Raw genomic sequence first — 57,671 nt, forward strand, 5'->3', positions numbered from 1 at the left:
AACATCACCGCCATCGGATCGCTACGCCGCAACGAAGGCACCCTCCGACGCTTCCTCACCTCCACCGCCGAAGCCTTCACCCACGGCGCCCCCATCCAATGGCCCACCCTCTACGACAACACCGGCGCCCAACCCACCGATCTCCCCACCTACCCCTTCCAACGCCAGCACTACTGGCTTGCACCGGACCGGGACGGCGACGGTCGGCGGCATCACGTCACCTGGAGGCACCTGTCGTTCACCGGTTCGGCACGCCTTACCGGCCGCTGGCTGCTCATCTCACCCACTGACCACAGCACCGATCCCCACACCGATCGCAACGCCGAACTCACCGCTGACCTGGCTCAGGCGCTCACCGCCCACGGCGCCGCCGTCACCCACCTCACCGTCGACCCCAGCACGGACCGCGGCGCACTCACCACCCTCCTCACCGAGGCGAACGCCACGGCCTGCACCGGGATCGTCTCCCTCCTCGGCGCCGACGAGCTGCCGCACCCCGACCACCCGGGCGTCGACCGCGCGACGGCCTCGACCATGCTGCTCGCCCAGACCCTCGCCGACGTGGCCCAGAGCTCGAAGGTGCGGCTGTGGACCGTGACCCGCGGGGCGGTGGCGGTCTCTCCCGCCGAGCGGCCGTCCTTGGCCGGTGCGCAGGTGTGGGGCCTGGGCCGCTGCGTGGCCCTGGAACTGCCCGCGCTCTGGGGCGGTCTGGTGGATGTGCCGGGCGCTACGGAGGCGGACGCACGGATCGGGGAGCGGCTGGTCCAGGTGCTGGCGGCGGCCGGCGGCGAGGACCAGGTCGCGCTGCGGGCCTCGGGTGCGTACGGCCGCAGACTCCTGCCCGCCACCGGCAGGCCGGCCGGTGCAACGTGCTACGCACCGCGCGGCACCGTGCTGGTGACCGGCGGTACGGGTGCGCTCGGCGGGCATCTGGCGCGCTGGCTGGCCCGGAACGGTGCCGAGCACCTCGTACTGGTCGGACGGCGCGGCAAGGACACCCCCGGGTCCAGCGAACTCGCTGCGGATATTGAAGAGTTGGGCGTCACGGTCACAGTGGCCGGCTGTGATGTGTCGGACCGGGAAGCGCTGCAGGAGCTGCTGGCGTCGCTGCCGGGCGACCGGCCGCTGACCGCGGTCTTCCACGCCGCCGGCGTGCCGCACTCGGCCGCGCTGGCCGACACGGACGTGGAGACCTTGGCACGGGTGCTGTCGGGCAAGGTCGCCGGCGCTCGCCACCTTCACGAGCTCACGCGGGACGAGGAGTTGGACGCGTTCGTGCTGTACGCGTCCGGGGCCGGTGTGTGGGGCGGCGGCGAGCAGAGCGCGTACGGCGCCGCCAACGCCGCGCTGGACGCGCTCGCCGAACGGCGCCGTGCTGAAGGGCTGCCCGCCACCTCGATCGCCTGGGGCCTTTGGGACGGCGAGGGGATGGGACAGGAAGGCGCGGCGTTCCTCGGCTCCCTCGGGCTGCGGCCGATGGCGCCGGAGACCGCCCTGGCCGCGTTGCAGGAGACGCTGGACCGGGGCGAGACCTGTGCGACCGTCGTCGATGCCGACTGGACCCGGTTCGCCCCCGCGTTCACCGCCTTTCGGCCCAGCCCGCTCATCGAGGAACTGCCCGGTGTCCGCACTGCCGACGGGCCGGCCGCGCGTCCGGAGTCCGCCGAGGCGGCCGCGGAGTACGGTGTGATGGCGCGGTTGCGGGGCGCTCCGGCCGCCGAGCGGCAGGAGATCCTGCTGGACCTGGTGCGGCGGCACGCCGCGGTCGCGCTCGGCCACCCGGGGCCCGAACACATCGACCCCGAGGGCGGGTTCCGGCAGCTGGGGTTCAGCTCGGTCACCGCGGTCGAGCTGGCCGCCAAGCTCGGCGCGGCGGTGGGCCGCACCCTCCCCGCCACCTTCGCGTTCGATCACCCCAATGCCTGGGCGGCGGCCAGCCGGCTCGACGAGCTGCTGGCCGTAGGGACGGACGACGAGGACGGTGCTGACCTGGAGGGCGAGGTCCGGCGGGCACTCCAGACCCTGCCACTGGCTCGGCTGCGCGACGCCGGGCTGCTGGAGGGCCTGCTCGAACTCGCCGGGCTGCGTCCCGGGACGGCGGTCACTGCCGCGGATGCCCTCACCGGGCCCGGCACGGCTGCCGGGGACACCGAGTCGAACAGGCTCGACACACTCGACGAGGTGGACGAACTGGACGCCGAGTCCCTGGTGAACCTAGTGCTCGGCAGCCCCGATAGCTGACTCGCCCGACCACTCCCTCCTCCCCCGCACGAATCCGGCTCGGTCGGCGGCCGAGCCGGACCCCAGCAAGGAGACCACCCCATGGCCCTCTCCCAGGACAAGGTGCTCGACGCCCTGCGCACCTCCGTCAAGGACGCCGAGCGTCTGCGCCGGCAGAACCACGAATTGGTGGCGGCCCGCCACGAGCCCATCGCGATCGTGGGCATGGCCTGCCGCTTCCCCGGCGGTGTCCGTTCGCCCGAGGACCTGTGGCAGCTGGTCACCTCGGGCACGGACGCGGTCGGCTCGTTCCCCGTCGACCGCGGCTGGGATCTGGCGGGGATCTACGACCCGGACCCGGCGGCGCGCGGCAAGACGTATTGCCGCGAGGGCGGCTTCCTCCATGACGCGGGCGACTTCGATGCGGCGTTCTTCGGGATCGGCCCGCGGGAGGCCACGGTCATGGACCCGCAGCAGCGACTGCTGCTGGAAACGTCCTGGGAGGCACTGGAGCGGGCCGAGCTGAGCCCGCGCTCGCTGCGCGGCAGCCGCACCGGCGTCTACGTGGGCGCGGCGCATCAGGGCTATCTCCCCACCGGCGCCGAAGGCTCCGGGCGGCTGCCGGAGGGGTCCGAAGGCTATCTGCTGACCGGCAACGCCGGGGCGGTGGTCTCCGGCCGGATCAGCTACGTCCTGGGCCTGGAGGGCCCGGCCCTGACCGTCGACACGGCCTGCTCGTCCTCGTTGGTGGCCCTCCATCTGGCGGTACAGGCGCTGCGCCGGGGCGAGTGCGACCGGGCGCTGGCGGGCGGGGTGGCGGTGCTGGCCAACCCGGATGCGTATGTGGAGTTCGCCCGGCAGCGGGGGCTGGCGGCGGACGGCCGCTGCAAGGCGTTCGCCGACGCGGCGGACGGCACGGGCTGGGCCGAGGGCGTGGGTGTGCTCGTGGTGGAGCGGCTCTCGGACGCGGTGCGGGAGGGCCGCCGGATCCTGGCCGTGGTGCGCGGTACCGCGGTGAACCAGGACGGCGCGAGCAGCGGACTGTCGGTACCGAACGGCCCCTCCCAGCAGCGGGTCATCCGGCAGGCGCTGGCCGACGCGCAACTGAGCGCGGACCAAGTGGACGCGGTGGAGGCGCACGGCACGGGCACCCGGCTCGGCGACCCCATCGAAGCCCAGGCGCTGCTGGCCACGTACGGGCAGGAGCGTCCGGAGGAACGGCCGCTGTTGCTGGGCTCGTTGAAGTCCAACATCGGTCACGCCCAGGCCGCTGCGGGCGTCGGCGGCATCATCAAGATGGTGCTGGCCATGCAGCACGGGGAACTGCCCCGCACCCTGCACGTGGACGCCCCCACGCGGCACGTGGACTGGTCCGCCGGACAGGTGCGGCTGCTCACCGAGGCGGTGCCGTGGCCCGGGACGGGTGCGCCCCGGCGGGCCGCGGTGTCCGGCTTCGGAGTCAGCGGCACCAACGGCCATGTCGTACTGGAGCAGGCGCCGGCAGCCGTACCGGGCGCCGAGCGGCCGGCCGGTACGGCGCGGCCGGCACTGGTGCCCTGGGTGCTCTCGGGCCATACCGAGGCGGCACTGCGCGACCAGGCCCGGCAACTGTCCGACCACCTGGCGCGCCACCCTCAGCTGGATCCGCTGGACATCGCGTACTCCCTGGCCACCACCCGCAGCGCCCTCGGGCACCGTGCGGCGGTCCTCGTCGAGTGCGCGGGAACGGACGGGGGGCGGGTGAGCGCCGCTGCCGTTACGGCGCAGCTGCTGGAGCTGGCAGAGACGGCGGGCAGGCGCGGGGCCGGGGGCGCCGTCCTCGGCCCCGGGCCGCGAGAGAACGGCGGCGACGCCCTCGCCGTCACCCTCGCCGAGGACTTCGCGCGTGGCGCGGAGGTGGACTGGTCGCGGCTGTTCGACGGCACGGGAGCACGCCGGGTCCCACTGCCCACCTACGCTTTTCAGCACCGGCGTTTCTGGCTGCCGGCCAACGGTGCGCAGGCCTCGGGCCCGGCGTCCGGGGATGCCCAGGATTCCCCCGCCCACACGGCAGCCGAAGCGCCTGCTGCTGAGCTTTCGGCCACCCCGGCAGGGCCCGTGGACTCCACCGCCCCGGCGGCCCTGAGCCCCGCCGAGCTGCTGACCCTGGTCCGTACGGAGGCCGCCACCGCGCTCGGCCATGCCGCGCTCGACGACGTCCCGGCCGACTCGGGCTTCGACGAGATCGGCTTCGACTCGCTCGCCGCCATCGAGCTCACCGCCGCCCTCTCCGGTGCCGTGGGCACCGAGGTCCCCACCTCCGCCGTCCTGGAGCACCCCACCCCGCAACAGCTGGCCGACCACCTGATCGCCCTCCTCGCCACGGCACCCGCAGCGGACGCCGACCAGGACGCCAATGGCCCGTCGCGGCCCGCCCAGGAGTCCGGCCTGGTGACGATGTACCGGCGCGCGCTGCGGCTGCGCCAGGGCGAGGAGGTCGTGGCGGCGCTGGCCGCGCTCTCCGCGTTCCGGCCCACCTTCCCCGCCGACGGTGAGGCGGCGGGGCCGCGCACGGCCGCCGAATGGCAGCAGGCCCCGGTCCCCCTGACCGCGGGCCGCGGCCCCGGCCCGGAGCTGATCTGCTGCTCGGGCACCGCGGCGGCATCCGGCCCGGAGGAGTTCACCGCCCTGGCAGCCGCCCTGGACGGCCGGCTGAAGGTATCGGCACTCCGTCAACCCGGCTTCGGCGCCGCCGAGTTGCTGCCCGGATCGCTGGACATCCTGCTCGACGCACAGGCCGACGCCGTACTACGGCACACCCAGGGCGCGCCCTACGCCCTGTTCGGCCACTCCATGGGCGGCTCGCTGGCACACGCACTGGCGCTGCGCCTGGAGGAACGCGGTGACGGGCCCGTCGCACTGGTGCTGGCGGACGTGTATCTGCCCAGCGCGCCCGGGGCGATGGCCGTGTGGCGCAACGCGATGCTCGACTGGGTCATGGAGCGGTCAGTGGTGACCGTCGACGACACCCGGCTCACCGCCATGGGCGCGTACAACGAGATGCTCCTGCCGTGGGCGCCGAGCCCGACGAAGGCGCCGGTGCTGTTCGTGCGGGCGAGCGAGCCGATGGAGCCGTGGGCCGGCGAGCCGGACGGCTGGCGGGCCCGCTGGGGTGGCGGCGAGCACACCGCCGTCGACGCCCCCGGCACCCACCTCACGATGATGACCGAGCACGCCCGCGCCACCGCCGACGCCGTGCACCGCTGGCTCGGTGACCTGTGAGCACCCCGCCCCGGGCCCACCCCGACCGCAGTCCGGGGCCGCACTTCGCCCGTAGACCTCTATGACGCCGTAGACCAAGGACAGGAACTGATCGTGCTGTTGCCCAGAAGACACCGGCAGGGCGCCGGGCCCCGGCCACGCGGCCGGGCCGGCCGCTTCCTGACGCACGCGCTCGCCGCCGTGTGCGCCACCGCCCTGCTCACCGCCCCGGCCGCCGACGCCGCACCCCAAGAGGGGTCGGCGCGAGTGCGCGCCCTGGTGGCCAAGATGACGCTCGACGAGAAGATCTCGTTCGTCCACTGGACCACGGGCCCGAAGAACGGCCCGACGACCAAGGGCATCGGCTATCTGCCGGGCGTCCCGCGACTGGGTGTCCCCGAACTGCGGACCGCCGACGGCCCGGCCGGCATCCGGCTGCTGGGCCGCACCGCGACCGCGATGCCCACACCCGTGGCGCTCGCCGCCACCTTCGACGACCGCCTCGCGGGCGAGTACGGCAAGGTGCTGGGCCGCGAGGGCCGCGCGCTGGGCCAGGACAATGTGCTGGCCCCGATGACGAACATCATCCGGGTGCCCTACGCGGGACGGAACTTCGAGACGTTCAGCGAGGACCCGCTGCTGTCCTCCCGGATGGCCGCCGGCGAGATCAGCGGAATCCAGGGGCAGGGACTGATGGCCACGGTCAAGCACTTCGCGGCCAACAATCAGGAGCGGGACCGCATGACGGTCGACGCCTCCGTCGATGAACAGACTCTGCAGGAGGTGGAGTTGCCGGCGTTCCGCAGCGCGGTGAAGGCCGGCGCCGCCTCCGTGATGTGCGCGTACAACAAGGTCAACGGCGCGCACTCGTGCAGCAACGACGGCCTGCTGCAAGGGGTGCTGCGCGAGCAGTGGAACTTCCGCGGCTGGGTGATGTCCGACTGGCTGGCCACTCACGCCACCTCCGACATCACCAAGGGCCTGGACCAGGAGCTGGGCATCGACCTTCAGCTCGGCGAGCCCGTACCGCCCTCGAAGTACTTCGACGCCGAGCTGAAGGCCGCCATCGCGAAGGGGGCCGTCCCCGAGACCACCCTCGACCGGTCCGTGATCCGCATCGTCGGCCAGCTGGAACGCTTCGGGCTGCTCGGTCAGGGCACGCCCCGCCCCGAGCGCGATCCGGAGGCCGGCCGCGCGGCGGCCCGTACCATCGCCGAGAAGGGCGGGGTGCTGCTGCGCAACGAGAACAGCACCCTCCCGCTGTCGGACCGGGACACCGGTGACATCGCGGTCATCGGCAACAGCGCCAAGTACCCGAAGGTGTCCGGCGACGGCAGCTCCCATGTCGTGCCCGACCGGGCCACCGCCCCGGTGGACGCGCTGCGGAAGCGGGCGGGACAAGGCACATCGGTGACGTACGAGCCGGGCGAGGACAAGGTCGGCGCCCCGGTGCCCGGCTCCGCGCTCAGCCCCGTCTTCACCAACGGCAAGCAGCTGGACCCGCTGGAGAAGGGCACGTTCTACGAAGGCAAGTTGACCGTGCCGGCCGAGGGCGACTACACCTTTGCCTTCAAGGTCATGGGCGGGGTCGCCAACCTCCACATCGGCGACCAGCCGATGATCCTTGGCACGGAGAACTTCGGCACGGTCTCCACCACCGTGCATCTGACCAAGGGAACCCACCCCGTCACCATGAACGGCTGGGCCTGGGAGGACACGCCGCTGACCGCCGATCTGACCTGGGTCACCCCCGAGCAGGCCCGCAAGGACTTCGACCGAGCAGTGGAGGCCGCCGCCAAGGCCCGTACCGCGATCGTCTTCGCCCATGACGACGGCACCGAGGGCGTGGACCGCGACTCCCTGTCCCTGCCCGGCCGGCAGGACGAGCTGATCGCGGCGGTGGCCAAGGCCAACCCCCGCACCGTGGTCGTCCTCAACACCGGCTCCGCCGTCCTGATGCCCTGGCTGCGCGACACCGCCGCGGTCCTGGAGATGTGGTATCCGGGGCAGGAAGGTGCCGAGGCCACCGCCTCGTTGCTGTACGGCGACAGCGCCCCCAGCGGCCGGCTCACCCAGACCTTCCCGGCGAGCGAGACGGCCCATCCCATGGCGGGCGACCCGCACCGCTACCCCGGGGTGGACGGCAAGCAGACCTACTCCGAAGGGCTCAAGGTCGGCTACCGCTGGTACGACGACACGGGCGTGGCCCCGCTCTTCCCCTTCGGCCACGGCCTGTCGTACACCTCCTTCGACCAGCGCGACCTGGACGTGCGGCGTACCGAAGCGGGCCTGACGGCCACGGTGACCGTACGCAACACCGGGTCCCGCGCGGGCGAGGAGACCGTGCAGCTCTACCTCGGCCCCAGCCCCGACACCACGGCACCTCAGGTGAAGAAGAAGCTCGCCGGCTACACCAAGGTCGCCCTGGCGCCCGGAGAGCAGCGCCGGGTCACGGTCACGGTCGACGAGCAGCAGCTGCGGTACTGGGACTCCGCCGTGCACGACTGGCGGCTGGGTACCGGCGAGCGCACCGTCCAGGTGGGCTCCTCCTCGGCGGACCTGAAGGCGTCGCGCACCGTCACCGTACAGCCGCAGTGAGCGCGTGCTGACCGGCTTCGTCGGCGCGTACTGGCCCTCCACGGCGGGGGCGGGCCATCCCGCCCCCGCCACACTCCCCACGTTCAGGAACACTTATGGAATTCGCAGGTCAAGTAGCATTCGTCACCGGCGCGGCCCGGGGCATCGGCCGGGCCATCGCCCTCCGGCTGGCCGAGGCCGGCTGCGACATCGCCCTCAACTACCGCAGTTCGGCGGCACAGGCCCAGGACGTGGCCGAGCGCATCGCCGCGCTGGGCCGCCGGGTCGAGCTGTTCCCCGGCGACCTCGCCCGCCCCGAGGTGCCCAGGCAACTGGCCGGGGCGGTGATCGAGGCGTTCGGCCGGATCGACGTCCTGGTGAACAACGCGGGCATCGGCCGCGACAAACTGCTGCTGTCGATGGACGCCGACGACATCAACGAGGTCATCGCCACCAATCTCATCGGCCCCATGCTCCTCACGCAGGCCACCGCGCTCACCATGGTGCGGCAGCGGTCGGGCCGGATCGTCAACGTCTCCTCCGCCGCGGCGGCCAAGCCCGGCAAGGGCCAGTCCAACTACGCCGCCTCGAAGGGCGGCCTGGAGGCGTTCACCAAGGCCATGGCCGTCGAACTGGGCTCCCGCGGCATCCTGGTGAATGCGGTGGCCCCCGGGATCACCAGGACGGACCTGACCGAGCGGCTGATCGACGGGGCGGAGTCCGAGCTGCTGGGCCGACAGGTGGTCGGCTCGTTCGCCGAGCCCGAGGCCGTCGCCGAGGCCGTGCTGTACCTGGCGAGCCCGCGCAACACCCACACCACCGGCACGGTCCTGGCCGTGGACGGTGGGCTGAAGATGCTCTGAGCAGTGTTCAGGACCGGCGGCTGCGCAGGCCGACAAGCACCAGGCCGACGAAGGCGTGGGCAACCCGCAGGTCAAGCCCTGGCCGGGCCGGCGGCAAATTCTCGTAGCCGGCCCCTCACCGCCCGGACGCGGGTGGTTTGGGTCATGTCTGCGAGGGAGGCGAGTTTGACTTTCAGTGGGGGCTGCCGTCGCGTAGTTCCAGTTCCGCGATCTCGCCGCCGCCGTAGGTCTGGCTCGTCGCCGGCCGTTGGTTCAGTACGGAGTAGCCGAGGCCCCGGGCCACCAGGGAGTACGGTCTCGTAGCTGCACTTGCAGGGCGCGTTCCAGGTTGTTGATGGCCGTGGACACGGCGGACTGTGCGATGTGCAGCTCCCCGGAGGCCTCCGTCATCGACCCGCACTCGGCGGTGACGGGGAGGTAGCGGAGCTGAACAAGGGTGAAACCCATCAGTGGCGTCATACGTGACTGCCCCTCGCGCCTTGTGGTCCGTCCCCCGTGCCCTGCCTCATGCGGCAGGCGTGGCTCGGCGGGCCTCCGGAGGCGTCTCGGAGACGTCCTCGGGGCGCAGCAGGGCGGAACCCCTGGTCTCCTTGAGGGACAGGGCGGCGACGAGGCCGCCGACGGCGAACACCATCAGGTACGGGCCCGGTACCAGGGTGCTGCCCGTCGCCGAGATGAGCACGGTCATGACATAGGGCACCGTGCCGGCGAACAGGGCGGCGGTGAGGTTGTAGGCGATGGACAGGCCGCTCTGGCGGGTGCGGGTGGGGAAGGTCTCCGCCGACCACACCGCGTACGTACCGAGGATCGCCGCGAGGATCACACCGAGCAGCAGTCCGGCGGCCCAGGTTCCGGCGAGTCCGGCCCGCATGAGGAGGAAAGCGGGGGTGGAGACGACCAGGAGGGCCACGGTGGCTCCCACGAAGACCGGCTTGCGTCCCACCCGGTCGGAGAGGTGGCCGAACACCGGTACGAGCACCAGGCCCAGCAGGGAGATCACCGTGGACAGCAGCGCTGCACTGTCGGCCGAGTGCCCCAGGTGGTCGGTCTCGTACGTGACCAGGTACGTCAGCACCATGTAGAAGGGCACGTGCATGGCCGTCATCAGGCCGGCCGCCTGCAGCAACTGCCGCTTGTGGGAGCGGACCAGTTCCCGTACGGGGCTGCTCGGTACCGCATCGTTGGCTTCGAGTGCCCGGTACTCCGGGGTGTCCTCGATCTTGTTGCGGATGATGACGCCGATGACGCCGAGCGGCGCGGAGACGAGGAAGGGGATGCGCCAGCCCCAGGAGGTGAGTTGGCCGTCGTCAAGGCCCGTGGACAGCAGCAGGAAGACGAAGGAGCCGGCGAGGAAGCCCAGCAGGGAGCCGACCTCCAGCCAGCTGACACCGAATCCGCGACGGCGCCGCGGGGCGCTCTCGGCGAGGAAGCTCGCCGCGCTGCCGAACTCGCCGCCCGCGGCGAAGCCCTGTACGAGGCGGAGGGCCACCAGGAGTATCGGGGCGGCGATCCCGATCGATGCGTAGCCGGGCAGCAGGCCGATGGTCAGGGTGGCGCCGGACATCATGAAGATGACCAGCGACAGGGTGCGCTTGCGTCCGATCTTGTCGCCGAGCGGCCCGAACACCATGGCACCGATCGGCCGGATGCCGAACGACACGGCGAAGACACCGAACACGGCGAGCAGCCCGGTCGTACTGTCCTCGGCCGGGAAGAACACGGTCGCGACGGTACCGGCGAGATAGGCGTATGCAGCCCAGTCGAACCAGTGCACGAACACGCCGATGGCTCCCGCGACGACGCTTCTGCGCAGTGCGACAACGTCGGTGGCCACCTCGGCCTCCGTCGTCGTGGCGTCTTTGCTGCAGGTGGGCATATGCACCTCCTTGTGGGGATGGGTGGAAGAGCCGGGGCTGTACGGATGCCGTCGGCGTCGTGTTCTCAGAGCGGTGGTGCTCTCAGAGCGGTGGTGTTCTCGAACGGTGGGGCTCGCGGTCGTGCTCTCAGAGCGTGGGCAGCCCGGTCAGGGAGGCCGGGCTGGTGAGTACGCGGAGTTCGGCGTCGGTCAGCAGCTCGCGCTCACGTATCAGGTCGAGCGCGGGCGTACCGGTGTGGTGTGCCTCCAGCGCGACGGCGCAGGCGGTCTCGTAGCCGAGTGCGGCGCTGAGCGCGGTGACCAGTCCGGTGGAGGCTGCGACGGTCTCCGCGAGCCGGCGCCGGTTGGCGGTGATGCCGCGTACGCAGTGTTCGGTGAGGACCCCGATCCCCGCGGTGAGGTGGTCGAGGCCCGCGCTCAGACTCCGGTAGATGATCGGCTCGAAGGCGTTGAGCTGGAGCTGACCGCCCTCGGCGGCGAGGGTGACGGTCACGTCGTTGCCGATGATCTCGAACGCGATCTGGTTGACCGCTTCGGGGATCACCGGGTTCACCTTGCCCGGCATGATGGACGATCCCGCCTGGCGTGCGGGCAGGCCGATCTCGCCGAATCCCGTCTGCGGCCCCGAGGACAGCAGCCGCAGGTCGTTGCAGATCTTGGACAGCTTCACGGCGACGCGCTTGAGCACGCCGGACAGCTGGACGAAGACCCCGACGTCCTGAGTGGCCTCGATGAGATCGGGCGAGGACACGAGCGTCGGAATCCCGGTCAGCCGGCGCAGGTGTTCCACCGCGCGTTCGCGGTAGCCCGGGCGGGCGTTGAGGCCGGTGCCAATGGCCGTACCGCCCAGGTTGAGCTCGTGCAGCAGCAGGCGGGCCTCGCCGAGCCGCTGCTCGTCCTCCGCGAGGGTGGCGGCGAAAGCGCCGAACTCCTGGCCCATCGTCATGGGAACGGCGTCCTGCAACTGGGTGCGGCCCGTCTTCAGCACATCGGCGAACTCGGCTGCCTTGGCCTCGAACGCCTCGCGCAAGCCGGCCAGTGCGGTGAGCAGTTCGGCGATGTGTGCGTCGAGTGCCAGCTTCACCGCGGTCGGATAGACATCGTTGGTGCTCTGCCCGAGGTTGACGTGGTCCAGTGGGTGCAGGGAGGAGTACTCACCGCGGGGGCGGCCGAGCAGTTCCAGAGCCCGGTTGGCGATCACCTCGTTGGCGTTCATATTGGTCGACGTGCCCGCGCCGCCCTGAATGAGGTCGACGACGAACTGCTCGCGCAACGCACCGTCACGGATCTCGGTGCAGGCGTTCGCGATCGCCGCTGCGCGTCGGTCGTCCAGGGCGCCGGCCTCTGCGTTGGCGAGAGCCGCGGCGTGCTTGACCGCCGCCAGGGCACCGATCAAGTGGGGCCGGGCGGCGAGCGTCTCCCCGGTCAGCGGGAAGTTTGCCACCGCGCGCACCGTGTGCACTCCGTAGTGGGCGTCCACCGGCACGTCGACGTCGCCGAGCATGTCGTGCTCCGTCCGGTGCCCGCCGCTCGCCGGGGCGGTGTGCTGTGAGCCGGGAGTCAGGGACATCGGTGTCCTCCGGGTTGTCGGGGATCGGGGGGTTGGTGGCGGCCGGGCCTGCCCCGGGTGGAGTGTCGTCCGGAGCGGGCCACGGCACGTGGCAGGCCGTTGCCGCGGCCGCCGCCCCGGTCATGCCGCCGTTTCCCGCTCGCGCTTCACCCGGTCCACTCCGGTCCAGGCCAGCGCGACCGCGCCGTCCAGCAGGGCACGCTCGGCCGTTCCGCCCACGCAGAACGCGGCGAACTCGTGCTGATGGTTGGTGGCGGGCAGGGAGCCGATGCCGATGTAGGGGTGGATGGCCGGCACCACCTGCGAGACATTGCCCATGTCGGTGGAGGCCCGGTTCATCCGTGCGGCCTGTCCCGGCGGAGCGAACTCGCGCCCCAGGGCGAGGGCGTTGGCACGGTAGTGGCCGAGCGCGGCCTCGTCGGTGCGGAACTCCGCGTACGGCTTGCTCTCCGGCTCGATCTCCAGCGCGCACCCCGTCGCGAGGGCGCCCGCCTCGAAGGCACGCATGACGCGTGGCTCCAGCTCGGCCAGTTCGGCGAGCGTCTCGGCCCTGACGTACCAGCGTCCCGTCGCGCGCTCGGGGATGGCGTTCGGTGCGTCCCCGGCGTGCGTCACCACTCCGTGGACGCGGGCCGATGAGGGCAGCTGCTGGCGCAGCAGCCCGATGGCGACCTGCGCCACGGTGAAGGCGTCGGCCGCGTTGATGCCGGCCTCCGGGTACGCCGCGGCGTGCGCGGACTTGCCGGTGTAGGAGACCTTGGAGTGGCTGACCGCGAACGGACGGGCCTCGGCCACGTCCACCGGCGCCGGGTGCACCATCATCGCCAGGTCCACGCCGGCGAAAGCACCACGCTCCAGCATCTCGATCTTTCCGCCGCCGCCCTCCTCGGCGGGGGTGCCGTAGACCTCCACGGTGAGCCCGGCGTCGTCGGCGACGGCGGCCAGCCCGAGCGCGGCACCGACCGAACTCGCCGCGATCAGGTTGTGCCCGCACGCGTGGCCCAGTCCGGGCAGGGCGTCGTACTCGGCACACAGCGCGATCCGCCGGGGCCCGCTGCCGAACCGGGCGTGGAACGCCGTGTCCAGCCCGAGGTAGGAGGGGGTGACGTCGAAGCCCGCCCGGTCCAGCAGTTCCGGTACGGCGGCCGCGGCCCGATGTTCCTCCCAGGCGGTCTCCGGGTCGGCGTGCAGCCGTTCCGAGAGGGCTATCAACTCCTCGGCGTGCCGGTCGATTTCGCGCCGGGCAGCCTCCTTCTGCGTACCCATCACAGATCGCCCGGAACGCCGTACGAGGGTGCGGACGCGGGGTCGAGACCGCGCCGCACGTAGTCGTCGCGCTGCGGCAGCCACACGGACACGAGGTCCGCGAGGCGTTCCTCGGGGTCATCGGCCCAGTCCACGCGCAGGTCGGTGACGCGCCAGTCCACGTCCGCGACCACCGAGAGCCCCGCGGAGTGCACCGGCCCCTCCTCACCGCCGGCCGCGACAGCGGCCCGCAGGGCGGCGATGAGCCGCTCCTCCAGCTCACCGGTGGTCGCGAAGTAGGTTTCGAGGAGCACATCGGGGATGTGCTCGCCGGAGAGCATGTTGCCCGCCGCGACCGCACCGTCGGCGGTGGCGGAGGCGTGCTTGCCCAGCGTCCGGGAGCCGCTGTAGGCGAACCCGGGGCCGGAGCGGCCGACCACGGTCAGCTGCCGGTACTCGATGTTGCCGACCGCCTCGGTGACGTCGGTGAGCGCGCGGCCGGCGTCGCCGTGCTCGCCCAGCCGGTCCAGCAGCCTGGTCCCGAGGGTGGGGTCGGTGATGTTCTGCGAGGTCGCGGCTCCGATACCGGGCCTCAGATGGGCGACCCGTGCCGCCACCGCCGGACTGGACGAACTGGCCACGATGCCGAAGCGCTCGCCGTCGCGGACCACCAGGGAAAACGTCATGCCTGCTCCTCCTCGGGAATCACGGCGACCGCGTCGATCTCGCACAGCCACTCCGGACGGGCCAACGCGGACACCACCAGGCCGGTGGAGATCGGGTGCACGCCCTTGGTCCAGCGGCCCACCGTGCGGTACACCGCCTCGCGGTAACGCGGGTCGATCAGGTAGATCGTCAGCTTGACCAGGTGCTCCATGCGGCTGCCCGCTTCTTCGAGCAGCATCTTGATGTTGGCCATCGCCTGCTCGGCCTGCGCCTCGGCGTCGCCGATGCCCACGGACTCGCTGGTGTCCAGGTCCTGGCCGATCTGGCCCCGTACGTAGACGGTGTTGCCGGCGACGACGGCCTGGCAGAGGTCGTTGTCGAGGCTCTGCTCGGGATAGGTGTCGCGGGTGTTGAACGGCCGGATCCGGGTGTGGCCGCCGGTGACGATCGGGGCCTTCACCTGGCGCCCTTCGTTCGTGGAGGTCATGCTGTGCTCCTCAGGCGTTCTGGGTCGCCGGCGTGGTGCCGGGGCGGTCGGGGGTGCCGTACGCGAGGTATCCCCGCTGGGTCGTGATGTGGTCGGCGACGTGCCTGGCGTCGTGCCAGACCCCCCAGATGAAGCTCGATCCGCGGCGGGACAGCCAGGGCAGGCCCAGGAAGTAGACGCCGGGCTCGGACGACACACCGCGCCGCTGATCCGGCCGGCCGTTCTCGTCGAACGCGTCGACCTGGAGCCAGCTGTAGTCGGCGGCGAAGCCCGTCGCCCAGACGATCGAGGTGACGCCGGCCTCGGCCAGGTCGAGTTCCAGCCGGGGTTCGGTGACGCATGCCGGGTCCGGCCCCAGGACGTGGGCCTCCGGCTCCTCCGGCAGGTCGAGCCCATTGCGCTCGACGTACGCGTCGGCCGCCCGGAGGAGTTCGAGGTACTTGGCGTCGCCGAGTGCGATGTTCGAGGCGAGGTCCGGCGCGAAGCGCAGCACGCCCTCGTCGTAGGACGCGGTCAGGCCGACCAGCTCGATGCCGTCGGCGGCCAGGGCACGGAAGTCCACGGTGTGGCCGCCGCGTGCACCGCTGACCGCGATGGTGACGTGTTCGGCGCCCTGCGGCGGCGTCTCCGCGTCCCAGCGCCCGAGCACACCGAGCCACCAGCAGAAATCGCGTCCGCGGTACTCGCGGGGCGGCCGGTCGTGGGGGCCGACGGAGAGGAAGACCCGGCGACCGGACCGGCGCAGCTCGTCGGCGATCTGGACGCCCGAGGAACCGGCTCCGACCACGAGGACCGCGCCCTCGGGCAGCTGCTCCGGGTTGCGGTACCCGCTGGAGTGGAGCTGCACGGGGACGGCGCCGTCCGGGACGATGGGCGGGATGACGGGCCGCTGGAACGGTCCGGTCGCGGCCACGACGAAGCGCGTGTCGATGACGCCCTCCGACGTCTCGACGCGGAAGCCGGGCCGTCCGGTGTGCCTCCGCACCGAGGTCACCTCGACCCCGCACCGGATCGGCGCACCGATCTTCTCGGCGTACGCAACGAAGTAGTCCGCGACCTTTTCCTTCGAAGCGAAGGCATCGGGGTCGACGTCGGAGAATTCCAGCCCCGGGAATCGGTCGTGCCACGCGGGTCCGTTCGCGACCAGGGAATCCCACCGCTCCGAACGCCACCGCTCGGCGATACGGTGCCGCTCCAGGACGACGTGCGGTATCCCGCATGCTCCCAGGTGCTCACTCATCGCCACGCCTGCCTGGCCCGCCCCGACGACGACTACTTCAGTCTCTTCGCTCGACAATTCGACCTCCTATCAGGCGGTGCTCCATGCCCGCTGCCGAGCCGACCGAGCTACCGCACGAGAGATCCTCAGACCCGCCCGAAGTTCTGTCCAACAGTTGTTTTCGTTGCAGGCGATCTGATTTATAGATGCAGAGCCACCCAGGCGAGGTCACGGGCCTGTGGTGGCCTTGGTGCCGGTGATGATGAGCCAGGGGGGCGTCGAAGTCTTCCTGGAGCAGCTGCGCGGACATGTAGCGGACCATGTATGCGATCTTCGCGCGCCACTGGCGTACGGCGTCGGGCGCCGAGCGGTTGCGCAGGGCTTCGAGGATGGCGGTGTCCTGGCGCACGATCCGGTCGCAGGCGTCGGCGTGGTCGAGTCCCAGGAAGGATATGAACATCCGCAGCTGGAACATCCGCAGCTGGATGTTGAGCCCGCGGAAGCGCAGTGCGGTGCGCGGCAGTTGGGCCGCGCCCACGAAGGCGGCCTGGAACTGCGTGTCGAGTGGGCGCGAGGCGAGTGAGCGAGGGGGCGGAGACCGGTGAGTGATGCGTGTGACTGACACGCCTCGCACGGCGCAATTCGAGGGATTTCGGACGGTACATGAATTAGTGTGCCGTGACCGCTTCGGCAGCACCGAGAGGGAAGGCCCGGCTCTCCGCCCACTGAACGACAGCGCGTTCCTGCGCCACTGAACGAGTGATCACCTGACGCACCGTCACGGTGCACACCGCCCGGCACGCTCCTCCTCACCGGAAGGTTCCTGGGATGGCTCCCACCGTCGTCGTCGGTATCGACGGCACCGCCGAGAGCACGGCCGCCGCCGACTGGGCGGCGGAGGAGGCGCTCCGCCGCGGTCTGCCGCTCACCCTGGTGCACGCCTGGGACCCGCAGCGGCTGGCGAACGTGGCGCTCGCCATGGCGCCGGACGCGCAGCAGGCCGTCGCCGCCCGCCTGGTACGGGACACCGAGGAGCGGGTGAGCGCGCGCCATCCTGGCGTGCGGGTCACGGGCGAAGTCGTGACGGGCCCGGAGGCCGCCGGGCTGGCCGAGCGGAGCGAGGACGCGGCGTTGCTCGTACTGGGTTCGCGCGCGCTCGGCCCGGTGCTGGGTTTCCTGGTGGGTTCGATCGGCCTCAAGGTGCTCAAGCGGACCCGGTGTCCGGTCGTCATGGTCCGCGGCCGTGAGCGCGAGGGCGGGGCGGAAAGCGGCGGCAACAGCAGCAGCGGTGACATCGTCGTCGGGGTGCAGGACGCGGGCGAGGCGGCCACCGCGGTGTTGTCGTTCGCCTTCGAAGCGGCCGCGTCCCGCGGTGCGGCGGTCCGTGCGGTGCGGGCCTGGAGCCTGCCCACCGTCTTCTCCTTCCGGCCGTCGACGATGCGGCGCGCCGACGAGCACGGCGGCCTCGAGGAGTCGGAGCGGCAGACGCTGGAGGACACGCTCGCGCCTTGGCGGGAGCGGTACCCGCAGGTCTCCGTGGCGCCGGTCCTCGAATTCGGCGGTGCGTCGGAGGTGCTGCTGTCGTCCTCCGCCGACTCACAGCTGGTGGTCGTGGGGGCGCGCGGCAGGCCCGGCGGCCGTCACATCGGTGCGGTCGGACACGCCGTACTGCACTTCGCCGACGCCCCGGTCGCCGTGGTGACCGACGCCTGACACGGGGCCCTCCTCGGCCGCCCCGTGTCCCCTCACGTCACGCGTGACGTCACGGACTCGATCGCGGCGGCCTCCTTCCCCTGCGCCCGCGCTGCGGTCACGGCGGGCGAGGCGGGCAGGCTCATGCGCGCCGGCCAGGGCACTTGACGCCCGTTCACCGCGCTCTCTACGGTCGGGCCGGAAGACCGGCTCGTCTCGCCGGCCGGTGCCGTTCCGACCAGCGGGAACACCACCATGCCCTCACAGACCGATCCGTCCGGCACCACACCTTCCGCCGAGCCGGACACCGCAACGGGACACGACGCCTTCCACCCCGACCTGCCGCACCACGGCCACGACGGCGAACAGCTCCCACCGCGCGCCCGGCTGCACCACGTACGGGCCGACGCGCTGGACGGCGACACCGCGCAGACGGGCGGGATGCGGCGGTTCGCCGCGATCAGCGGCGGCACCGTCGGGTCGGAGCGCATCTGGATGGGCCAGACCCATGTCGCCCCGTCCACCGCCTCCTCCAACCACCACCACGGCGCCTCCGAGACGGCGATCCACGTGGTCGAGGGGCACCCGGAATTCGTCTTCCTCGACGACTCCACGGGCACCCCGGAAGAGGTCCGCATCCGCACCTCACCGGGCGACTACATCTTCGTACCGCCCTACGTGCCGCACCGCGAGGAGAACCCGAGCCCGGACGACGAGGCGGTGGTCGTGATCGCCCGCAGCACGCAGGAGGCGATCGTGGTGAACCTCCCCGAGCTGTACGTCCTCGGCAGTGCGGACACACCGGAGCCGCCCGCGGCGGACTGACCGCCGCGGGCCGGCCGCGGTGGGCGCTCAGCCCTCGTCGTCGCCTTCGTCCTCGTCGTCGTCGAAGACCTCGTCGATGACCTCGGCGGCGACGAAGCCGCCCACGACGCCGACCGCGGCACCCGCGGCGACGCCCGCCACGACGGCCCCCGTGCTCGGACCGGAGCGGTGGCCGCTGTCGTGGTGGTGACTGTCGTGGTGGTGGCCGGCGAAGTGGGGAGCGGCGTGGTCGTCGTGGGATGCGTACGGGCCGGCGTGCCCGGCGGCGTGCGGACCGCGGCTGTCCACGAGCTGCCGCACCCAGGAGTCCACCTGCGCGTTCCAGTCGATGTGCTCGACGCCGTCGTGGCCGACGGTGAAGCGGTTGACCACGTCATGACCGCCGGAGAACAGGCCGCCGCGCTTGTCCGCCTCCAGGACGACCTCCATCCCGCCCGGTGTGGCGAGGAAGGTCACCTCGATCTCGTTGACGGCGTGCGCGTACTGCGGGGGCGGGGTGAGCTCGATCTCCTGGTAGAAGGGGAGCGTCTGGCCCGTGCCGCGGATGTGCCCGAGCTCCAGGTCGGCGGAGCGGAAGCCGTAGCCGAGCTGCCCGAGAGCCTCCAGGATCGCCTCCTGGACGGGCAGCGGCTCGATCCGCAGCGGGTCCAGGTCTCCCTTGTCCTTGGCACCGGCCACGGCCAGTTCGGTGCGTACGCCGAGGACGATGCCGAGCGGCTGCCCGTACAGCTCGGTGACCGGGGTCTCCCAGGGGAGCCGGACGGTGAACGGGACGCTGCGCCGCTCGCCCGCCGCGAGGCGGAAGCCGCCGCCGACCGTGAACCGGTCGAAGGACAGGGCGCCTTCGCGCTCCCCGTCGTCGTGCTCGGCCTCGACGCGGGCGACGAGTTCGAGGGTGATGTGCTCGATGTCGAAGGCCGCGCTGCCGCCTTCGAGATGCACCTGTCCGGACAGGCTGTCACCGGGCCGGACGGCACCGCCGTCCAGCACCGTGTCCACCGAGGGGGCTCCCACGCCGATCGCGCCGAGCAGCCGTTTGAACACCATCGCGGCGTTCTCCTTCAATTGTTCAGTTGGTTGAGCAGATGGGGGGACGAGGAGGGGTCGGCCGGGTGGTGGCCCCGCGCCGGGACCACCACTGTGCCGCCGCGGGGCCTACTTGGCAGTGGCGTCCAGCGTGGCCAGGGCCGACGCCCAGTGGAAGTACCTCAGGTGGGCGAGGTCGGACACGGTCTTGATGCCGAACGCCTCCTCCAGCAACGCGCCCTGGCGGTCCGAGACCCCCTTGAGCGCCGACGCCGGCGCGGCGAGCACCTCCGCGAGGTCCTTCTCCGCCCACGCCTTGTCGAGCACCTTGGTGAGGTCGATCGAAGCCATGTCTCTCCTCCGTGTGTGTCGTCTTGTCGGCCGCGCGCCGGTCAGCCGCGCGCCTTGATGCGGTCCAGGGCGGCGACACCGACGCCGGCCAGGACGATCTGGATGATCCATTCGATCCAGTCGATGCCCTTGGTGTCCGCGACGCCGAAGGCGGCCGCGATGCCCGTACCGATGAACGCGGCCACGATGCCCACCACGATCGTCCAGAGGACGCCGATGCGCTGGCGTCCCGGCACGACGAGCCTGCCGAGCACACCGACGACGATGCCGATGACGATCGCGCTGATGATGCCTGAGATTTCCATGCCCGGGTCTTCCGTGTGATCGTGAGTGCCTACCGCGGGATGCGGCAGGGGTGTCACGCGACAGGCTACGAGAAAGTTCTACAGCTCTGTAGATAAGGATGCGACGGCGATCATTATCGGCCACCCCGGCAACGCAGGTGGTGAGCGGCGTCGCGGCCCTGCCTGCCCCTAAAATGAGGGGCGCAAAACCGTGCCGGGCGGCACGGACCGGGCAGGACGGGAGAGCGATCGTGGCGGCAGGAGCCGGGGACTTCGAGGATCCGTCCGCCGAGGTGTTCGCCGAATCGGCTGCCGTCTTCGGCCTGCTGGCCTCGCCCGCGCGGCTGCACATCGTCTGGGTGCTGGCGCAGGGCGAGAGCGATGTGACGGGGCTCGCGGAGCGGGTGGGCGGTGCGCTGCCCGCGGTGAGCCAGCATCTGGCGAAGCTGAAGCTGGCCGGGTTCGTACGGTCGCGGCGGGAGGGCCGGCGGCAGGTGTACTTCGTCGACGACCCGGACATGGTGACCGCGGTGCGGCTGATCGTCGGCCAGCTCTCGGACCGTACCGCGCAGGCCCCGGCCCGGCGTCGCCGTGACCTCGGCGCCTGAGACCGACGGGGCCCGCGGCACACCGTACGGCCGGGACGCCCCCGCGGTGGAGCGCGGTCCCGCGCCGGTCGAGGCGTCTCCCCTCGCGGAGGCCCTGCCCACGATGCAACTGCTGCGGCACCTGGACACCGGCCCGCGCGGCCTGACCGAACGTGCGGCCGAGGAGCGGCTGGCCCGGTTCGGCGAGAACACCCTCCCCGAGTGGCACACCGCGTCCTGGCCGCGCCGTTTCGTACGGAGCCTGCGCGATCCCTTCACCGCCGTGCTGTTCTGTCTGGCCCTGGTGTCGGCCACGGTGACGGCCTGGGGCACGGCGGGAGTGATCCTGACACTGGTCGTGGTCAGCTGCGTCCTGCGCTCCTCCGGCGAATACCGCGCCGACCGCTCCATGGCCGCGCTGCGTGAGCTGGTGGCCACCACCGCCACGGTGCTGCGCCGTACGGAGCGGGACGCGCCGGCGCGGGACCGCGAGATCCCCGTCGGCCTCCTGGTGCCCGGGGACGTCGTCCGGCTGGGCCCCGGCGACCTGGTACCGGCCGACGTCCGGCTCCTGAAGGCAACCGGCCTGACAGTGCATCAGGCGGCGCTCACCGGGGAGTCCGCCCCCGTCGCCAGGCATCCGGTCGACGCACCGGAGCCACCGGGGGCCGGCGTCTTCGACCAGCCGCAGATGTGTTTCCAGGGCAGCAGCGTGGCATCCGGCAGCGCCACCGCGGTCGTCGTGGCGACCGGGCCGCGCACCCGCTTCGCCACCGCGCACGGCGGTACGGGACGCCGCGCCGCCAGTGCGTTCGACCGGTCGGTGCACCGGGTCTCCTGGCTCCTCGTACGGTTCATGCTGCTCACCCCACCGCTGGTGCTGATGGCGGGCGCGGCGCTGCGCGGCCGCGGCCTGGAGACGCTGCCGTTCGCGGTGGCGGTGGCGGTCGGACTGACGCCGGAGATGCTCCCGGTCATCGTCACGACCTGCCTGGCGCGCGGCGCTTCCCTGCTGGCCCGCGACCACGGCGTGATCGTCAAGCGGCTGCCGGCGCTGCACGACCTGGGCGCGATCGATGTGCTGTGCCTGGACAAGACCGGCACGCTCACCCAGGACCGCCCGGTGCTCCACCGCGCGCTGGACGCCGACGGCCGGGACGCGCCCGAGGTGCTCCGGTGGGCGGCGGTGAACTCCTGGTGGACGCTGCATCTCGCCGACCTGCCCGTCCCCGACGCACTGGACGAGGCGCTCCTCGACGCGGTGGACGAGTCCGTGCCGACCTCGTACGACGGGGTGGCGGCGCTCCCCTTCGACCCCGTACGCCGGCTCGCCACCGCGGTCGTCCGCAGCCCCGGACGGCTCGGCGTCCACACGATCGTGGTCAAGGGCGCCGTCGAGGACGTCCTCCAGCGGTGCGCACTGCCCGACGAGGAGCGGGACCGGCTGCGCGCGCTCGCGGCCCGCGAGACCGCGGGCGGACTGCGGCTGCTCGCCGTCGCCACCGCCGAACGGCCGGCCCGGCACCGCGACTGGACCCCGGCCGACGAGCGCGGTCTGGACTTCCGCGGCTTCGTCGCGCTGCGCGACGCGCTCGCGCCCACCGCCGCCGACGCCCTGGCGGGCCTGACCCGGCACGGCCTCGCCGTCAAGGTGCTCACCGGCGACCACCCCGGCACCGGCGTCCGGGTCTGCCGGGACCTGGGCCTGGCGCCCGGTGCCGTACTCACGGCGGACGACATCGACGCGCTCACCGACGCGGAGCTGGCCGGGGCGGCCCGCCGTACGACCGTCTTCGCGCGCTGCACGCCCGCGCACAAGGCCCGGGTCGTGGCCGCGCTGCGGGCCGGCGGGCACACCACCGGCTTCCTCGGTGACGGCGTCAACGACCTGCCCGCCCTGCACGCCGCCGATGTGGGCATCTGCCCGCGGGACGCCGTCGATGTGGTCCGCGACAGCGCCGATGCCGTGCTGGCGGAGAAGGACCTGACGGCGATCGACCACGCGATCAGCGCGGGCCGGCACAGCAGCGGCAACATCGCGACGTACCTGCGTATCACCCTCTCCTCGAACCTCGGCAACGTGATCGCGATGCTCGCGGCCGGTCTGCTGCTGCCGTTCCTGCCCATGCTCCCGGCCCAGGTCCTCGTCCAGAACCTCTTCTTCGACGCCGCCCAGCTGGCCTTCGCCTACGACCGGCCGCCCCGCTCAGCGCTGCGCCGTCCCACCGAACTGCTGCCCCGCGCGCTCCTCCGCTTCATCACCGGCTTCGGGCTGCTCAACGCCGTCGCCGACCTCGCCACCTTCGCGGTGCTGGCGCTCGCCGGGCACACGGCGGGCAGCGGCGAAGCGGCGTTCCACGCCGGCTGGTTCACCGAGAACCTGCTCACCCAGGCCCTGGTGATGGTGCTGCTGCGCACCGGCCGCAGCGCCGCCGAGGGGCGCGCGCCGAGCCCCGTACGGTGGGCCGCCGCCGCGCTCGCGGCGATCGGCGTCCTGTTCCCGCTGACGCCGCTAGGCCCCGCACTGGACATGGCGGCGCTGCCGCCCGCGTACTACCTGCTGCTGACGGCCGTCCTCACGCTGTACGCGCTCGCCCTGCTGGCCGCCCGGGCGCGCCACGAGCGGAGTCTGCGGAACGGCTGAGGGCTTCAGACGTCTCTGCGCATGCAGACACGGGGCCACCGGTCCAGGCCCTGGGCGGCCTCCTCGCGCCGGGTTTCCCGCAGGCCGGCACCGATCTCCGCGTCGCCGAGGACGCGGAAGCCGCAGCGCGCGTAGTACGGCGCGTTCCACGGGACTTCGGCGAAGGAGGTGAGGGTCAGGGCGGGCACCTCACGCCCCACCGCGTACTCCGTGAGGCGGTCGAGCAGCGCGCGGCCGATGCCCTGGCGTGCGCTGTCCGGGTGCACCGAGACCTGGTCGACGTGCAGGTTGCCGTCGACGTACGAGGCGATGAGATAGCCGACCGGGGTGTCGGTCCGGTCGGCGGCGACCCAGGCCAGACCCGCCTGCTGGTGGCGGCCGAGTACGGCGAGCGGGGGCGGTGCGTCGTCGGCGATCTCCGGCATGCCGATGTCGCGGAAGCACCGCCCGGCGGCTCTCTCGATGTCCTGGAGGCGGGACAGTTCGTCGGCCCGGGCCGCTCGGATACGCATGGGCCCATTGTGCTGCGGCCTGCCCGGTGTGCGGTGCCCGGGGCAGGCCCGGGCCCGCCTTCGGGAGCGCCGCCGCTCCCCCGGCTCAGCCGTAGGAAAGCCGGGAGCAGGGCGAGTCGGCGGCCGAGCGGGCGTCGTCGGCCACCTCGGACGGCACCTTCGCGGGCACGTCGGAAGACTCGCCGGAGGCGGCGGACGGGTCGTCCGCGTACGACCGGCCCAGGGTCACACTGATGCCCGGTGCGCTCCCGGAGCGGAGTTCCGCGCCGGGGAAGAGGCGTGCGACGGTGCGGGCGTGGTCCTCCTCACCGGGCCCGTACCGGATGCGGGTGGCGGCCAGGTCCTGGCTGCTCGCGGTGGCGGTGCCGGTGACGGTGAACCCGTGGTCCTTCAGCGCCTGCGCGCCCTGGGCGGCGAGGCCGGTGACGGTGGTGCCGTTGTAGACGGCCACCTCGACGCCCGCGCCGGACACCGGTTCCGGCGAGGGCGAGGGCGACGGGGAACCTGTGCTCTTGCCGCCGGCGTCCTCGCCGTCGATCGTCCGGTCCTCCCGGAGCGCCGCCCACAGCGCGTCCGCGTCCGGCTCGACGATCGCCACCCGCGCGCCCTCGTACCGCCAGGGCACCGTGACGAACTTCGTGTTCCGCAGGTCGATGTCCTTCAGCGAGAGGACGAAGGAGAGCAGCTTGTCCGCCGAGTCCAGGCCCGGGTCGACGGTCATCGCCCCGACTGCGGCGTCCGTGAGCGGCAGCAGCTTGCCGGGGGTGAGTCCGTCGCTCTTCACCTTCTTGAGGAGGGCGGCGACGAACGCCTGCTGCCGTTTGATGCGGCCGATGTCCGAGCCGTCGCCGATGCCGTGCCGCAGGCGTACGTAGTCCAGCGCACGCTGCCCGGAGACGTCCTGCTCGCCCTTGGCGAAGATCCGCTTGCCGCGCTCGGTGCGATGCGGGTTGAGGTCCTTCTCGTACACGTCCTGCGGCAGGCACACCCGCACCCCGCCGACGACCTCCGTCAGCGCGGCGAAGCCCTGGAAGTCGACGACGACGGTGTGGTCGACGCGTACGCCGGTGAGCTTCTCGACGGTGTTCTGGGTGCACGCGGGGTTCCCCTGCGCGGTCTCGCCGACGGAGAACGCCGAGTTGAACATGGCGTGGTGCCGCGGCGCGGTCCACGATCCGTCCGGCAGCCGGCAGGCCGGTATGTCCACGAGGGCGTCGCGCGGTACCGACACCGCGAGGGCGTGCTTGTGGTCGGCGTACACGTGCAGGAGGAAGGCCGTGTCGGACCGGCCGATGTCCCCCTTCTTCCCGCCGCCCAGCGCCCGGTTGTTGCCGGTCCGCGCGTCCGAGCCGATGACCAGCACGTTCTGTCCGTTGGACGACGCGTCCGGCCGGTCGCTGGACAACCCGTCCGCGTCGAAGGCGGAGATGTCACCGCCGAGCTTCAGGTAGAGCCAGCCCACCCCGGCCGCCGCGAGCACCAGCAGGGACAGCGCGATGACGAGCGTGCGCCGCGCCCAGCCGCGCTTCCGCCGTCGGCTGCGGGCCGCGGACCGTGCGCCACCGTGGCGCGGTGCTGCCGTCCGATGGCTTGTCGTCATGTTGCGCCCTCACCCGTCAGGTTCCCGCGGCAGGGCGAACGGCACGGCCGGCCCCGCCAACAGTTGTACAGTTGCGCAATGTAGCAAGTAAAAGATCGGGCGCCGCCCCAGGGGGCACACCCGGGGCGGGCCCGCCGTCGACACGAGGAAGGTGAGCGGAATGTTGCGCAACGGACTGGAGCCGTGGCATCTGCTGATCGTGGCAGTGATGTTCATCCTGCTGTTCGGCGCCAAGAAACTCCCGGACACCGCCCGCTCCTTGGGGAAGTCACTGCGCATCCTCAAGAGCGAGGCCAAGGCGATGAAGACGGACGACACACCGCCCGCATCGTCCGCACAGCCCGCACCGCCGGTGCCGACGCGGGAACAGCCCGACGGCAGCCCCTGACCGGGTATCGGTCCACCGCTCGGCGTACCGGGTCCACAGGTCTGCCGCTCGGCGTACCGGGTCCACAGGTCTGCCGCTCGGCGTACCGGGTCTACTGGTCTACTGCTCCGCGAGGACGACGATGGCGTCCTCCTCCCCCAGGCTCAGCGGGGCGGCCTTGTCGGGGTTGAGCCGCACGCCGTACGTGGGCGGCTCGTCGCTGTGGCGGGCGAGGCGGTAGCCGATGGCCGTCTCGCCGCGCCGGCGGGCCGCCTCGATGACGGTGGCGAAGTTCGCCCGCGCCCCGGGGACGAGGTAGTCGGCGGCGGGCTTGAGGTAGATCTCCGAGCCCTCGGGGTCGAAGAGGTCGGCGAACACCGCGTACAGATGGCGGTTCTCGGTGAGCTGGGTGAGCAGCAGGCTGATCACCTTGGTGGAGACGATGAAGTCGTCCGCCTCGGTGACCTGGGCGACCTCGCGGTTGGCGTCGTCGTTCATCTCGGTGACGATGGAGTACGGATCGCCCAGCCGCATCCCGATGTCCCGCAGGTGGAGCAGGGTCACCAGGGTGTGGTCGTCGGCGCGTCCGGGGTCGATCCCGTCGTCCGTCAGCACGACGACATGGCGGTAGCTGTCGATGCCGACGGCTTCCAGCGAGGACCTGCGGGTCGGCACGCAGTGCTGGTACCCCACGGTCAGGTTCTCCAGCCGGTCCCGCCACCGGCCCTCCGACGGCTGCCGGGCGGCCGCTATGTCGACGACGGACCCCGGTTCCACGAGGCGTCCAGCAGGCTGATGATTTTCGGGGCGCGGGAGTTCCAGCCGATGACGAGCGTGCGGTCCGGTACGGAGGGGCGGTCCGATGCCGCGGCGATCGCGGACGGGACGATCTCGGGCCGGGCTTGCGAGAGCCGGATCAGCAGGTCGTCCTCCGCGACCATCAGCAGCCGGTCGCCCGCCGCGATGACGGTGTCCATCGGCGGGTTGACCAGCATGTCGCCGTCCCTGCGCAGGCCGATCGGCATGCCGAGGCCGAACCGGTCGAGCGTGTCCCCGAAGGTCGAGCCGACGAGGGAGGGCTCGTGCCACGGGTAGATCTCGTTGCCGACGAAGCTGAGCAGTTCGTTGAAGACGGCGGACAGTCCCGCCTGCCGGTGGGACTGCACGATCAGCCGTACGGCGATGTCGTCCGCGTCGATCACCAGCGCCGTCCGGCCCGCGGCCAGCCGGGCCGCCGCCAGGTTCTCCGAACTCTGCACCGCGGCCACCACGTTCGGCAGCCGCCCCCGCCACTCCCGGCTGCTCAGCAGCAACAGCATCTTGATGACGTCGATGTCGCCGTCGTCCCCGACCGGCGGCAACACCATGATCGACTTAGCGGAGTCGGGGCTGACCAGCTCCAGGTCCTCCCGCCGGAGGGGGCTGCCGGAACGGCAGATCACCCGGGTCCGGCCGGTGCGCGGGATCCGGCGCCGGATCTCGTCCTCCATGTCGACCTTGTCGCGGTCGGCCAGGATCACGACGCAGGAGCGCCGCTCGCTCTGGTTGGCCTCCACCAGCTCCGCGATCACCGTGAACACCTGCTCCGACCAGCCGAGCACGATGGTGTGGCCGCGCTCGACAAGGCGTCCCTTGCCCTTGCGCAGCTCGCGTATCCGGTCCTCAAGGCCCGTGGTCAGGACGCCGATGAGGGCACTGACAATGAAGATGCCGCCGATCGTCACCGCCAGCATGAGGATCAGGAACACCGGCCGGCCGGTGTCGCCGCCCATCGTGCCCGGGTCGAGGGTCCGCAGCAGGCTCATCCAGGCGACGCCCGCCCAGCCGCCGTTCTTCTCGGTGTCCTCGTCGGTGAGGGCCACCACCAGACCGGACACCAGGGCGACCAGGACCACCGAAGCGAGCGCCAGCCAGCCGATGAGGGCCGGTGTGCCGCGGTCCATCGTGCCGTCGAACCAGTACCGCACCCGGTCCCGCAGCCTCGTGCGCACGTCCTTCGCCCTCCCCTGTCCCGTAAGCGCCGTGGCGGCCGGGTACGTCTCGGTGTCTCCCGCAGTTGATCATCTTCGCAGGCGGGCAACAAAGGTGATCCCGCCGGTGCTACCGGTCGGGTCACCGGCCGGCCCGGGGAGTTCGGTGTACCGACGTATACCGATCCCGGCCGGTTACCGATGTCCGGCCCGGCCGCGCGGCGCAGAGTGGGGCGCGCTCGCGGACATGGGTGGCGCGCGGGCGGAAAACTGCTGGAGGAAGTCATGCCGGGGGCGAGCGGCCAGGAGGCGATCGACCTGATCGGCCGGGACACGGCACTGACCGAGACGGGGCGGCTGCTGCGGACCGAACGGCTGGTCACCGTGTCGGGGCCAGGCGGAGTGGGCAAGACCGCGCTCGTCACCGAACTGGCCCGCCGCATGCGGCCCGGACGGTGGGAAGCGGTGGGTTGGGCCGACCTGGCCCGGCTGCGCGATGCGAAGCTGCTGGCGGACCGGCTGGCCACGGCCCTGCTGGGAGACACGTCCGCCGGCCGTCCGCACCTCCAAGCGCTGGCCGAAGCGTTGGGCGATACGCGGGCACTGCTGGTCGTGGACACCTGTGAGCACCTCGCCGAGGCCTGCGCCGAGACCCTGACCGAACTCGTCGGGCGCTGCCCCGGCTTGCACGTGCTGGCCGCCGGCCGTACGCCGATGACCACCTACGGCCACTACCCGCTGCGCTCGCTCACGCTCGACGAAACGGCCCGGCTGTTCGAGCTGAGTGCTCGGCAGTGGGGCGTGGCGGAGGTACCGGCCACCGAGACCGCCCGGCGCATCTGCGCCTTCCTGGACGGCCTCCCCCTCGCGGCGCGCATCGCGGCCGGGCAGCTCACCCACCACTCGGCCGAGGAGGTCCTGTCCCTCGTCTCCCGTACCGAGACCGTCCTCGACCTGGCCGCGCCCGGCCTGCCCGCGCGTCAGCGCACCCTGCGCGACTCCCTGCTGCGGACACACTGGCTGTGCACGCGGGAGGAGCGGCGGCTCTGGGCGCGCTGTGCCGTCTTCCCCGGTGCCTTCGGGCTGCCCGACGCGACAGAGGTGTGCGCCGACGAGCGCCTGCCCGCCGACGTGCTGGCCACGGCGTTCCGCGGCCTCGACCGGCACGCGCTGATCCGGCCCCAGGGGCAGCAGGCCGCCACGTACCGGATGCCGTGGTCCACCCGGGCACACGGGCGGCAGTGGCTGAACCGGCTCGGTGAGGAACCGGAGTTCCTACGGCGCTGCCTGGCCTGGCTGCTGCGCGACACCTGACCAGCACCGTGATTCACCGTATGCACGCGCCGCGCGACGGCGGGTGGCTAAGGTGGACTCGCTCCAGGTGCTGCCAGCGAGACGGTCCCGGTCATGCCCCAGCTCTTCTGCTCCGGAGGCGACGCGGCCTCCCCGAACCCGACTCCGAACCGCTCGCCTCCGCCCGGCTGTCGAGGCGCCGCGCGAAGGCCGGTGGCGGCCATCACGCGGCAGGGAACCCACCGGCGAGACCACTCGGTGAGGAACCACATCGGTGAGCTGCAGAGGCGTAGCGTAGGTAGTCCCATTCGGGCGCAGAACAGACGGAGGGGCGAGCACAGGATGGTGCTGGGACACGTCAGAGAGCAGACCGGCGGGCTGCCCCTCGAAGTCACTGGATTCATCGGACGCGAACGGGAACTCCGGGAAATCGGCGCGCTGTTCGACAAAGGGCGGCTGGTGTCGCTCGTCGGCCCCGGCGGGGTGGGCAAGACGCGGCTCGCGCTGCGGACCACCCGCGCCGCGCTGCCGCGGTTTCCCGACCGCGCCTGCTTCGTCGAGCTGTCGTCGCTGCGCGATCCGGTGCTGCTGCCGCACACGGTAGCCGCCGCGCTCGGCCTCACCGAGCAGGGCGAACGCGACCCGGTCGGCCTCCTCGTCGGCTACCTCGCACCCAAGCGGATGCTGCTCGTCCTCGACACCTGTGAGCATCTGCTGGACGCGTGCGCCATGCTTGCCGATCTCTTACTGCGGATGGCGCCCGGGGTCACGGTGCTGGCCACCAGCCGCCAGCCTTTGGACGTGCCGGGAGAGTTCGTCTATTCGATCACTCCGCTGCCCACCGACCGGGAGGCGGTGCAGCTGTTCGCCGAGCGGGCCGCCGCCGTGGTGCCCGGCTTCGCCCTCACCGAAGCCAACCGCGAGGACGTGACCTCCGTCTGCCGCCGGCTGGACGGGATGCCGCTGGCGATCGAACTGGCCGTGGTACGGCTGCGGGTGCTGCCGCTGAGCGACCTGGCGGCCCGTCTGGAGCACCGGTTCCAGGCGCTGACCGGCGGCCGTCGCGGGGCCGTGCCCCGGCACAGGACGCTGCGTGACGTCATCGACTGGAGCCACGACCTGTGCACCCCGCAGGAGCGGGTGCTGTGGCGGCGGCTGACGGTGTTCGCCGGGGAGTTCGACGCCGAGGCCGCCGAGACCGTGTGCGGAGGCGGTGAGCTGCCCGCCGAGGAGGTGCTGGAGCAGCTCATCGGACTGGTCGACAAGTCGGTGGTGCTGCGCGTCGAGGCGGACCGGGCACGCTACCGGCTGCTGGACACCCTCCGCGAGTACGGCGCCGAGCGGATGGCAGCCAGTGGGGAGGGGGACGCGTACCGCCGCGCGCACTTCGACTACTTCGCGGCGCTCGCGGAGCGCGCCGACCGCCCCTTCCACAGCGACCGGCAGGCGGAGCACCTGACGGCCATCGCCCGCAGGCTCCAGGACTTCCGGGTCGCCCTGGAGTACGGCACCGGCACCGACGTCCCCGAACTGACCCTGCGCGGCCTGGACCTGGCCACCCGGCTGTGGACGCACTGGATCATGACGGGCCGGCTGCGGGAGGGCGCCCGCTGGCTGGAGCACGGCCTGGCGAAGGTGGCACACGACTGCCCGGAGCGGGTCGAGGCGCTGCACCGCCTCACCTGGATCCTGACGGTCCTGGGCCGGCACGACGACGCCGAGCCGTACATCATGGAGTCGCTGGCGATGGCCGAGCGGATCGGCGACCGGCGCGGTGCGGTGTACGCGATCGAGTTCCGCGGCACCCTGCGGCTGCTCAGCGGGCGGCTGGACGAGGCGGACCGCGACTTCGACGCGGCGCGCAGCGGCTTCCGTCAGCTCGGCGACGGCGACGGGCTGGCCATCACCTGTTTCATCCAGACGTTCGGTGCGGCCCTGGTCGGCGATGTCGCGCGGGCGTGGGAGGTGTCCGGGGAGGCGCTGGACGCGCTGGAGACGGCCACCGGTGAGTGCTGGACGCGCAGCTACTGCCTGCTGTATCGGCAGTTGGCGCTGTGGATGTCGCACGACGAGTCCCGGGCCGAGGAGCGCGACCGGCTCGGCCGCGAGGCGCTGGCCCTGAAGCTGGCCGTGGACGACAGGCTCGGCGCGGCCATCGCCATGGAACTGCTGGCCTGGTCGGCGGCCCGGTCGGAGCGGTGCGAGCGGGCCGCCTGGCTGCTGGGTGCCGCCGAGGCGGTCTGGGTCAGGATCGGCGGCGCGTGGCTGTTCAACGTGCCGGCGCTGATCACGGAGCACGACGCGGCAGTGGCCACGGCGCGTACCGCGCTGGGCTCCGCCGCGTACGTGGACCATCACGCGCGCGGGGCGGCGCTGGACCTCGCGGAAGCGGTGGCGTACGCGGTGGAGGAGCGGGACGTGCTTCCGGGCCCGCCGGCCGGCACCGCGGTAGCGCCCCCCATGGCTGCCGCCGCTTCCGGGGTGCCGGAAGCGCCCGTCGCGGCGGTTCCACGAGGGCGGGACCGCGCGGGCACCGGGCGTCCCGGCGAGCTCACGAACCGGGAGCGGCAGGTGGCCGCGCTCGTCGCGGAGGGGCTGACCAACAAGGAGATCGCGGAGCGGCTCGTCGTCTCCAAGCGGACGGCGGACGCGCATGTGGAGCACATCCTGAACAAGCTGGGGCTGAACTCACGGAGGCAGATCACGGGGCTGGAGTGACGTGCCGATGGCGACGTAAGGGCCGGGCTTCAGCTGGGACGGTGCGTCTTGCCCGTCGTCAGATGATGTGCCATCGCCTCCAGTGCGAGGTCCGTGGGTTCCTCGGTGCCGGGGCGGGTCAGGAAGCCGTGCAGGGTGCCCCGTACGAGTACCTGGCGGACGTCCGTGCCGGCCGTGGCCAGTGCGGCGGTGAAGGCCTCTCCGGACGGCCGGAGGTCGTCGTACTCCGCGTTCAGGACGGTGGTGGGCGGAAAGTCCCGGAGGTCCGCCAGCGCGGGCGCCGCGTATCCGTCGGCCGTGCTGAGCGGACCGCCGAGATAGTTCTCGAAGACCCGCGCGAAGTCACCCAGGAGCCTGGCGGCGCTGGGGACCCCGGCCATCAACTCGGTGAGCTGCGGGGACGGCGCCGGGAGTACCGCATGGACGGCCGGATAGGCGAGGACCACGTGCGCAGGGGCCCACCCCGACTCGTCCCGCAGCCGGAGCACGGCACCGGCGACGAGGTTGGCTCCGGCGCTGGCCCCGCCGACGGACAGCGCCCCCTCCGCGGTCCCCGCACCGAGCTCACGGCGGTGGTCCCGTACCCAGGCGAGCGCGTCGGCCACGTCGTCCAGCGGTACCGGGTAGGCGGTGCCGTTGACGGCCTTGCGGTAGTCGACGCTCACCACCGTGGCACCGCTCCGCGCCACGAGCTCGCGTGCCGTCCAGTCGGCCTCGGCCATGTCGAGGTCGCCGAACACCCAGCCGCCCCCGTGCACCCAGACGAAGCAGCGGTCGGAAGCGGGGGTGGAACGGGCAGCGGAATAGACACGCGCCGGCACTTCCCCATGCCGTCCGGGAAGGGTTACCGGCTCCACTTCCGCCGCGGGCGGCGCATAGCCGGGCGCTTCGTGGAACCGTGCGAGACGCGCTTCCTGCTCCGGGGTCAAGGGGCCGTCGAAACCTTTGGGCAGATCTTCCAGCAGGTGCAGCTTCGAGGCGATCGCGGTGTGCAGCGGCATCACGAGCCTTTCTCGTGAGATGCGGGGGAACAGCAGTTCTCCGGTGACACACGTTACCGAGAAAAGAATACGATGACCGGTCCGTCGCCGCGCCGCGAGCTGCCGGGTGCGGGCCGGGAGGGCAAAATGGCCTGGTGAAGGAGTTCATGGCCTGGTCGCGCACACGTCGGTGGATCCCCGCCCTGGTGATCGTGCTCGCCACGGTGGTGGACCTGCTGACGCCTCCCTCCATGTCGTCCGCTCCCCTGCTGGCCGTGGCGCCGGTGACGGCGGTGACGCTCCTCCGGCCGCCCGGCATCCTGTGCACCGGCCTCGTGGCGATGGCGGTGCACGCGGCGCTGGCCTACGTGAGCGATACCTTCGGCTGGCAACGCGGCGTCGCCAACCAGGTCACCCTTGCGGCCGTCACCGCACTGGCCATCGGACTGAACCGCTCCCTGCACTCCCAGCACGTCAGCGCGAGCCGGGCGCGGTACGCGGCGGAGGTGGCGCAGCGCGCGGTGCTGCCCAGGCCGCCGAGCCGGCTGGGCGCCCTGCGGATCGCCGCCCGCTACGTACCGGCCGAGGACATGGCGCTGATCGGCGGCGATCTGTTCGTCGTGCAGGACACGCCGTACGGGGTCCGGGCCATGGTCGGCGACGTACGCGGCAAGGGGCTGGCCGCCGTGTCCGCGGTGAGCATCGACATCGGCGCCTTCCGGTACGCCGCCGACCACTCGGCCGACCTGCCCGCTCTGGTGCAGTGCATGGAGGAGGCACTGCTGCGCGAGGGGCAGCGCAGGGAGGGGCTGGACGAGACGGAGGGGTTCACCACCGCGCTGATCGTCCAGTTCACCGCGGACCTGGACCGGGTGCAGCTGGTCAACCGCGGCCATCCCGCTCCCCTGCTGCTGCAGGCGGACGGGCAGGCGCGCGTGCTGGAGCCGACGGAAGAGGCGCCACCGCTGGGCATCACAGCCCTGGGGGCGTGGCGGTCGCCGGTCGAGACGTACGGCTTTCCGCCCGGGGCGATGCTGCTGTGCTTCACCGACGGCGTCACCGAGGCCCGCGACCGGGCCGGCGTCTTCTACGACCCGGCGGACCGCGTCCCGGCCATGGTGCGGTCCTACCTGCGCCAGACCGGCTATCCGCCGGAGCCGGCGGCCGTCCTGGACTTCCTGGCCCGCGACGTGAGCCAGCACAGCGGCAGCGCCCCTCAGGACGACCAGGCCCTTTTGGTCCTGCACCGCCCCCGAACGCAGGAGGACCTGCTCGCCCGGGAATCCGTCGAACCGTAGCGTTCCGCGAGCGCCGCCTCCCCGGCGGCTGCTTTTCCTGTCAATTACCTCGGTAAATTCCGAGCGAGTGGCGTAATGAATTCCGTGTGAGCCGATCCGCACCTCCCCGGCAATCCTGAGAAATTACCTCACGCGCAATTCATGGAACCCCAAGAAGAAAATGCTTTTCCCGGCCGCGAAATCCCGTAATGTGTTTCATGTCGAAAGCGAACGGCGCTTACGGCAAAGGAACGTCGGGTGACCGCATCCTCGTCATCGACGGCGGCCGGCCGGCGGTCCCGTTCCCGACGGCCGTCACCGCCGGACAGCCGTCGGGCGACACGCTCTCGGGACTCCAGCGGAGCGTCGGACCTCAGGGGGTTGCCGGGCGCCCCAGTGTGCTCTCGCGCTCGATCAGCCGGTAGTCCGCCCATACACGCCGGGGCTCGGGCGCCTCGCCGCTCAGCCGGGCCAGGACCGACTGCACCGCGAGCCGGGCGATGGCCTCCTTGTCCGGGGAGACGGAGGTGAGGGTGACCGTGCCGAACCGGCCCTCCTCCACGTCGTCGAAGCCCACCACGGCGACGTCCTCGGGCACCCGCAGACCGTGCTCGGACAGGGCACGCATCGCGCCGATCGCCACCGGGTCGTTGTACGCGAAGACGGCGTCCGGCCGCCGCCCGGTCTCCAGGATGCGGTGCATGGCCGTCGCGCCGTCCGCGTGCCCCCAGCCGTCGGTGGTGGCGACCAGGCCCTCGTCGGAGGACAGGCCCGCGGCGGTCAGCTCCTCACGCCAGCCCCGTACGCGCAGTTCGGCCGGTCGGCTGTTGCCGCGGCGGGCGCCGATGAAGGCCACCTCGCGCCGCCCCAGCCCGGTCAGATGGCGGACGGCGAGCCGCGCGGCGGCGACGTTGTCGATGGCGATGTGGTCGTACGGCAGGTCGTAGTGGCGCTCGCCGAGGAGGACGAGCGGAACGTTCTCGGTCCGGTCGCGGAGGTCCTCCGCCTCCAGCTCGATGGGGCTGAGGATCAGGCCGTCGATCACCCGGGCTCGGAATCCCTGGCTGACCAGGACCTCTTGTGCGCGCCGGCCGCCGGTGTGGTCCAGGAGCACGATGTAGTCGTGCTCGGCCGCGGCGTCGATGACCGCGGCGGCGAGCTCGGCGAAGTAGGGGTTGCCCAGTTCGGGCAGCGCGAGGGCGATCATGCCGGTGCGCCCTTTGCGCAGATGGCGTGCGGTCAGGTTGGGCCGGTAACCCAGCTCGTCGATGGCCCGCTGCACGCGGTCGCGCATCTCCGGAGTGACGTGCCGGTAGTTGTTCACCACATTGGAGACGGTCTTGATCGACACGCCTGCATGCGCGGCGACGTCCTTGAGGCTGACCCGCACGAGTTTCCTTCCGGCGACAGGTGAAAAGAGAGGGACCGCGGCCCGGTCCACCGGCCCGCCCCCCGATTCTGCTAGACGGAGGACGGGCCGGAGCACCGTGGGCCGCGGTCGCCCGGTGACGCCGGTGGCTCAGGACGCCCGGCAGCCCGCCGGGACGGCCTGCGACGCGTCGCGGATCAGCGCCTCGTGGGCCGCCTTCAGCCGCTTCACATCGGGCTTGACGACCTTGCGGTCGTACGTCAGCAGGCCGTTGAGCTCGCCCTCGACGTCCGAGATCTGCGTGTAGACGGCGCCGTTACCGCCCTTGCAGGCGAGCTTGTGCACCTCGTCGAGCTTGGTCAGGTAGTCGTCGGTGTATGTCGTGGGGTCGACGTCCACGTAGGACTGCTGAACCGACCAGGCGTGGCCCGGCACCGCGAGTCCGAGACCGCCGTACTCACCGGCCACCAGAGCGCGTTTGCCGTCGGGGCGCGGCGGCAGGGCCGGGCTCGGGTAGCCGTGCTCGTCCATGATGTCACCGGCGTTGCCGTCGGCCCCGAGGTTGAGACCCGACTGGTTGTTCACCAGACGCGTCGGGTCCCAGGACTTGGCCTGCTCGGCGACGCGGCCGATGTCGTACTGGCCCCAGCCCTCGTTGAAGGTGACCCACATGACGACCGACGGACTGCTGATGTGCTCGTCGATCATCTCCTTCATCTCCCGCTCGTACTCGGCGCGGGAGGCGGCATTCGGGTTCACGCCCGCGGTCATGGCGGGCATGTCCTGCCAGACCATCAGGCCCAGCTTGTCGGCCCAGTAGAACCAGCGGTCGGGCTCGACCTTGATGTGCTTGCGCACCGAGTTGAAGCCCATCGCCTTGTGCATCTTCAGGTCGTACGCGAGGGCCTCGTCGGTGGGCGCGGTGTGCAGGCCGTCCGGCCAGAAGCCCTGGTCGAGCGTGGCCATCAGGAAGGTGGGCCTGCCGTTGAGGACGGTGCGCGGGGTGCCGTCGACCTTCTCGACGCCGATGGAACGCATGCCGAAGTAGCTGCCGACCCGGTCGCTGCCTACCTTGACCTTGAGGCCGTAGAGGAACGGGTCGTCCGGCGACCACAGGCGCGGCTTGGCGATCTTCAGCTTGAGCGGCGTACCGGTACGGCCGCTCACCTCGGCGACCTTCTTCTTCCCCGCGTACGCGGCGGCCGTGACCGGCACACCGTCGCGCACACCCTTCGGCTCGACGGTGACCTGGCCGTTCTTGACGTCCGGGACGGTCTTGAGCGAGTCGGCGTGGTCGGCGGCGACGGGCTCCATCCACACCGTCTGCCAGATGCCGGAGGACGGGGTGTACCAGATGCCGCTGGGGTCCAGCCGCTGCTTGCCGACCGGCGGGTTCTCCCCGTTCTTGGCGTCGGTCGGGTCGTAGACGCCGACGATCAGCTCCTGGCTACGGCCGGGCTTCAGCGCGTCGGTGACGTCGGCGCTGAACTTGTCGTAACCGCCCTTGTGCGCGGCGACCTTCTTGCCGTTGACGTACACCTCGGACTGCCAGTCGACGGCGCCGAAGTTCAGGCGCAGCCGCTTGCCGTCACCGACCTTCCAGTCCCGGGGGACGGTGAAGGTACGGCGGTACCACATCCGGTCCTCGTGGCGTTCGATGCCGGAGAGCTGGGACTCGACCGGGTAGGGCACGAGGATCTTCTCGTCGAGCCGCTTGCCGACCGGCGGCTGCTCGCCGGACTCCGCGGCCTGGAACTCCCAACGGCCGTTGAGGTTCTGCCACTTGTCGCGGGTGAGCTGGGGGCGCGGATACTCGGGAAGGGCGTTGCCCGGCCCCACCTTGTCGGCCCACTTGGTGCGCAGCTCGTACTCGGAGTGGTTCGGGCCGCTCGCCCAGAAGGCGCCGACAGCCGTGCCGTCCACGCCGTCCAGGCCGCCCTCGCCGTCGTAGCGGACGTCGGCGAGACCGCGCGCGCCGCCGCCCTTCTTGCCGACGACCGGCTCCTTGAGGCCGACCAGCAGGGCCGTGGGGTCGGCGGGGTCGGCCTTCGCCGTGCCCAGCGGCCATTCGGCGCCGCCGATGACGGCCCGCAGGTGGTCGGTGAGGCGGGCCGGGGTCTTCGCGAGCGGCTGGGCGAAGTCGAGGCGCAGCGTGCGGCCGTCCTTGAGTACGTCGGCGGAGAGGGCGCCGTTGTACTCGTAGCCGTCCGGCAGCCGGAACGCCGAGGAGGGGATGGCCTCCTTGGCCTGGCCGGGCTCGGTCCACCGCAGGTGGAGGTTGGACCCGCCGTAGTGCTCGAAGTACTCGACCTTGATGTCGTAGGCCTTGCCGGCGGTCAACTCGACCGGCTGGGAGGTTTGTTCCTTGTCCCAGTCGTCGGTCCAGTGGTCGATGGCGAGCTTGCCGTCCACCCACAGCCGGAAGCCGTTGTCACCGGTGATCGAGAAGGTGGTGGGGCCGGTCTTCTCGGGGACCACCTTGCCGGTCCACCGGATGCTGACGTCGTCGGCCTGCCCGGTGGCGGACTGGAGCCGGGGCTCCAGGTTGTCGAAGTCGATGGCCGGGTCGAAGCCGGTGGCCTTCAGCTCGTGGAAGTCGAAGGCTCCGGGCGCTGACTGGGTGAAGTACTCACCCTTGAGGCCTTGGGGTTCGGCCGGGTCTCCGGCGGCCGACGCGGACGGGACCGCGGCGAGGCCGGTGACGCCGAGGGCCGTGGTGAGCAGTAACGCCAGCTGTCTGCCCAGGCGTCTGGTGCGCATGGTTCCTCCATTGCCGAGAACGGGGCAGCTCGTCACCGAGCTTGTACAACGTTGGAAGAAGGGGCCGTCGGAATGACAGCACAGCCTCATGAGGGGTGTCCAGGGTTCCGTCCGCGCAACGATCGGCCGCCACAGGTGGGATGAGACCGCGTCACAGGCTCCGGTGCGCGCCCGGCCGGGTGAGACACGAGTGCCGGCGGGTCCGCGGTATTGACATCGACGGTGAGCATGACAACGCTGTAAAGGCCGTTCCTGACAACGTTGTCTGCCCTCGTACGGAGGCTGCAAGTGATACGTGCCCCACGCGTTCGGCGCCTCGCCGGACCGCTCGTGACGGTGCTCTGCGCGGGCCTTCTGTGCGCCACGCCGCCCGCCACCGCGGCGCCGCAGGCCCCGCCCGGCGCGACCGAGGACCTCACCGGCCTGGTCAACCCGTTCATCGGCACCCGCAACGAGGGCAACACCTTCCCCGGCGCGGCCGTCCCGTTCGGCATGGTCCAGCTCTCGCCGGACACCGGGCACAGCACCGGCTACGACTGGGACGAGAAGAGCATCCGCGGCTTCTCCGCCGTGCACCTCTCCGGCGTCGGCTGCGGCCTGGGCGGCGATCTGCCCGTCATGCCCACGACCGGGGACATCACCAGCACCGACAACGCCACCTACGCCGCGCCCTTCGACCACGAGAAGGAGAGCGCGAGCCCCGGCTCGTACCGGGTCACGCTCGACGGCTACGGCGGGACCCGTGCCGAGCTGACCGCGACTCGGCACACCGGCAAGCAGCGCTACACCTTCCCCGCCACCGACAAGGCCAACGTCCTGCTGAACACCGGGCAGGCCCTGCACAAGGTGACCGACAGCAGCGTGCGAATCCTCGACGACCGCACCGTCGCCGCCGCCGTCACCGGCCGGGGCTTCTGCCAGGACACCGAGCCGTACACGGTGTACACCCTCACCCGCTTCGACCGGCCGTTCACGTCCGCCGGCACCTGGAGCGGCGACACGGTGTCGGCCGGCAGCCGGTCCTCCGAGGGCGGCGGCCGGCGCGGCGCGTACGTACGCTTCGACACCCGCGGCGGCGACCGGGACGTCGAGGCCACCACCGCGATCTCGTACGTCGACCAGCGGGGCGCGGCCCGCAACCTCGCCGCCGAGGGCCGCGGTTCATTCGGCGAGGCCCGTGCCGCGGCGCGCCGCGCCTGGCAGGAGCGGCTGGCCAAGGTGCGGGTGAGCGGTGGCAGCCAGGAGCAGCGGCGGGTCTTCTACTCCTCGCTCTACCGGGCGCTGCTGCACCCCAACACCGGCCAGGACGTGGACGGCCGCTACACCGGCTGGGACCGGAAGGTGCACCGCGCGAAGGGCCACACGTACTACCAGAACTGGTCGCTGTGGGACACCTACCGCACCCAGGCCCAGCTGCTCGCCCTGGTCGCGCCGCGCGAGTCCCGCGACATGGCGCTGTCGCTGCTGGACGTGGACAGGCAGGGCGGCTGGCTGCCCAAGTGGGGATACGGCACGGCCGAGACCAACATCATGACCGGCGATCCGGTCACCCCCTTCCTCACCAACGCCTACCGGCAGGGCCTGCTGAAGGGCCACGAGGAGGAGGCGTACCGGGCGCTGAAGAAGAACGCCGACGGGGTGCCGCCGGCCGACTCGCCCTACTCCGGGCGGATGGGCAACGCGGAGTACCTGAAGAACGGCTTCGTGCCGTACCAGCCGGACCACGCGAAGAAGCCCGGCGACTCCGACTTCGAGCACGGCGCCTCCGCCACCCTGGAGTACGCGCTCGCCGACGCCGCGCTGGCGGGAATGGCGAAGGACCTGGGGCACTCCGCCGACGCCGCGCGCTACGCGAAGCGCGCACAGCACTACCGCGACGTCTTCGACCCGGGCACCGGCTTCTTCCGCGCCCGTGACACCGCGGGGAAGTTCACCGGCCCCGCCGATCCGGCCAAGAGCGTGGGCTTCCACGAGGGCACGTCCTGGCAGTACATGTGGCTGGTGCCGCAGGACCTGCCGGGCATGATGTCGCTGATCGGCGGCCGCGACGCGACCGAGCGGCGCCTGGACTCCTTCTTCGCCTACGACCAGCTGCTGAAGGACCCGGCGAAGACCGCCCGCGAGGTGTGGGTCAACGGCCCGTACGACTACTACAACGCGGACAAGTACAACCCGCAGAACGAGCCCGACCTGATAGCGCCGTACACCTACCTGTCCACCGGCACGCCGTGGAAGACCACCGACGTGGTGCACGCGGCGCTCGGTCTCTTCACCGACGGGCCGGACGGCGTCACCGGCAACGACGACCTGGGCACCATGTCCTCCTGGATGGTGCTCTCGGCCATCGGCGTGTTCCCGGTCTTTCCCGGGACCGACACCTGGGGCCTGTCCACGCCGGTCTTCGACAAGGTGGAGCTGACCCTCGACCGGGCGTACTACCCGCGGGGCCGCTTCACCGTGACCGCCGCCGGGACGAGCGGCACCGACCGGTACGTGCAGTCGGTCTCGCTCGACGGCGCCGGCCTGTCCCGTACCTGGCTGACGACGGACGACATCCGCCGCGGCGGCACGCTGTCCTTCACGACCGGGCCCGAGCCGTCCGCGTGGGGCACGGGCGACGGCGACGCGCCGCAGCCCGCCACCCCCTCGCGGGCTCAGTGATCGGAGTAGCTGAAGTCCCCCACCGTCCAGGCACCCACGTCCTTGATGGCGACGCGGTACATGCCCCCCGTCTCGGGGATGCCGACACTGCCCTGCAGAATCCGCGCGAGGTGGAAGTGCAGGTGGGTGGGGGCCGCGTCACCGTCGGGCGGGGCCCCGTCGCGGCCGGCCGAAGCGTGGCCCTCCGCGCTGAAGAGGGCGGCGAAGGTGCCCAGCTGCTGCGACTCCTCCAGCACCTCGGCCACACGCTGTCGCCACACCTTTTCGGGAGCCAGCCGGCCGGTGACGACAGCACCTCGGACGACCACGGTGAGGGACATCTGGTTGCTCTGCTCCGACTCCACCCTGGCGGCGATGTCGACGAGCAGCTCATCGGGGATCGACATGTCCAAAGATCTTACTCGGCCCGTCCCCTTTCCGGCCCTGATCGGCTCGGACCGGCCGGCCGGTCCGAGCCGCCCCCTGAGACCGGCACCCGCCCGGCGCATCTTTTGCCACTTTGCTTCCGTTTGTTCGGCGGGAATGAGTGCACCCGTGCGGAGCCGCCGCCCGCCCTCCAGGTGGGTGGCGTGCGTGCGGCCGGTGCGCAGGACAGTGGGAAGAGGAGCGGTTGACGGTGTGGGAACGGATCGCCGCCGGGTGGCGATGGCCGCGGCGGGAGGTTGCCGCGGTCGGGCGTACGGTGCGCTTCGCGCTGCGCGCCTCGGGCCCGGAGCGCGACGCGATGGTCCAGGCGCTGAAGATGGCGGGGGCGGCGATCGCCGCATGGGCGCTGGCCGGGTGGTGGCTGAAGGCCCCGCTGGCGCTGATGGCGCCGTGGACGGCGCTCGCGCTGGTCGACGCGACGGTCTACCGCTCGCTGCGCTCCGGACTCCAGCAGATCTGCGTGATCGTCATCGGCGCCGTGTGGGCGTCCCTGGCCATGGCACTGGCCAACGGCTCCACCCTGGGCGCCATGATGATCGCGCTGCCGGTGCTGGCCCTGGTGGGCACCTACCGCCGCTTCGGCACGCAGGGCGTCTACGGGGCGACGACGGCGCTGTTCGTCATCACGTACGGCGCCTACTCGCTCAGCGAAGTGGGCCACCGGATGCTGGAGACCTGCATCGGCGCCGTCATCGGCATCACCGTGAACGCGTTCGTCTTCCCGCCCGTCCATCTGCGCAACGTCCGTGAGCAGTTGCAGCGCCTGCCGCGCGACAGTGCCGATCTGCTGCGCCACATGTCCGCGGAGCTGCGGGAGGACTGGGGCACGGCCGAGGCCGAGGAGTGGCGGGACCGGGCGCGGCGCCTCCAGCCGATCCTGCGCGAGCTGGCCGACGCCCGGCAGTGGACCGACGAGAGCCTGCGGCTCAACCCGGCCTGGAACCTCCGGCGGACCGGCCCGCATCCCCCGCCGGAGTCGGAGGACGCCCGCTGGCACGGCATCGCCGAGCACCTGTCGGTCATCACCCGGACCCTGGCCACGTCGGTGGACGAGGAGAGCCATTTCGCCCGCCCCACGCCCGCGTTCCTCGACCAGTACGCGGAGCTGGCCGAGCGGACGGCGGAGGCGTGCGCGGCCGAGGCCGACCTGTTCGACGAGGCCGGGGACACGCCGTCGGTACGGGAGCGGCAGCACCGGGCGGCGCGGGATGCCTGGCAGCTCTACAACGGCCTGGCGGACGCCTTCGGCGAGCAGACCGGGCCGTCCGCAGCCGCGATGGGTGAACTGCTGGTCGAGACCCGTCGGATACTGTCCTCGCTCCCCCTCCCCGAGGGCAGCGGCCCGCAGGAGCGGAAGCGGGGCCTGCGCCGCGGCCGACGCCCTGACCCGCCCGTCAGCGGCGTTGCGGAAGCCGGAGGGTGAACCAGATGGTCTTGCCGTCGTCCGTCGGGTGCGTGCCCCAGCTGTCGGCGAGGGTGTCGACGAGGAAGAGGCCCCGGCCGGACTCCTCGTCCGTGCCGGCGAGCCGGAGCCGGGGACGGCGGGAGCTGCGGTCGCTGACCTCCGCGGTGAGTTCGGAGCGGCTCATGCGCAGCCGCAGCAGGAGCGGCCCTTCCGCGTGCCGTATCGCATTGGTGAGGAGCTCGGAGACGAGCAGGCACGCCTCGTCGGCCGCCTCGGTGCGGCCCCACCGGCGCAGGGCCGAGGCGAGGAAGGCCCGGCCGTCGGAGACCGCGGAAGGGGTGGCGGGCAGCTCGGTGACGACGCTGGCCAGCGGGCCGGCCGGAAACCGCAGGAGCAGCAGTGTGGCATCGTCGTCGTCCGGCTTACCGCCCGGCAGCAGCGCGCCGAGGAGCCGGTCGGCGGCGGCCTCCAGGTCCTGCGCCGCGCTGAAGGCGGTGGCGAACTCCTCGCGCAGGGCGGATAGCCGGTCCTCGATGTCGCTGCCCGGGGTCTCGATCAGACCGTCGGTGTAGAGGGCGAGGACGGAGCCGGGCGGGACGGTGACGGCGGCCTGCTGGTGCGGAATGCCGCCGACGCCGAGCGGCACGCTGACCGGGGCCGGCAGCGTGCGCACACCCTCGCCGGGGGCGGCCAGCAGAACGGGGAGGTGTCCGGCCGAGCAGATCGTCAGCTGCCCGGCGTCCGGCCTGATGACCAGATAGCAGCAGGTGACGAGCTGGCCGGGGAGGTCGGCGACGACCGTGTCCAGTACCTGCATGAGCCGGTCCGGCGCCATGCCCGTTCTGGCCAGGGCGTTGGCGGCTGACCGCAGTTGCCCCATTACGGCGGCCGCCTCCAGCCCGCGGCCCATGACGTCGCCGATGAGCACGCCGACCTGCCCGGCGCCCAGCGGTACGAGGTCGAACCAGTCGCCGCCCACTCCGGCCCCCTGCGTCGCCGGGAGGTAGCGGCTCGCGGTGTCCAGTTCGGGCACTTCGGGCGGGGTGCCCATGAGGCTGTGCTGGAGGGTCAGGGCGATGTCGCGCTGCTGCTTGTAGAGCCTGGTGAGTTCTTCCTCGGTCCGCTTGCGGTCGCTGATGTCCCGGGCGACGGCGCAGGCGCCGCTGACCGTGCCGTCGGCGTCGCGGGTCGGCCAGATGGTCACGTCGACGTCCAGCAGACGGCCGCTCTTGGTGACCCGGATGGTCTCGAAGTGCTCGATCTTCTCGCCGCGGCGCAGCCGGTCCAGGATCCCGGCGATCTCGTCCTGGCGGTCCGGGGTGACGAGCAGGGACACGTGCCGGCCGATCACCTCCTCGACGGTGTAGCCGTACAGGCGCTGGGAGGCTGCGTTCCAGTAGGTGATGTGGCCGTCGGGGGTCTTGGCGAGGATGGCGTCGTGCGAGGACTCGACGAGGTCGGCGAGTTCGTTGATGCGTGCCTCGGCGGCCTTGCGTTCGCTGACGTCCCGGACGGTGGCGGAGATGAGCAGCCCGTTGGTGGTCTCCAGCGGGCTGAGGCTGATCTCGACGGGGAACCGGCTGCCGTCCTTGCGCAGCCCGTGCACCTCCATCCCGGCGCCCATGGCGCGGACTTCCTGCCGGTCCGCGTAGCCGCGCCGGTGCACGGAGTGCCGGGTGCGGAACTGCTCCGGTACGAGGGTCTCGACGGGCCGGCCCAGCAATTCCGCGCGCGCGTACCCGAAGAGCGTTTCGATCCGGGCGCTCACCAACTGGATGATGCCCTTGTCGTCCACTATGACCATCGCGTCCGGCGCCGCCTCCAGGAGCCCCCGGAAGAGTCCCTGCCCGCCCCCGGCGGCCCCCACCGTCCCACCCGGCATCATCCGCTCCTCGTCAAGGTGAGGCGTCCTGTTGCCTGCTCTCTCGGGATATCTCACATCGCAGCATCCCGGCCTCGGCGGGGGCGCGGCTTGTCGCTTCTTGACGCCTACTGACAGAGCGGCACTCACTTCGTCACGGCTAGATCCCCTCACCGGATCGGACGCGACACCGAAGCGGCGCCATATCGGAGCCGACACCGGGAACCGGGTACGGGGCCCGGCCCCGGACGTGTTCGTCCTACGCCGGGCCCAGGTCCGTTTTCCCGGATCTCGCGCTGCTGCTCTCCCGCGAAACCGGCCGACCTGACCACGCCCCGCGGGCCCTTCGACCCGCACGACGCCGGTACGCCCGAGGCGCTGCTGCTCGGCGCGGCCCCGGCCGACTGCCCGGAACGGGCCCGGAACGCCAGTCCGCTCGCCCATGTGCACGCCGGCGCCCCGCCCTTCCTCCTCGTGCACGGCGAGGCGGACGCCATGGTGTCGTGCACCCACAGCGAGGCCCTCGCGGACGCGCTGCGGGCCGCCGGCGCACCGGCCGAACTGCGGCGGGAACCGGATACGGACCACGGCTGGCACGGACTCGCCGACGACCGGGTCGCGGACCTCTTCACGTACTCGCTGCGCTTCGCCCGACGGCTCGTCATGCGCGAGCGCTGAGCGGAGCGATACGCGCAGCGGGGTCGCGCAGGACACGGGCGTCTTCGCGGAGGCGCCGGCGGGTGCCGACGGCTAGCGTGGGGACATGGCCACGTTGCTGTACTCCGCGAGCATGTCGCTGGACGGCTTCATCGCCGGGCCCGGCGGGGACATGTCCTGGCTGGTCCCGTTCCTCGGCCCGGATCCGGATGTGGAACGGCTGATCCCGCAGGTCGGCGCGCTGCTCATCGGCAATCGCACCTTCCGCGGCGACGATCCGAACAAGGGTACCGAGGCGGAGGGGAAGGCGTTCGGCGGGGGCTGGGAGGGGCCGCAGTTCGTCGTCACCCACCACCCGCCGCGCGAGGCGGTCCCGGACGTGACCTTCGTCGGCGATCTGCCCAGCGGCATCGCGGCGGCCAAGGAGGCGGCGGGCGAGAAGTACGTCAGCGTGCTCGGCGCCGACCTCGCCCGCCAGTGCCTGGCCGCGGGGGAACTCGACGAGATCCTGGTGTTCGTGCACCCCGTCCTGCTCGGCGACGGGGTGCGGTTCTTCGCGCAGCCGGGCGGCGCCGACGTCCGGCTGGAACGCCTGGAGGTGTCCGAGAGGCCGATGTCGACCAACCTCCGGCTGCGCGTCGTACGGTGACCGGCCCGGCCCGGCGGCCTCAGGCCTCCGGGTGCCCGCCGCGTACGTACACACCTGCCCGGGCCGCGGCCGCCGCGGCTCCGGCCGCCCGCGCCGCCGCCGCTTCGTCCAGCGGATCGCCGCTGGCCAGCACTCGGTAGTAGAGCGGCGCCGAGACCGCGCGGATCACCTCGTGCGGATCGGTGCCGGCGGGCACCTCGCCGCGCTCGGCGGCCTGCCGCACACAGGGGGCCCACTCCTCGATGCGGGTCGCGTAGAAGCGGTGCAGCGCCTCGGCCGCCTCCGCCTCACTGGTGGCCGCGGCGATCACCGCCTTGAACAGCGGGCCCTGGCGCGGGTCGGTGAGGGTGCGCCGGACCAGTTCCGCGTTGGCCGTGAGGTCGCCGAGCAGTGAACCGGTCTCCGTGCGCGGCAGGGACTGTTCGGCCATGTCCGCCAGCAGGTCGGTCACCAGGCCGACCGCACTCCCCCACCGCCGGTACACGGTGGTCCGGCCCACGTCGGCGCGGCGGGCGACCTCGGCGAGGTCCAGCCCCGCGAGGCCGCGCTCGGCCAGCAGGTCACCGGCCGCTTCCAATACGGCCGCCCGCACCCGGGCCGTCCGCCCGCCGGGCCGGACGGTGCCCGGCTGTTCGGCACCCGGCCGTTCCGTACCCGCACTCGCCATATCGGGACTCCCGTTCCATTAGCTTCCGATCCCTGTTACGGTAACGCTCACCTTAACGGAACGGTTGACCCATTAGGAACATGCGGGGTCACCTATGGGGAGGGACTCACCATGGAATACAGGCAGTTGGGCGCCTCCGGCCTCAACGTCCCGGCGCTGAGCTTCGGCACGGGCACCTTCGGCGGTCGCGGCCCGCTCTTCGGGGCGTGGGGGAACACCGACGCCACGGCCGCGCGCCGACTCGTGGACATCGCCCTGGACGCCGGGATCACCATGTTCGACACCGCCGACGTGTACTCCGGCGGCGCTTCGGAGGAGGTGCTCGGACATGCGGTCAAGGGCCGCCGGGACCGGGTCATCCTCTCGACCAAGGCCGGGCTCCCCATGGGCGACGGGCCGAACGACGCCGGCACCTCCCGGCCGCGGCTGATCCGGGCGACCGAGGACGCGCTGCGCCGCCTCGGCACCGACCACCTGGACCTCTTCCAGCTGCACGCGTTCGACGCGGGCACGCCCGTCGAGGAGGTCCTCGGCACCCTCGACCAGCTCGTACGGTCCGGGAAGATCCGCTACATCGGCGTCTCCAACTTCGCGGGCTGGCAGCTGATGAAGTCCCTCTCGACGGCCGAGAAGCACGGCTTCCCGCGGTACGTGGCGCACCAGGTCCACTACTCGCTCGTCGGCCGCGACTACGAGTGGGACCTGATGCCGCTCGGCATCGACCAGGGCGTCGGCGCGGTGGTCTGGAGCCCGCTCGGCTGGGGCCGGCTCACCGGCAAGGTGCGCCGCGGGCAGCCGCTGCCGGCCGGGAGCCGGCTGCACGAAACCGCCGACTACGGTCCGCCGGTCGAGGAGGAGCGCCTGTACCGGGTGGTCGACGCGCTCGACGACGTGGCGCGGGAGACGGGCCGGAGCGTCCCGCAGATCGCCCTGAACTGGCTGCTCCGGCGGCCGACCGTCGCCTCCGTGATCATCGGCGCGCGGAACGAGGAGCAACTCCGCCAGAACATCGGCGCCGTCGGCTGGGAACTGGCGCCGGAACAGGTGGCCCGGCTGGACGCGGCGAGTGCGCGGACCGCGCCGTACCCCCACTTTCCGTACGAGCGTCAGGAGGGCTTCGCACGGCTCAACCCGCCGCCGGCCGGCCTCACCCCGCCGTTCGCGGCCTGAGCCCCGGACGGCGGGACGGGCAGGGCAACGGCGTTGGCGACCGGCCGGTCACAGGGCCGCGGTGGAGTCCCCCGCGCGGTCCACCAGCCGCGCCAGCTCCAGCCGCGAGCGCACGCCCAGCACCGCGAAGACGTTCCGCAGGTGGTGGTCGACGGTCCGGGGGCTCACCGAGAGCCGGAGGGCGACCTCGCGGTTGGTGGCGCCCTCCGCCACACAGCGGGCGATCCGCAGCTGCTGCGGGGTGAGTTCCGCGAGCGGCCCCGCCCGCCCGGCGGCCGGTGGCTCCGTGCCGGCCGGCGCGTCCCCGGTGGCCCGCAGTTCGGCGCGGGTCTGCTCGGTCCAGGCACGGGCGCCGCACCCCTCGAAGGCGACGAGCGCGTCCCGCAGCAGTCCCCGGGCGGGGCCGGGACGGCGGCGCCGCCGGAGCCACTTGCCGTGCAGCAGCAGGGTCCGGGCGCGCTCGAAGTCGTTGACGGTGTCCTCGTGCCGGGCGCGGGCCTCCTCGTAGTACGCATCGGCCGCCGCCGGCCGGCCGCCACCGGCCCCCTCCAGCAGCGCACGGCAGCGCGCCAGTTGGGCGGGGGCAGCGGGGTCGGCGCCGAGGTCGGCCCAGACGGCGAACTCCGCCACGGCAGCACGCGCCGCGTCGGGCGCGCCCGCCTGCACCGCCGCCTCGGCGTAACAGGGCACTGCCAGCATGCGGACGGCGAAATGGCCCTGGCGCGGGCCCGGGCGCACCAGCGGGCCGAGCCGGGCCGCTGCCTCGTCGACGCGGCCGGCACCCAGGTCGGCCCGGGCGAGTGCCCAGCCGGTGAGGGTGGCGACCTGGACCAGGCCGTGCGGCGCCGCGACGGCGGTGGCCGCCGTCGCGTGGGTGGTGAGCGCGTCGGTGTCGCCCTCGACGGAGGCAACGAGGGCCAGGATCGCGTGCTGGTGGGCGGCGATGTTGCGCTGTCCGGTGCGGTGCGCGATCCGCAGCCCCTCTTCGGCGTGGACGCGGGCCCGTGGGTGCCTGCCGACCCGGAGTTCGCCATAGGCCAGGTGCTCCAGGGCCTGCGGTACGAGCGTGGTGCGGCCCAGCGCGCGGGCGGCCGCGAGGGCGCGGGCGTTGACCCGGCAGGCCGCCGCGAGGTCGCCGACGACCAGCGCGGCGACCCCGGCCCGCAGCAGTACCTCGGGGGCGTCGGCCTGCTCGGTGTGTGCGAGCAGCCGGCGGAGCGGCCCGACCCCCGCATCGAGCCGCCCGCTCAGCACGGCGGCCATACCGGTGCGGTAGTCGTCGGGGAGCCGCCCGCCCTGGGCGGGGTCCCTGGGCCGGGCGTCGGGTGCGTCCGCCGGGGAATCCGCCCCGCTCCGCTCACCACCCAGCGCCTCCACGTACGCCGCCGCGTCGCCCATGGCCCAGGCGGCCTCCGTGGCGGCGAGACGTGCGGTCAGGGCCGCTGCCGCGTCGTGGGGACCGAGCAGGGCGGCCGCGAGCAGAAGTTCCTCCCTGGCGTCGGCGACCGGGCCGTCCCGCAGGGACAGCAGTCCGTGGACCAGTTCGGCCCGGCCGCGTACCGGCAGGGCAGCGGGCAGCGCGCGCACCGGCACCAGCAGCTCGCGGGCGCGCGCCGGCCGGCCCGCGAGACGTGCGTGGTCGGCCGCCTCGGTCAGCCGGGCGGCGCGGTCGGTGCCGTCCTCGGTGATGCGCGCGGCGACGGCCAGCGCCACCGAGCGTTCCTCGTGCGAGAGGTACGGCTCGTCGGCCCGCGCGGCGGCGGCCAGCCGGCCGGCGAGTCCGGTGTCGGGTCCCTCGGCCGCCAGAGCGCGATGGACCAGGTGGGGCAGCCGGAGGCCGACGTCGTCCGTGCTCGCCGAGGCCAGGAGCGCGTGGGCGGCGCGGCGCCGGGCGAGCGGCACGGACTCGTACAGGGCGCGGCGCAACGGCGCGCTGCAGAAGTGGAGGCGCTCCCCCTCGGTACGCATCAGCCCGGCGGCCTCCGCCGGTTCCAGGGCCGGCGCGCCGAGCCCGGCGGCCGCCGCGGCCCGCAGGACGAGTGCCGCGTCGGCGCCTGGACCGTCGGGATGTGTTTCCTGCGCGGCGGCGGCCAGCAGCAGGATCCGGCGGGTGGCGGGAGGCAGCTCGGCGGGGCGTGCTCCGCAGGCGCGGAGGAACGTCGCGGGGTCGGCGAGGGGCCGGGGCAGTGGGGCGAGGCCGGTGAGCTGGGGCGGGGTGAGGCCGGCGGCGAGTTCGCCGAGCAGCCGGGGGTTGCCGTCGGCCGCGCGGGCCAGTTCCTCCCGGACGGCCGGGGCGGCACGGCCGTCGGTGAGGTCGCCGAGGAGCGCGGCCGCCGCGGGCCCGTCGAGGGGGCCGAGCCGGAGCCGGGGCAGTCCGGCGAGGGCAGGGTCGTGGGCGCGGTGTTCCGCGACCGACAGCAGCAGGCCGACGGGGTCCGGCGAGGTACGGAGGAGAGCGGCGCAACGGCCCAGTTCCGTACGGGACGGCGGGTCCCACAGGTGGACGTCGTCGACACACACCAGGAGGGGACGGCCGGCGGCCGCGGTGCGTAACAGCCGCAGCAGGGCGCTTCGTTCGCCTCCCTGTCCGGTTCCGGCGGCCGGGCGGGCGTGCGGCCACATGGCGGTGACCGCACGGAGGAGGGTGCGGATTCCGCCGTGCGGCCGTGCGCCGTCCGCGGCGGCGGCCCGCACGAGCAGGGCGCGGCCCGCCCGGAAATCCTGGACGGCGCGTTCGAGGAAGGCGGTACGGCCGAGGCCGGGGCCGGCCGCGCACACCAGAGCACCTCCCGTACCGTGCTCCAGGCCGCTCATGAAGGTGTGCGCGGTGGACAGTTCGGTGTCCCTGCCGCGGATCCGGAGAGGACAGTGCGCGGGCTGCGTTCCGGTCACGTCCGTCACGTTACTGGCGTGTAACCGGTCACGGAACCCCTCCGTCCGGCCGGCTCACCGGCCCCGTCGGTCGTTCCGCCCGCCTCCCGTCAGGAGGTGTGCGGGCAGTTGCCCCGGTACTCCTCGATCGTCAGGCTCGGCCGGGGCAGCGGGCAGAGGAACTGCTCGTAGCGGGTGTCGTTGTCGATGAACCGCTTGAGCCAGGAGATGCTGTACTTGGCGATCGTGGTGTTGGAGGTGTTCGGCGTGAAGTGCGTAGCGCCGTTCAGCTCCAGGTACGCCTTGTCGAGCGAGCCGGGCAGGCTCTCGTAGAACGGCTCGGAGTGGGACGCGACCGGGGCGATCGTGTCGCCGTCCGCGCCCACGACCAGGGTCGGAGTGGTGATCTCCGGCCAGGACTTGTCGAGGTTCCAGCCGGTCAGCGGGATCGCCGCCTGGAGGGACGGCCGGCTCTTGGCGGCCTCCAGCGTGCCGCCGCCGCCCATGGAGTGGCCCATGACGCCGAGCCGGCTGCTGTCGATCCGGGTGCGCACCGAGCTCTTCTCGGTCAGGTAGTCCAGTGCGGCGAGGAGTTGCCTTCCCCTGCTGTCGGGCTGGTCGAGCGTGGTGTTGGTGTCGATGGTGAACACCACGAAGCCCTGGGAGGCCAGCCGCGGGCCGAGCCAGGCGATGGACGACTGGTAGGCGGTGTAGCCGGGCGAGATCGCGATGGCACCGAAGGTGCCGTCGGCGGTGGAGGTCGGGTAGTAGATGGTGCCGCCGCCGAAGCCCGTGACGCTCAGGGAGGAGACGGTGGTCTGGGAGACGGCGTACGAGCCGCGGGAGGCCTCGATGCTGGACTCCGTGGGCGCGGGTCCCCGCTCGTACGGGTTGTCCGCGGCCCCCGCGGGCACCGCCTGGGCGGTGAGCAGGCCACCCGCGGCCAGGAGTCCGGCCAGGCCCCACCGCGTCAGGCGGGCTCTGAGCCGGCCGGGCCCCCGGCGCTCCGGAGCGCTGACGGACACACTGCTGTGCTGCTGCACGGCGAAGTTCCTCTCGGTCGCGGTCGATGACGGCTGCCACTCTCGTGCCGTGCGGCCCCCGGCACATCGGCAGAATCACCGGCCTTGGCCGGGTGTCCGCGCGCCCGGCAGCCGTCAGCGCAGCCGGCCCGCGCCCGCCCGGTGGCCGACGAGTCCGGGTACGGCACGCGGGTCGTCGACGCGGGTCCGCAGGGTGGGCGTCCAGCCCGCGCCGGACGCCAGCGGCTCATCGGGGAACTCCGCGTTGTGCAGGGCGATCAGGTCGGCCGGGCGGCCGTTGACGCGGTTGCCCACCGCGGTGACAGGCGCCTCCTTCCATTTCTTCAGGACGCGGCCGGCGCCGGTGCCGGCCGGGAGGGTGAAGGCGTTCTTCTCGGCGACGAGCCGGGACTCGATGCCGATGCCGAGGCTGTAGGCGTACGACGATTCCGGGCCCACCACGTAGTGGTTGTTGTACGTGTCGACCTTGCCGAAGCGGACGCGCGGCGCACGCTCGGTCACGTCGCGGAAGAGGTTGTGGTGCAGGGTGACGCGCAGCTTGCCGCGGTCGGTGGCGCCCGCGCTGTCACTGTTGCCGATCATCAGGGTCTTGTCGTGGTCGGCGAAGACGTTCCAGGACGCGGTGACCAGGTCGGCGCCCCGCACGATGTCCAGCTCGCCGTCGTGCCGCTGGTACACCTCGCCGTAGTACGACGGCAGTGAGCTGTCGGGGTGGGCGCCGTCGGTGAAGGTGTTGTGGTCCAGCCAGACGTGGGTGGAGCCGGTGACGACCACGCCGTCGTACTCGGAGTTCCAGGCGCCCGTCGCGCCGTCGGTGGGGTCCCACTGCGGGAAGCAGTCCAGCGGGCTCTCCACCGTGAGGTTGCGGACGACGACGTTGTCGGCGTTCTCGATCTGCAGGCTGCCACCGGTGATCCCGGCATGCGCGCCGACGCCGATGAGGGTGGTGTCCGACGGGACGTACGCCGTGATGGCGGCTGCTTGATTGCGTTGCGAGGCGGCACGCAGGTCCTCCTGGACGCCGCTGACGGGCCGGTCCCGGCCCCGGACGGCGGGGTCGTAGTCGGCGAGGTAGCGGGCGAAGTCGTAGCCGTCGGCCGCGAAGGAGCCACAGCCACCGGAGGTGGCGTTCAGGGTGCCCCTGACCCTGACGATGCGCGGGACGCCGGGGTCGTCGGCAAGCGCCGCCCGCAGTCCGTCCCAGGTCGTGACGGTGTAGGTGTGCGCCGCACCGGCCCGGGCCCCGCCCGTCGTACCACCGGCGGCGGACGCCCAGCCGTCGCCCGGCGGCAGGATGTCGAGGCCGAGCAGAGCGTCCCGGCCGAGCGGGACATGCGAGCCGGGCGGGGCGGCATGGGCCGGGGCGGTGGCGGCCGGGGCCGCGGCGAACGCGAACGCGAGCGGGAGTCCCGCGAGGGCCGCGGCCGGCCGGCGGCGGGTGAGCATCACTTTTCCTGCTGCTTCCACTCGGCCTGGGCCACGTTGAACTGGTCGGCGAGCGCGTCCAGGAACGCCTTGGGCGTGGTCTTGCCGAGCAGCACTTTCTGGAAGGCGGGTTCGTTGTCCGCCTTGGAGATGGTGTTCCAGTCGGGGAGGTGGTACGGCAGATCGACGATCTTCGTCCGGTCGCTGTTCAGCGCCTCGGCACCGAGCTTGGTGGTCTCGGACCTCTGCACCCAGTCGTCCTCGGCGGCTTCGAGATTGGCCGGGACGGTGCCGGCCGACTCGCTCCACTTGCTGCTGGACTCGTGCGAGGCGGCGAACTCGATGAACTTCCAGGCGGCGGCCTTGTTCTTGCCTGACTTGAAGAGGCCGAGCCCGTCGACCGGGTTGGACACCATCACCCGGGTGCCGTCGTCCAGCGTGGGGTTCGGTATGCCCCGGAACTTCTTCGTGCCGAGCGCCTTCACATGGTCCTGGTAGGAGCCCATGTTGTGGTTGAGCATGCCGATCTCGCCACTGTCCCACTGCGCGACCATCTTGGTGAAGTCGTTGTTGATGTCGGCCGCCGGGGTGTTCTTCTTGTAGAGCGCGACGTATTTCTCCAGCGCCGCGACGTTCTTGGGGGCGTTGACGGTGGTGTGGAGCCCGTCCGCCTTCCAGAAGCCGGTGATGCCGGACTGGCCGTACATGGCGTCCAGCGCCTGCGCGATGGAGCCGGCGCCGCCGCGGATGGTGTAGCCGAACTTGTTGGCGCCCTTGTCGGTGAGTTTCTTGGCGGCCTCGTAGAACGCCGACCAGGTGGTGGGCGCGGACAGACCGGCGGCCTTGAACAGGTCGGTGCGGTAGTAGAGCACGCCGTTGGTGGCGTGCATGGGGACGGTGTAGAGCTGCCTGCCGCCCGCGGCCGAGCGGACGCTCTTCACCATGCGCGTGTTGAGCTTGCCGTCCAGCGCGCTGTCCTTCAGGCGCCCGTCGAGCGGTTCCAGCGCGCCCTGGGCGCTGATGCCCGCGAGCATGGCCGCGCCGATGCCGCCGACATCGGGCAGGCCGCCGCCCTGGATGGCGGTGTCGTACTTGGACTGCGCCTCGGTCGCGGCGACCCCGACGTAGTCGACCTTGATGTCGGGGTGCGCCTGCTCGAAGTCCTTGATGATCTCCTTCCACACATCGGTACGGACCCCGCCGTTGTTGTCCCAGAACGTGATCGTGCCCTTGCCGGAGCCCTCAGCGCCGGACTCGCCCGCGACACCGCTGCCGTCGTCGCCGCAGGCGGTGGCGGTCAGCGCGAGAACCGCCGTCAGGGCGAGCGCGGCGGTCGCGCGGGAGCGTTGGCGGATGGTGTGGGTCATGGTCAGCTCTTCTCTGCTCGCGTAGGGGAATGGCCCGGAGGGACGATGCGGAAGTGTGTGAAGAGCGCGGTGCCGGCGGGGTCCGCGCCGGTACCGACCGGGTCGGCGGGCGTGGTGGCGAACAGCCCGAGCAGGGCGCCGACCCATCGCCAGGGCAGGGCGGCGAAGACCTGCCCGTACGGGATCCAACCGGCTCCGGTGTCGGCGGCGAAGCGGCAGCGGGCTTCCGGGCCGATGGTGATCCGTAGCCGAGCCCGCCCGTCGGGTGCGGGCGCGGAGTGCGCTGCGTCCCGCTCCGCCTCGGCGACGGACTCGGCGAACCGGTGGACGAGCCGCACCGCCCCGTCCGTACCGCGCTCCAGCCCGATCCAGCTGAACGCGTCACCGAGCACCGCGAGCCCGGCCTTGGCGCCCTGCTCCCCGCTCTCCAGGCGCAGTGCGACCTCCACCGTGACCGGGCGCGCGGGCAGCCGTTGCGTGAGGACGTGCGGCAGGCGGCGCAGGTCGTGCGCGTCGGCGGCGCGGACGCAGGTGAGCCGCAGTCCGTCGCCGGAGTGACGTGGTGCCCAGCCGTCCTCGGGGTTGGCGGCCCACTGCCACTGGCGGCCGAACCGGCCGCCGGGGAAGTCGTCATCGGTGGCCGGAGCGGCGGGCCGTTGCGGCGGCAGCAGCGGTTTGCGGTGGTCGCGTACCGGGGCGCCGTCCGCCCCCATGACCGGCCACCCTCCCCCACTCTCGGCTGCGCTCGAGCGGGAGGTGCCCCCATCGTCCCACCGCATCGGCTGGAGGTGTACGAGGCGCCCGTACGCCCCCTTCTCCTGGAAGTGCACGAACCAGTCCTCGCCCGCCGGGGTGCGTACCCAGCCGCCCTGGTGCGGGCCGTTGACGTCGGTGTCGCCCTGGGCGAGGACGACGCGCTCCTCGTACGGGCCGAAGAAGCCGCGCGAGCGGAAGGCGCCCTGCCAGCCGGTCGCCACGCTCCCGGCGGGCGCGAGGATCCAGAACCAGCCGTCGTGCCGGTAGAGCTTGGGGCCTTCGAGGGTGAACCAGCCGGGGATGCGGTCGGCGTCGACGATGGTGGTGCCCTCGTCGAGCACGCCGGTGGCCTCGGGGTGCATACGGTGGCCGGTGAGCCGGTTCTTGATGCCGGAGCGGGACCGGGCCCAGGCGTGTACGAGGTAGGCCTCGCCGGTCTCCTCGTCCCACAGCGGGCACGGGTCGATCAGCCCCTTGCCCGCCTTGAGGAGGTGCGGTCGGCTCCAGGGGCCCCGTACGTCCTCGGCGTTGACCTGGAAGATACCGTGGTCCGGGTCGCCCCAGAAGATCCAGAAGCGGCCGTCGTGGTGCCGGATGGCGGGCGCCCACACCCCGCAGTCGTGGCGCGGCACGGTGAACGCCTCGGCCGGTTCCAGCCGCTCCAGGGCGTGTCCGATCAACGTCCAGTTGACCAGGTCGCGGGAGTGCAGGAGGGGCAGGCCCGGGACGCGGCCGAAGCTGGAGGCGGTGAGGTAGTGGTCGTCGCCGACGCGTACGACGTCGGGGTCGGACCAGTCGGCGGCGAGGACGGGGTTGCGGTAGGTGCCGTCGCCGCGGTCGGCGGAGAGCCAGGCGGCGTGCCGGTCGGCGGGGGTCATGCCGTCACCGCCTTCCGTGCCAGGCCGGCGGCCTCCTCGCGGGTGGGACGCCCGTCGGCGACCACCGTGACGATGCGGCGGACGACGGTCTCGCCCGAGGCGACGGGTAAGCGCTCGGCGTGCGCGAGCGAGGAGCCCACTCCGGGGTAGTCGGCGGCGCGGACGAACCACGGGTCGTTGCGGGTCGGTTCGGTGGCACCGGCGAAGACCAGGGTCCAGCCCGCGCCGCCGAGCGCGAGCCAGTCAGCGGGGCGTCCGTGCACCGCGGCCTCGCCCTCGGCGTCGGCGGTGAACACCTCGGGCACGTCGGCCTCCTTGGGAGCGCGCCAGAAGAAGCCGCCGTACGCGGCACCGGCGCGGCCGTTGGTCGCGGGGCTGCCGAGGGACAGCGTTCCGGCGGTGGTGTTGGTGAGCGAGAAGGTGAAGTCCAGCGCCCAGGCGGTGTCGGTCAGCGCGGTGGCCGCAACGGTGCGCCGCTCGCGCAGCAGCTCGTCCTCCCCCACGCTCCAGCTCAGCTCCTGCACGAAGCCGTCGGGGTCGCACAGGTTGAAGGCGGTGTGGCGCTGCACGCCGTGGTTGTCCAGCTCGGCCGGGCCGCGGTCGCGTACGTAGGTCCGGCCGCCCCAGAAGTTGTGGCCCGCCACGTCGGGGACGGCGATGCCCACGCCGAGGTGGTGCGGGTGGTCGGCGGGCATCAGCTCGGTGACGGGGGTGCCGCGCAGGGTGGTCACGGGATGCAGGTACGGGCGCGGTGCGAGCCGGGCGTCGAGCGCCGGCCGGTAGGCGTACCGGGCGACGGGGCGTCCGGCGCAGCACAGGGCGAGGGTGGGGGTCGTGCGGGGCGCGGTCATCCGGAGCGCACCTCCTGCGGGAGCGCCCAGGGGGCGCCGAGTTCGGAGTAGAGGGAGAGGGTGTCGGCACTGGCGGCCACCAGGCCGTCGATGCCGGGGACGACGCGGCGCAGGGTGCTGCCGTCGGCCGTCGTTCCGGGCGCTGTGTGCCAGGCGTCCGGGGGCAGCGGCGCCGGGTCCGGGGCGCACCGCACCGCTTCGAGGACGCGCATGAAGGCGCCGGTGGCGGCGGGCGGTACCAGCAGCGGTGTGCCGTCGGTGAGGTGGGCGAGGAGGTTGTCCAGCAGGTCGGTGCGGCCGTAGGTGGTCTCCTCGGGGGCGTGTCCGGCGCGCTGGAGCAGAACGCGGTCCTGCTTGTACCAGAAGGTGAGGCGGCCACGGGTGCCGTGCGCCACGACGTACGGCTCGGCTGCCGTGTCCGCGCACAGGGTGGCGGCGACGGTGACGCGGCTGCCGTGTGCGGTGGTGACGCGGACGCAGGAGGTGTCGTCGGATTCGATGGCGTGGGCGCGGAAGAGTTCGGTCTCGATGTGCGTGACGTCCTCGGCGGCGGTGCTGCCGTCCAGTGCGAGGGCGGTGGCGACGGCGTGTGCGAGGGGGTTGGTGAGGACCCCGTCCAGCACGTCGGTGCCGTCGAGTCTGCGGTGGCCGGCCCAGGGGGCGCGGCGGAAGTACGCCTCGTCGCGTACCCAGGCGCCGGCGGCGCCGATGCCGGCCGGTTCGCCGATCACGCCGTCGGCCAGCAGGCGGCGGACGGCCGGTAGGG

The 57,671-nt window shown here is 72.3% G+C and carries 44 protein-coding genes and 1 pseudogene (1 of these 45 running past the window's edge); 17 read left to right on the forward strand and 28 right to left on the reverse strand.

All coding sequences use genetic code 11. The features are described 5' to 3' along the window. The 4 genes and pseudogenes from ACIGQF_RS35845 to ACIGQF_RS35860 all read left to right on the forward strand — a co-directional run. Positions 1–2,241 (forward strand): beta-ketoacyl reductase (locus tag ACIGQF_RS35845; protein ID WP_399719432.1); only part of this gene is annotated, 2,241 nt, incomplete at its 5' end. An 81-nt stretch (positions 2,242–2,322) separates the two neighbouring features. Then, a pseudogene (locus ACIGQF_RS35850) lies at positions 2,323–5,457 on the forward strand (beta-ketoacyl synthase N-terminal-like domain-containing protein); the annotation flags it as partial. A 117-nt stretch (positions 5,458–5,574) separates the two neighbouring features. After that, positions 5,575–8,058: a beta-glucosidase H gene (locus ACIGQF_RS35855; RefSeq protein ID WP_399719435.1), complete on the forward strand. Its 2,484-nt coding sequence runs from the start codon at positions 5,575–5,577 to the stop codon at positions 8,056–8,058. A gap of 95 nt (positions 8,059–8,153) precedes the next feature. Continuing rightward, positions 8,154–8,900, forward strand: coding sequence for a 3-oxoacyl-ACP reductase family protein (locus tag ACIGQF_RS35860; protein ID WP_399719438.1), 747 nt, complete (start codon positions 8,154–8,156; stop codon positions 8,898–8,900). A 252-nt stretch (positions 8,901–9,152) separates the two neighbouring features. On the opposite strand, the gene ACIGQF_RS35865 is transcribed toward ACIGQF_RS35860, so the two are convergent. The 8 genes from ACIGQF_RS35865 to ACIGQF_RS35900 form a co-directional block, all read right to left on the reverse strand. After that, positions 9,153–9,359, reverse strand: coding sequence for a LysR family transcriptional regulator (locus ACIGQF_RS35865; protein ID WP_399719441.1), 207 nt, complete (start codon positions 9,357–9,359; stop codon positions 9,153–9,155). Positions 9,360–9,405: 46 nt separating this feature from the next. Continuing rightward, positions 9,406–10,776: an MFS transporter gene (locus ACIGQF_RS35870; protein ID WP_399719443.1), complete on the reverse strand. Its 1,371-nt coding sequence runs from the start codon at positions 10,774–10,776 to the stop codon at positions 9,406–9,408. A 127-nt stretch (positions 10,777–10,903) separates the two neighbouring features. Further along, positions 10,904–12,346, reverse strand: coding sequence for an aspartate ammonia-lyase (locus ACIGQF_RS35875; RefSeq protein WP_399719445.1), 1,443 nt, complete (start codon positions 12,344–12,346; stop codon positions 10,904–10,906). 120 nt (positions 12,347–12,466) lie between these two features. Next, entirely contained in the window at positions 12,467–13,612 is a 1,146-nt protein-coding gene (locus ACIGQF_RS35880) for a M20 family metallopeptidase (RefSeq protein ID WP_399719448.1), read from the reverse strand. Continuing rightward, positions 13,612–14,277: a DUF1028 domain-containing protein gene (locus ACIGQF_RS35885; protein ID WP_399719451.1), complete on the reverse strand. Its 666-nt coding sequence runs from the start codon at positions 14,275–14,277 to the stop codon at positions 13,612–13,614. The genes ACIGQF_RS35880 and ACIGQF_RS35885 overlap by 1 nt, the downstream gene beginning before the upstream one ends. Then, positions 14,274–14,744 (reverse strand): RidA family protein, encoded by a 471-nt coding sequence (locus ACIGQF_RS35890; protein WP_399719454.1) that lies wholly within the window; start codon positions 14,742–14,744, stop codon positions 14,274–14,276. The genes ACIGQF_RS35885 and ACIGQF_RS35890 overlap by 4 nt, the downstream gene beginning before the upstream one ends. 10 nt (positions 14,745–14,754) lie before the next feature. Next, positions 14,755–16,041 carry a flavin-containing monooxygenase gene (locus ACIGQF_RS35895; RefSeq protein WP_399719456.1) on the reverse strand — a complete coding sequence of 429 codons (1,287 nt, stop codon included), beginning with the start codon at positions 16,039–16,041 and terminating at the stop codon, positions 14,755–14,757. After that, the gene (locus tag ACIGQF_RS35900; RefSeq protein WP_399719460.1) at positions 16,022–16,501 is read right to left on the reverse strand and encodes a hypothetical protein; all 480 of its coding nucleotides are present in this window, start codon (positions 16,499–16,501) and stop codon (positions 16,022–16,024) included. Before ACIGQF_RS35900 ends, ACIGQF_RS35895 begins: the two co-directional genes overlap by 20 nt. Before the next feature lie 290 nt (positions 16,502–16,791). On the opposite strand from ACIGQF_RS35900, the gene ACIGQF_RS35905 reads away from it, so the two are divergent. Both ACIGQF_RS35905 and ACIGQF_RS35910 read left to right on the forward strand, forming a co-directional pair. Continuing rightward, positions 16,792–17,676, forward strand: coding sequence for a universal stress protein (locus ACIGQF_RS35905; protein WP_399719462.1), 885 nt, complete (start codon positions 16,792–16,794; stop codon positions 17,674–17,676). Positions 17,677–17,910: 234 nt separating this feature from the next. Continuing rightward, complete coding sequence (locus ACIGQF_RS35910; RefSeq protein WP_399719465.1) at positions 17,911–18,480, forward strand: cupin domain-containing protein; 570 nt, start codon at positions 17,911–17,913, stop codon at positions 18,478–18,480. A gap of 27 nt (positions 18,481–18,507) precedes the next feature. Here the strand turns inward: ACIGQF_RS35910 and ACIGQF_RS35915 are convergent, their stop codons facing one another. The 3 genes from ACIGQF_RS35915 to ACIGQF_RS35925 all read right to left on the reverse strand — a co-directional run bounded on the left by ACIGQF_RS35915 (position 18,508) and on the right by ACIGQF_RS35925 (position 20,162). Next, positions 18,508–19,527 carry a sporulation protein gene (locus tag ACIGQF_RS35915; RefSeq protein ID WP_399719468.1) on the reverse strand — a complete coding sequence of 340 codons (1,020 nt, stop codon included), beginning with the start codon at positions 19,525–19,527 and terminating at the stop codon, positions 18,508–18,510. A gap of 108 nt (positions 19,528–19,635) precedes the next feature. Then, a complete protein-coding gene (locus ACIGQF_RS35920) occupies positions 19,636–19,857 on the reverse strand; it encodes a hypothetical protein (protein ID WP_399719470.1) in 222 nt (73 codons plus the stop codon). A gap of 41 nt (positions 19,858–19,898) precedes the next feature. Continuing rightward, positions 19,899–20,162, reverse strand: coding sequence for a GlsB/YeaQ/YmgE family stress response membrane protein (locus ACIGQF_RS35925; RefSeq protein WP_399719472.1), 264 nt, complete (start codon positions 20,160–20,162; stop codon positions 19,899–19,901). A gap of 227 nt (positions 20,163–20,389) precedes the next feature. Between ACIGQF_RS35925 and ACIGQF_RS35930 the strand changes: the two genes are divergently transcribed. Beyond that, positions 20,390–20,749 (forward strand): metalloregulator ArsR/SmtB family transcription factor, encoded by a 360-nt coding sequence (locus ACIGQF_RS35930; RefSeq protein ID WP_361566417.1) that lies wholly within the window; start codon positions 20,390–20,392, stop codon positions 20,747–20,749. Beyond that, on the forward strand, positions 20,733–23,372 hold the full coding sequence (gene mgtA / locus ACIGQF_RS35935; protein ID WP_399719475.1) for a magnesium-translocating P-type ATPase: 2,640 nt from the start codon (positions 20,733–20,735) through the stop codon (positions 23,370–23,372). The genes ACIGQF_RS35930 and mgtA overlap by 17 nt, the downstream gene beginning before the upstream one ends. A gap of 5 nt (positions 23,373–23,377) precedes the next feature. Here mgtA and ACIGQF_RS35940 read toward each other — a convergent pair whose 3' ends face one another. Together ACIGQF_RS35940 and ACIGQF_RS35945 are read right to left on the reverse strand one after the other, a co-directional pair. Next, entirely contained in the window at positions 23,378–23,884 is a 507-nt protein-coding gene (locus ACIGQF_RS35940; protein WP_399719478.1) for a GNAT family N-acetyltransferase, read from the reverse strand. A gap of 85 nt (positions 23,885–23,969) precedes the next feature. Further along, complete coding sequence (locus tag ACIGQF_RS35945; protein ID WP_399719481.1) at positions 23,970–25,484, reverse strand: LCP family protein; 1,515 nt, start codon at positions 25,482–25,484, stop codon at positions 23,970–23,972. 160 nt (positions 25,485–25,644) lie between these two features. On the opposite strand from ACIGQF_RS35945, the gene tatA reads away from it, so the two are divergent. Continuing rightward, entirely contained in the window at positions 25,645–25,872 is a 228-nt protein-coding gene (gene tatA, locus ACIGQF_RS35950; protein ID WP_399719483.1) for a Sec-independent protein translocase subunit TatA, read from the forward strand. Between the two features lie 99 nt (positions 25,873–25,971). On the opposite strand, the gene ACIGQF_RS35955 is transcribed toward tatA, so the two are convergent. Then, on the reverse strand, positions 25,972–26,628 hold the full coding sequence (locus ACIGQF_RS35955) for a hypothetical protein (protein ID WP_399719486.1): 657 nt from the start codon (positions 26,626–26,628) through the stop codon (positions 25,972–25,974). After that, a complete protein-coding gene (locus ACIGQF_RS35960; protein WP_399719489.1) occupies positions 26,601–27,842 on the reverse strand; it encodes a hypothetical protein in 1,242 nt (413 codons plus the stop codon). The genes ACIGQF_RS35955 and ACIGQF_RS35960 overlap by 28 nt, the downstream gene beginning before the upstream one ends. Before the next feature lie 264 nt (positions 27,843–28,106). Here ACIGQF_RS35960 and ACIGQF_RS35965 point away from each other — a divergent pair, with 264 nt between their 5' ends. After that, complete coding sequence (locus ACIGQF_RS35965; protein WP_399719492.1) at positions 28,107–29,135, forward strand: ATP-binding protein; 1,029 nt, start codon at positions 28,107–28,109, stop codon at positions 29,133–29,135. A 321-nt stretch (positions 29,136–29,456) separates the two neighbouring features. Then, positions 29,457–31,832: a LuxR C-terminal-related transcriptional regulator gene (locus ACIGQF_RS35970; RefSeq protein ID WP_399719495.1), complete on the forward strand. Its 2,376-nt coding sequence runs from the start codon at positions 29,457–29,459 to the stop codon at positions 31,830–31,832. Between the two features lie 29 nt (positions 31,833–31,861). Here the strand turns inward: ACIGQF_RS35970 and ACIGQF_RS35975 are convergent, their stop codons facing one another. Continuing rightward, positions 31,862–32,833 carry an alpha/beta hydrolase gene (locus ACIGQF_RS35975; RefSeq protein WP_399719498.1) on the reverse strand — a complete coding sequence of 324 codons (972 nt, stop codon included), beginning with the start codon at positions 32,831–32,833 and terminating at the stop codon, positions 31,862–31,864. A 146-nt stretch (positions 32,834–32,979) separates the two neighbouring features. Here ACIGQF_RS35975 and ACIGQF_RS35980 point away from each other — a divergent pair, with 146 nt between their 5' ends. Next, a complete protein-coding gene (locus ACIGQF_RS35980) occupies positions 32,980–34,110 on the forward strand; it encodes a PP2C family protein-serine/threonine phosphatase (RefSeq protein WP_399719641.1) in 1,131 nt (376 codons plus the stop codon). A 352-nt stretch (positions 34,111–34,462) separates the two neighbouring features. Here the strand turns inward: ACIGQF_RS35980 and ACIGQF_RS35985 are convergent, their stop codons facing one another. Beyond that, positions 34,463–35,479 (reverse strand): LacI family DNA-binding transcriptional regulator, encoded by a 1,017-nt coding sequence (locus ACIGQF_RS35985; RefSeq protein WP_399719500.1) that lies wholly within the window; start codon positions 35,477–35,479, stop codon positions 34,463–34,465. A gap of 129 nt (positions 35,480–35,608) precedes the next feature. After that, positions 35,609–38,218, reverse strand: a complete 2,610-nt coding sequence (locus tag ACIGQF_RS35990) for a PA14 domain-containing protein (RefSeq protein ID WP_399719503.1) — start codon at positions 38,216–38,218, stop codon at positions 35,609–35,611. 354 nt (positions 38,219–38,572) lie between these two features. On the opposite strand from ACIGQF_RS35990, the gene ACIGQF_RS35995 reads away from it, so the two are divergent. Continuing rightward, positions 38,573–40,879: a GH92 family glycosyl hydrolase gene (locus tag ACIGQF_RS35995; protein ID WP_399719644.1), complete on the forward strand. Its 2,307-nt coding sequence runs from the start codon at positions 38,573–38,575 to the stop codon at positions 40,877–40,879. On the opposite strand, the gene ACIGQF_RS36000 is transcribed toward ACIGQF_RS35995, so the two are convergent. Then, positions 40,873–41,265, reverse strand: a complete 393-nt coding sequence (locus tag ACIGQF_RS36000; protein ID WP_361566303.1) for a hypothetical protein — start codon at positions 41,263–41,265, stop codon at positions 40,873–40,875. The genes ACIGQF_RS35995 and ACIGQF_RS36000 overlap by 7 nt on opposite strands. 230 nt (positions 41,266–41,495) lie before the next feature. On the opposite strand from ACIGQF_RS36000, the gene ACIGQF_RS36005 reads away from it, so the two are divergent. After that, entirely contained in the window at positions 41,496–42,728 is a 1,233-nt protein-coding gene (locus ACIGQF_RS36005) for an aromatic acid exporter family protein (RefSeq protein WP_399719507.1), read from the forward strand. On the opposite strand, the gene ACIGQF_RS36010 is transcribed toward ACIGQF_RS36005, so the two are convergent. Further along, a complete protein-coding gene (locus tag ACIGQF_RS36010) occupies positions 42,700–44,592 on the reverse strand; it encodes a PAS domain S-box protein (protein ID WP_399719510.1) in 1,893 nt (630 codons plus the stop codon). The two genes, ACIGQF_RS36005 and ACIGQF_RS36010, sit on opposite strands and share 29 nt — an antisense overlap. 267 nt (positions 44,593–44,859) lie before the next feature. Here ACIGQF_RS36010 and ACIGQF_RS36015 point away from each other — a divergent pair, with 267 nt between their 5' ends. Next, positions 44,860–45,249 carry a prolyl oligopeptidase family serine peptidase gene (locus ACIGQF_RS36015; RefSeq protein ID WP_399719647.1) on the forward strand — a complete coding sequence of 130 codons (390 nt, stop codon included), beginning with the start codon at positions 44,860–44,862 and terminating at the stop codon, positions 45,247–45,249. An 85-nt stretch (positions 45,250–45,334) separates the two neighbouring features. Further along, complete coding sequence (locus ACIGQF_RS36020; RefSeq protein ID WP_399719512.1) at positions 45,335–45,877, forward strand: dihydrofolate reductase family protein; 543 nt, start codon at positions 45,335–45,337, stop codon at positions 45,875–45,877. Positions 45,878–45,896: 19 nt separating this feature from the next. On the opposite strand, the gene ACIGQF_RS36025 is transcribed toward ACIGQF_RS36020, so the two are convergent. After that, positions 45,897–46,544, reverse strand: a complete 648-nt coding sequence (locus ACIGQF_RS36025; protein WP_399719515.1) for a TetR/AcrR family transcriptional regulator — start codon at positions 46,542–46,544, stop codon at positions 45,897–45,899. Between the two features lie 111 nt (positions 46,545–46,655). On the opposite strand from ACIGQF_RS36025, the gene ACIGQF_RS36030 reads away from it, so the two are divergent. After that, complete coding sequence (locus ACIGQF_RS36030; RefSeq protein WP_399719518.1) at positions 46,656–47,714, forward strand: aldo/keto reductase; 1,059 nt, start codon at positions 46,656–46,658, stop codon at positions 47,712–47,714. Between the two features lie 48 nt (positions 47,715–47,762). Here the strand turns inward: ACIGQF_RS36030 and ACIGQF_RS36035 are convergent, their stop codons facing one another. The 7 genes from ACIGQF_RS36035 to ACIGQF_RS36065 all read right to left on the reverse strand — a co-directional run. Continuing rightward, complete coding sequence (locus ACIGQF_RS36035; protein WP_399719521.1) at positions 47,763–50,606, reverse strand: LuxR C-terminal-related transcriptional regulator; 2,844 nt, start codon at positions 50,604–50,606, stop codon at positions 47,763–47,765. Positions 50,607–50,695: 89 nt separating this feature from the next. Next, on the reverse strand, positions 50,696–51,544 hold the full coding sequence (locus ACIGQF_RS36040) for an alpha/beta hydrolase family protein (RefSeq protein WP_399719650.1): 849 nt from the start codon (positions 51,542–51,544) through the stop codon (positions 50,696–50,698). Positions 51,545–51,742: 198 nt separating this feature from the next. After that, entirely contained in the window at positions 51,743–53,074 is a 1,332-nt protein-coding gene (locus ACIGQF_RS36045; protein ID WP_399719524.1) for a polysaccharide lyase family 1 protein, read from the reverse strand. After that, positions 53,074–54,420, reverse strand: a complete 1,347-nt coding sequence (locus ACIGQF_RS36050) for an ABC transporter substrate-binding protein (protein ID WP_399719528.1) — start codon at positions 54,418–54,420, stop codon at positions 53,074–53,076. Before ACIGQF_RS36050 ends, ACIGQF_RS36045 begins: the two co-directional genes overlap by 1 nt. A gap of 2 nt (positions 54,421–54,422) precedes the next feature. Further along, a complete protein-coding gene (locus tag ACIGQF_RS36055; RefSeq protein WP_399719531.1) occupies positions 54,423–56,054 on the reverse strand; it encodes a family 43 glycosylhydrolase in 1,632 nt (543 codons plus the stop codon). Next, on the reverse strand, positions 56,051–56,905 hold the full coding sequence (locus tag ACIGQF_RS36060; RefSeq protein WP_399719534.1) for a PmoA family protein: 855 nt from the start codon (positions 56,903–56,905) through the stop codon (positions 56,051–56,053). The genes ACIGQF_RS36055 and ACIGQF_RS36060 overlap by 4 nt, the downstream gene beginning before the upstream one ends. Beyond that, positions 56,902–57,671 carry the 3' portion of a Gfo/Idh/MocA family protein gene (locus tag ACIGQF_RS36065; RefSeq protein ID WP_399719536.1) on the reverse strand. The gene runs 412 nt beyond the window's last position, so the window shows 770 of its 1,182 coding nt (coding positions 413–1,182); the start codon falls outside the window, past its right edge; the stop codon is at positions 56,902–56,904. The genes ACIGQF_RS36060 and ACIGQF_RS36065 overlap by 4 nt, the downstream gene beginning before the upstream one ends.

The organism is Streptomyces sp. NPDC053560 (assembly GCF_044544605.1).
Taxonomy (GTDB): domain Bacteria; phylum Actinomycetota; class Actinomycetes; order Streptomycetales; family Streptomycetaceae; genus Streptomyces.

Excerpts from the sequence above, each read along its gene's own strand:
- ACIGQF_RS35860 (WP_399719438.1), top strand. The coding sequence starts at position 8,154 with ATGGAATTCGCAGGTCAAGTAGCATTCGTCACCGGCGCGGCCCGGGGC.
- ACIGQF_RS35945 (WP_399719481.1), bottom strand. The coding sequence starts at position 25,484 with ATGACGACAAGCCATCGGACGGCAGCACCGCGCCACGGTGGCGCACGG.
- ACIGQF_RS36055 (WP_399719531.1), bottom strand. The coding sequence starts at position 56,054 with ATGACCCCCGCCGACCGGCACGCCGCCTGGCTCTCCGCCGACCGCGGC.
- ACIGQF_RS35875 (WP_399719445.1), bottom strand. The coding sequence starts at position 12,346 with ATGTCCCTGACTCCCGGCTCACAGCACACCGCCCCGGCGAGCGGCGGG.
- ACIGQF_RS36020 (WP_399719512.1), top strand. The coding sequence starts at position 45,335 with ATGGCCACGTTGCTGTACTCCGCGAGCATGTCGCTGGACGGCTTCATC.
- ACIGQF_RS35925 (WP_399719472.1), bottom strand. The coding sequence starts at position 20,162 with ATGGAAATCTCAGGCATCATCAGCGCGATCGTCATCGGCATCGTCGTC.
- ACIGQF_RS36050 (WP_399719528.1), bottom strand. The coding sequence starts at position 54,420 with ATGACCCACACCATCCGCCAACGCTCCCGCGCGACCGCCGCGCTCGCC.
- ACIGQF_RS35940 (WP_399719478.1), bottom strand. The coding sequence starts at position 23,884 with ATGCGTATCCGAGCGGCCCGGGCCGACGAACTGTCCCGCCTCCAGGAC.
- ACIGQF_RS35965 (WP_399719492.1), top strand. The coding sequence starts at position 28,107 with ATGCCGGGGGCGAGCGGCCAGGAGGCGATCGACCTGATCGGCCGGGAC.
- ACIGQF_RS35885 (WP_399719451.1), bottom strand. The coding sequence starts at position 14,277 with ATGACGTTTTCCCTGGTGGTCCGCGACGGCGAGCGCTTCGGCATCGTG.
- ACIGQF_RS35915 (WP_399719468.1), bottom strand. The coding sequence starts at position 19,527 with ATGGTGTTCAAACGGCTGCTCGGCGCGATCGGCGTGGGAGCCCCCTCG.
- ACIGQF_RS35920 (WP_399719470.1), bottom strand. The coding sequence starts at position 19,857 with ATGGCTTCGATCGACCTCACCAAGGTGCTCGACAAGGCGTGGGCGGAG.
- ACIGQF_RS36010 (WP_399719510.1), bottom strand. The coding sequence starts at position 44,592 with ATGCCGGGTGGGACGGTGGGGGCCGCCGGGGGCGGGCAGGGACTCTTC.
- ACIGQF_RS35970 (WP_399719495.1), top strand. The coding sequence starts at position 29,457 with ATGGTGCTGGGACACGTCAGAGAGCAGACCGGCGGGCTGCCCCTCGAA.
- ACIGQF_RS35905 (WP_399719462.1), top strand. The coding sequence starts at position 16,792 with ATGGCTCCCACCGTCGTCGTCGGTATCGACGGCACCGCCGAGAGCACG.
- ACIGQF_RS36000 (WP_361566303.1), bottom strand. The coding sequence starts at position 41,265 with ATGTCGATCCCCGATGAGCTGCTCGTCGACATCGCCGCCAGGGTGGAG.
- ACIGQF_RS36060 (WP_399719534.1), bottom strand. The coding sequence starts at position 56,905 with ATGACCGCGCCCCGCACGACCCCCACCCTCGCCCTGTGCTGCGCCGGA.
- ACIGQF_RS35910 (WP_399719465.1), top strand. The coding sequence starts at position 17,911 with ATGCCCTCACAGACCGATCCGTCCGGCACCACACCTTCCGCCGAGCCG.
- ACIGQF_RS36045 (WP_399719524.1), bottom strand. The coding sequence starts at position 53,074 with ATGCTCACCCGCCGCCGGCCGGCCGCGGCCCTCGCGGGACTCCCGCTC.
- ACIGQF_RS36030 (WP_399719518.1), top strand. The coding sequence starts at position 46,656 with ATGGAATACAGGCAGTTGGGCGCCTCCGGCCTCAACGTCCCGGCGCTG.
- ACIGQF_RS35890 (WP_399719454.1), bottom strand. The coding sequence starts at position 14,744 with ATGACCTCCACGAACGAAGGGCGCCAGGTGAAGGCCCCGATCGTCACC.
- ACIGQF_RS36025 (WP_399719515.1), bottom strand. The coding sequence starts at position 46,544 with ATGGCGAGTGCGGGTACGGAACGGCCGGGTGCCGAACAGCCGGGCACC.
- tatA (WP_399719483.1), top strand. The coding sequence starts at position 25,645 with ATGTTGCGCAACGGACTGGAGCCGTGGCATCTGCTGATCGTGGCAGTG.
- ACIGQF_RS35990 (WP_399719503.1), bottom strand. The coding sequence starts at position 38,218 with ATGCGCACCAGACGCCTGGGCAGACAGCTGGCGTTACTGCTCACCACG.
- ACIGQF_RS35980 (WP_399719641.1), top strand. The coding sequence starts at position 32,980 with ATGGCCTGGTCGCGCACACGTCGGTGGATCCCCGCCCTGGTGATCGTG.
- ACIGQF_RS35975 (WP_399719498.1), bottom strand. The coding sequence starts at position 32,833 with ATGCCGCTGCACACCGCGATCGCCTCGAAGCTGCACCTGCTGGAAGAT.
- ACIGQF_RS35870 (WP_399719443.1), bottom strand. The coding sequence starts at position 10,776 with ATGCCCACCTGCAGCAAAGACGCCACGACGACGGAGGCCGAGGTGGCC.
- ACIGQF_RS35865 (WP_399719441.1), bottom strand. The coding sequence starts at position 9,359 with ATGACGCCACTGATGGGTTTCACCCTTGTTCAGCTCCGCTACCTCCCC.
- ACIGQF_RS35880 (WP_399719448.1), bottom strand. The coding sequence starts at position 13,612 with ATGGGTACGCAGAAGGAGGCTGCCCGGCGCGAAATCGACCGGCACGCC.